This window comes from Hyalangium sp., assembly GCF_035629615.1.
Taxonomy (GTDB): Bacteria; Myxococcota; Myxococcia; order Myxococcales; family Myxococcaceae; genus Hyalangium.
Genome location: NZ_DASPHO010000470.1, coordinates 1 through 55,461, shown reverse-complemented (window position 1 = coordinate 55,461; position 55,461 = coordinate 1). Strand labels below are relative to the sequence as shown.

At 68.9% G+C, this 55,461-nt stretch carries 43 protein-coding genes and 2 pseudogenes; 23 read left to right on the top strand and 22 right to left on the bottom strand.

Annotated features, from left to right (window positions below; translation table 11 throughout):
* The 5 genes from VD972_RS24220 to VD972_RS24200 form a co-directional block, all read right to left on the bottom strand.
* On the bottom strand, positions 1–194 hold a 194-nt coding region (locus VD972_RS24220), incomplete at its 3' end, for an rRNA adenine N-6-methyltransferase family protein (protein WP_324990832.1).
* Between the two features lie 11 nt (positions 195–205).
* Positions 206–1,204 carry a tRNA (adenosine(37)-N6)-threonylcarbamoyltransferase complex transferase subunit TsaD gene (gene tsaD, locus VD972_RS24215; protein ID WP_324990830.1) on the bottom strand — a complete coding sequence of 333 codons (999 nt, stop codon included), beginning with the start codon at positions 1,202–1,204 and terminating at the stop codon, positions 206–208.
* Between the two features lie 42 nt (positions 1,205–1,246).
* A complete protein-coding gene (locus VD972_RS24210; RefSeq protein WP_324990828.1) occupies positions 1,247–4,033 on the bottom strand; it encodes a response regulator in 2,787 nt (928 codons plus the stop codon).
* A 152-nt stretch (positions 4,034–4,185) separates the two neighbouring features.
* Positions 4,186–9,744: a DnaJ domain-containing protein gene (locus tag VD972_RS24205; RefSeq protein WP_324990826.1), complete on the bottom strand. Its 5,559-nt coding sequence runs from the start codon at positions 9,742–9,744 to the stop codon at positions 4,186–4,188.
* A gap of 32 nt (positions 9,745–9,776) precedes the next feature.
* Positions 9,777–10,280 (bottom strand): tRNA (cytidine(34)-2'-O)-methyltransferase, encoded by a 504-nt coding sequence (locus VD972_RS24200; protein ID WP_324990824.1) that lies wholly within the window; start codon positions 10,278–10,280, stop codon positions 9,777–9,779.
* 17 nt (positions 10,281–10,297) lie between these two features.
* On the opposite strand from VD972_RS24200, the gene VD972_RS24195 reads away from it, so the two are divergent.
* Both VD972_RS24195 and VD972_RS24190 read left to right on the top strand, forming a co-directional pair.
* Positions 10,298–10,681, top strand: a complete 384-nt coding sequence (locus VD972_RS24195; protein ID WP_324990822.1) for a DUF192 domain-containing protein — start codon at positions 10,298–10,300, stop codon at positions 10,679–10,681.
* A gap of 108 nt (positions 10,682–10,789) precedes the next feature.
* Positions 10,790–11,551, top strand: a complete 762-nt coding sequence (locus VD972_RS24190) for a Stp1/IreP family PP2C-type Ser/Thr phosphatase (protein ID WP_324990820.1) — start codon at positions 10,790–10,792, stop codon at positions 11,549–11,551.
* Here VD972_RS24190 and VD972_RS24185 read toward each other — a convergent pair.
* Entirely contained in the window at positions 11,520–12,662 is a 1,143-nt protein-coding gene (locus VD972_RS24185) for a hypothetical protein (protein WP_324990819.1), read from the bottom strand. The two genes, VD972_RS24190 and VD972_RS24185, sit on opposite strands and share 32 nt — an antisense overlap.
* 127 nt (positions 12,663–12,789) lie before the next feature.
* Between VD972_RS24185 and VD972_RS24180 the strand changes: the two genes are divergently transcribed.
* A complete protein-coding gene (locus VD972_RS24180; RefSeq protein WP_324990817.1) occupies positions 12,790–14,409 on the top strand; it encodes an FG-GAP-like repeat-containing protein in 1,620 nt (539 codons plus the stop codon).
* Here VD972_RS24180 and VD972_RS24175 read toward each other — a convergent pair.
* Complete coding sequence (locus VD972_RS24175) at positions 14,390–15,250, bottom strand: phosphatase PAP2 family protein (protein WP_324990815.1); 861 nt, start codon at positions 15,248–15,250, stop codon at positions 14,390–14,392. The two genes, VD972_RS24180 and VD972_RS24175, sit on opposite strands and share 20 nt — an antisense overlap.
* A complete protein-coding gene (locus VD972_RS24170; protein ID WP_324990814.1) occupies positions 15,243–16,178 on the bottom strand; it encodes a fatty acid desaturase family protein in 936 nt (311 codons plus the stop codon). Before VD972_RS24170 ends, VD972_RS24175 begins: the two co-directional genes overlap by 8 nt.
* A gap of 102 nt (positions 16,179–16,280) precedes the next feature.
* On the opposite strand from VD972_RS24170, the gene VD972_RS24165 reads away from it, so the two are divergent.
* From VD972_RS24165 to VD972_RS24155, 3 genes are read left to right on the top strand one after another with little or no spacing between them, the layout of a single operon-like run.
* Positions 16,281–17,240, top strand: coding sequence for a DUF3419 family protein (locus VD972_RS24165; protein WP_324990812.1), 960 nt, complete (start codon positions 16,281–16,283; stop codon positions 17,238–17,240).
* Positions 17,237–18,151 (top strand): GNAT family N-acetyltransferase, encoded by a 915-nt coding sequence (locus VD972_RS24160; protein ID WP_324990810.1) that lies wholly within the window; start codon positions 17,237–17,239, stop codon positions 18,149–18,151. The genes VD972_RS24165 and VD972_RS24160 overlap by 4 nt, the downstream gene beginning before the upstream one ends.
* A 3-nt stretch (positions 18,152–18,154) precedes the next feature.
* Complete coding sequence (locus tag VD972_RS24155) at positions 18,155–18,892, top strand: iron-containing redox enzyme family protein (protein ID WP_324990808.1); 738 nt, start codon at positions 18,155–18,157, stop codon at positions 18,890–18,892.
* A 254-nt stretch (positions 18,893–19,146) separates the two neighbouring features.
* On the opposite strand, the gene VD972_RS24150 is transcribed toward VD972_RS24155, so the two are convergent.
* A complete protein-coding gene (locus tag VD972_RS24150) occupies positions 19,147–20,175 on the bottom strand; it encodes an NDP-sugar synthase (protein ID WP_324990806.1) in 1,029 nt (342 codons plus the stop codon).
* Between the two features lie 10 nt (positions 20,176–20,185).
* Complete coding sequence (locus VD972_RS24145) at positions 20,186–21,229, bottom strand: aminoglycoside phosphotransferase family protein (protein ID WP_324990804.1); 1,044 nt, start codon at positions 21,227–21,229, stop codon at positions 20,186–20,188.
* Positions 21,230–21,528: 299 nt separating this feature from the next.
* Between VD972_RS24145 and VD972_RS24140 the strand changes: the two genes are divergently transcribed.
* Positions 21,529–22,896, top strand: coding sequence for a pyridoxal-phosphate dependent enzyme (locus VD972_RS24140; RefSeq protein WP_324990802.1), 1,368 nt, complete (start codon positions 21,529–21,531; stop codon positions 22,894–22,896).
* Between the two features lie 75 nt (positions 22,897–22,971).
* Here the strand turns inward: VD972_RS24140 and grxC are convergent, their stop codons facing one another.
* Positions 22,972–23,247 carry a glutaredoxin 3 gene (gene grxC / locus VD972_RS24135; RefSeq protein WP_324990800.1) on the bottom strand — a complete coding sequence of 92 codons (276 nt, stop codon included), beginning with the start codon at positions 23,245–23,247 and terminating at the stop codon, positions 22,972–22,974.
* Positions 23,248–23,410: 163 nt separating this feature from the next.
* Here grxC and VD972_RS24130 point away from each other — a divergent pair, with 163 nt between their 5' ends.
* Positions 23,411–23,860 (top strand): hypothetical protein, encoded by a 450-nt coding sequence (locus VD972_RS24130; protein WP_324990799.1) that lies wholly within the window; start codon positions 23,411–23,413, stop codon positions 23,858–23,860.
* Positions 23,861–23,914: 54 nt separating this feature from the next.
* Here the strand turns inward: VD972_RS24130 and VD972_RS24125 are convergent, their stop codons facing one another.
* The gene (locus VD972_RS24125) at positions 23,915–25,060 is read right to left on the bottom strand and encodes a cystathionine gamma-synthase (RefSeq protein ID WP_324990834.1); all 1,146 of its coding nucleotides are present in this window, start codon (positions 25,058–25,060) and stop codon (positions 23,915–23,917) included.
* Between the two features lie 206 nt (positions 25,061–25,266).
* Here VD972_RS24125 and VD972_RS24120 point away from each other — a divergent pair, with 206 nt between their 5' ends.
* Positions 25,267–26,259, top strand: a complete 993-nt coding sequence (locus VD972_RS24120; RefSeq protein WP_324990797.1) for a class I SAM-dependent methyltransferase — start codon at positions 25,267–25,269, stop codon at positions 26,257–26,259.
* Between the two features lie 10 nt (positions 26,260–26,269).
* Here VD972_RS24120 and VD972_RS24115 read toward each other — a convergent pair whose 3' ends face one another.
* Positions 26,270–27,067 (bottom strand): DUF7107 domain-containing protein, encoded by a 798-nt coding sequence (locus VD972_RS24115; protein WP_324990795.1) that lies wholly within the window; start codon positions 27,065–27,067, stop codon positions 26,270–26,272.
* Positions 27,068–27,202: 135 nt separating this feature from the next.
* Here VD972_RS24115 and VD972_RS24110 point away from each other — a divergent pair, with 135 nt between their 5' ends.
* The 8 genes from VD972_RS24110 to VD972_RS24075 all read left to right on the top strand — a co-directional run bounded on the left by VD972_RS24110 (position 27,203) and on the right by VD972_RS24075 (position 42,234).
* Positions 27,203–27,952, top strand: coding sequence for an RNA polymerase sigma factor (locus VD972_RS24110; RefSeq protein ID WP_324990793.1), 750 nt, complete (start codon positions 27,203–27,205; stop codon positions 27,950–27,952).
* Positions 27,939–29,486: a FecR domain-containing protein gene (locus VD972_RS24105; RefSeq protein WP_324990791.1), complete on the top strand. Its 1,548-nt coding sequence runs from the start codon at positions 27,939–27,941 to the stop codon at positions 29,484–29,486. Before VD972_RS24110 ends, VD972_RS24105 begins: the two co-directional genes overlap by 14 nt.
* A gap of 116 nt (positions 29,487–29,602) precedes the next feature.
* Entirely contained in the window at positions 29,603–30,013 is a 411-nt protein-coding gene (locus VD972_RS24100) for a cupin domain-containing protein (protein ID WP_324990790.1), read from the top strand.
* A 108-nt stretch (positions 30,014–30,121) separates the two neighbouring features.
* Positions 30,122–32,443: a nitric-oxide reductase large subunit gene (locus VD972_RS24095; protein WP_324990788.1), complete on the top strand. Its 2,322-nt coding sequence runs from the start codon at positions 30,122–30,124 to the stop codon at positions 32,441–32,443.
* Entirely contained in the window at positions 32,440–32,742 is a 303-nt protein-coding gene (locus VD972_RS24090) for a hypothetical protein (RefSeq protein ID WP_324990787.1), read from the top strand. Before VD972_RS24095 ends, VD972_RS24090 begins: the two co-directional genes overlap by 4 nt.
* Before the next feature lie 36 nt (positions 32,743–32,778).
* The gene (locus VD972_RS24085; protein ID WP_324990785.1) at positions 32,779–35,316 is read left to right on the top strand and encodes an ATP-binding protein; all 2,538 of its coding nucleotides are present in this window, start codon (positions 32,779–32,781) and stop codon (positions 35,314–35,316) included.
* Between the two features lie 69 nt (positions 35,317–35,385).
* Complete coding sequence (locus VD972_RS24080) at positions 35,386–35,736, top strand: response regulator (protein ID WP_324990783.1); 351 nt, start codon at positions 35,386–35,388, stop codon at positions 35,734–35,736.
* Positions 35,737–35,862: 126 nt separating this feature from the next.
* Complete coding sequence (locus tag VD972_RS24075) at positions 35,863–42,234, top strand: Ig-like domain-containing protein (protein WP_324990781.1); 6,372 nt, start codon at positions 35,863–35,865, stop codon at positions 42,232–42,234.
* A 574-nt stretch (positions 42,235–42,808) separates the two neighbouring features.
* Here VD972_RS24075 and VD972_RS24070 read toward each other — a convergent pair.
* Positions 42,809–43,024: pseudogene (locus VD972_RS24070) on the bottom strand (type II toxin-antitoxin system PemK/MazF family toxin); the annotation flags it as partial.
* On the bottom strand, positions 43,009–43,443 hold the full coding sequence (locus VD972_RS24065; protein WP_324990779.1) for a DUF3574 domain-containing protein: 435 nt from the start codon (positions 43,441–43,443) through the stop codon (positions 43,009–43,011). The gene VD972_RS24065 and the pseudogene VD972_RS24070, both read right to left, overlap by 16 nt.
* A gap of 29 nt (positions 43,444–43,472) precedes the next feature.
* Between VD972_RS24065 and VD972_RS24060 the strand changes: the two genes are divergently transcribed.
* Positions 43,473–44,354, top strand: coding sequence for an alpha/beta hydrolase (locus VD972_RS24060; protein ID WP_324990778.1), 882 nt, complete (start codon positions 43,473–43,475; stop codon positions 44,352–44,354).
* Here VD972_RS24060 and VD972_RS24055 read toward each other — a convergent pair.
* Together VD972_RS24055 and VD972_RS24050 are read right to left on the bottom strand one after the other, a co-directional pair.
* Positions 44,320–45,504, bottom strand: a complete 1,185-nt coding sequence (locus tag VD972_RS24055) for a TfuA-like protein (RefSeq protein ID WP_324990776.1) — start codon at positions 45,502–45,504, stop codon at positions 44,320–44,322. The two genes, VD972_RS24060 and VD972_RS24055, sit on opposite strands and share 35 nt — an antisense overlap.
* Complete coding sequence (locus tag VD972_RS24050; protein ID WP_324990774.1) at positions 45,501–46,667, bottom strand: YcaO-like family protein; 1,167 nt, start codon at positions 46,665–46,667, stop codon at positions 45,501–45,503. The genes VD972_RS24055 and VD972_RS24050 overlap by 4 nt, the downstream gene beginning before the upstream one ends.
* 135 nt (positions 46,668–46,802) lie before the next feature.
* Here VD972_RS24050 and VD972_RS24045 point away from each other — a divergent pair, with 135 nt between their 5' ends.
* The gene (locus tag VD972_RS24045) at positions 46,803–47,801 is read left to right on the top strand and encodes a hypothetical protein (protein ID WP_324990773.1); all 999 of its coding nucleotides are present in this window, start codon (positions 46,803–46,805) and stop codon (positions 47,799–47,801) included.
* 43 nt (positions 47,802–47,844) lie between these two features.
* Here VD972_RS24045 and VD972_RS24040 read toward each other — a convergent pair whose 3' ends face one another.
* The 4 genes from VD972_RS24040 to VD972_RS24025 are packed head-to-tail and all read right to left on the bottom strand — an operon-like array spanning position 47,845 to position 50,798.
* Positions 47,845–48,981, bottom strand: a complete 1,137-nt coding sequence (locus tag VD972_RS24040; protein ID WP_324990771.1) for a serine hydrolase domain-containing protein — start codon at positions 48,979–48,981, stop codon at positions 47,845–47,847.
* A gap of 42 nt (positions 48,982–49,023) precedes the next feature.
* The gene (locus tag VD972_RS24035) at positions 49,024–49,527 is read right to left on the bottom strand and encodes an FxsA family protein (protein WP_324990769.1); all 504 of its coding nucleotides are present in this window, start codon (positions 49,525–49,527) and stop codon (positions 49,024–49,026) included.
* A gap of 9 nt (positions 49,528–49,536) precedes the next feature.
* Positions 49,537–50,268 carry a DUF1499 domain-containing protein gene (locus tag VD972_RS24030; RefSeq protein WP_324990767.1) on the bottom strand — a complete coding sequence of 244 codons (732 nt, stop codon included), beginning with the start codon at positions 50,266–50,268 and terminating at the stop codon, positions 49,537–49,539.
* A 41-nt stretch (positions 50,269–50,309) separates the two neighbouring features.
* Positions 50,310–50,798 carry a hypothetical protein gene (locus VD972_RS24025; RefSeq protein ID WP_324990765.1) on the bottom strand — a complete coding sequence of 163 codons (489 nt, stop codon included), beginning with the start codon at positions 50,796–50,798 and terminating at the stop codon, positions 50,310–50,312.
* A 58-nt stretch (positions 50,799–50,856) separates the two neighbouring features.
* On the opposite strand from VD972_RS24025, the gene VD972_RS24020 reads away from it, so the two are divergent.
* Genes VD972_RS24020 through VD972_RS24005 form a run of 4 tightly spaced genes read left to right on the top strand, consistent with a single transcriptional unit; the run spans position 50,857 to position 54,190 of the window.
* Positions 50,857–52,140, top strand: a complete 1,284-nt coding sequence (locus tag VD972_RS24020) for a class I SAM-dependent rRNA methyltransferase (protein ID WP_324990763.1) — start codon at positions 50,857–50,859, stop codon at positions 52,138–52,140.
* A gap of 48 nt (positions 52,141–52,188) precedes the next feature.
* Positions 52,189–52,674, top strand: a complete 486-nt coding sequence (locus VD972_RS24015; protein WP_324990762.1) for a YkgJ family cysteine cluster protein — start codon at positions 52,189–52,191, stop codon at positions 52,672–52,674.
* Positions 52,671–53,012: a hypothetical protein gene (locus VD972_RS24010; RefSeq protein WP_324990760.1), complete on the top strand. Its 342-nt coding sequence runs from the start codon at positions 52,671–52,673 to the stop codon at positions 53,010–53,012. The genes VD972_RS24015 and VD972_RS24010 overlap by 4 nt, the downstream gene beginning before the upstream one ends.
* Entirely contained in the window at positions 53,009–54,190 is a 1,182-nt protein-coding gene (locus VD972_RS24005; RefSeq protein WP_324990758.1) for a glycerate kinase, read from the top strand. The genes VD972_RS24010 and VD972_RS24005 overlap by 4 nt, the downstream gene beginning before the upstream one ends.
* A 347-nt stretch (positions 54,191–54,537) precedes the next feature.
* Here the strand turns inward: VD972_RS24005 and VD972_RS24000 are convergent.
* Positions 54,538–55,461, bottom strand: a pseudogene (locus tag VD972_RS24000) (tetratricopeptide repeat protein); the annotation flags it as partial.

Below are 55,461 nucleotides of genomic sequence, written 5' to 3'. Positions count from 1 at the left end.
CGAGCCCCCGTGGCCGCCAGGAACCGCGTCAGGTGCCCCAGGCCAGGGCCCAGCTCCACCACGGGCTCGCCCTCGCGCAGCGCCAGCACCTCGGCGATCTGCTGGAGCGACCGCTCGTCACCGAGAAAGTTCTGCCCCCAGCTGTGCTTGGCGTGCAGCCCGTGACGCTTGAGGATTTCGCGCGGCGTCTCCACGTGTCCCTCCCTCACATCCGCCAGGCCGGATCCGCAGCGAGCCGGAAGTCTCCGCGCAGGCCGCGGCGCCAGGCCTCATACCCTGCCACGGCGATCATTGCCCCATTGTCCGTGCACAGCCGCACCGGCGGCAGGTAGAGCCGCAGGCCCCGCTCCTCAGCACGCTCCTGACTCAGCGCGCGCAAGCGCGAGTTGGCCGCCACGCCCCCGCACACCACCAGCCGCTGCAGCCCCAGCCGCCGCGCCGCGGCCACGAACTTCTTCGACAGGGCGTCGGCCACCGCCTCCTGGAACGAGGCACACAGATCCGCCAGGGCCTGTCCCTCCGGCACGCCGTGCTTGCGCACGTGGTTCAGCACCGAAGTCTTGAGGCCAGAGAATGACACGTCGAAGGTGTCCGGCTGCGGCAGGGCACGCGGGAAGTGGATCGCCTCGGGATTGCCCTTCTGCGCCAGCTGGTCAATGGGGAGTCCGCCCGGGTACGGCAGGCCCAGGATGCGCGCCGTCTTGTCGTAGGCCTCGCCAGCCGCGTCATCGCGGGTGCTGCCCACCAGGCGGTAGCGCCCGTAGTCCTGTACCTCGTAGAGGCTCGTGTGCCCACCAGAGACCACCAGCCCGAGGAACGGCGGCTCGGGCGCGTCCTCCAGCAGCCGGATGGCGAGCAGGTGGCCCTCCAGGTGGTTAGCCCCCACGAAGGGCTTCCCCGTGGCCAGGCTCAGGGACTTGGCCACCTGCACCCCCACCAGCAGCGCACCGATCAACCCCGGTCCTGACGTGACGGCGATGAGATCCACGTCGTCCAGCGTGCGGCCCGCACGGGTGAGGGCCTCGTGGAGCACCGGCATCACCTGGACGATGTGGTTGCGGCTGGCGAGCTCCGGCACCACGCCCCCCCAGCGCCGGTGGATGTCCACCTGCGTGGAGACGACATCCGAGAGCACGCGCCGCCCGTCCTCCACGAGCGCGGCGGCAGTCTCATCACAGCTGGTTTCCAGTCCCAGGACGAGCAAGGCAGTACCTTCCAGGCCAGCGAAGGCCCGAGCCCCCCTCCCCTAGTTGCTGCCCAGCTGCTTCAGCGCGAGGCGAACATCGGGGGCAAACTTCCCGGAGGGCTCCACCACAAGGTACTTCTTATAAGCCTGCACCGCCTGCTTGTCCTGCTTGGTGACCTGGAGCGCCATGCCGAGCGCGAACCAGGCCCGGCCGTTGGCTTCCCCATCCCTCACCACATCCTGCAGCAGCCGGACCGCCTCCCTGTAGGCACTGTCGCTGGTACTGCCCATCACCAGCGAGAAGCCCAGGCCCTCTTTGGCCTCGCTCGAGCCCGGCCTGGCCTTCAGGGCCTTGCGAAAGCTCCTCTCGGCCGTCTTGAAGCGTCCATTGATGATCGCAGCCCGCGCCTGCTTGATGGAGCTGGCGTACTCGACCTCCGGATCCACCGGCTTCGCGGGATCGGGAGGCGTCGCCTCGGGCTCGTCAGGCTCGTCGGGCTCCGGCGGCTTCGGCGTCTCCGCGACCACCGGCTTGGACGGATCCACAGCCGGAGTCTCCGGCGGCACGACCGTGTCCGGCGGCTTGGCCGTCTCTGGCGGCTTGGCCGTCTCCTCGGGCTGAGTCGGCGGCGTCGGCGTCACGACCGCGTCCGGAGGCTTCGTCTGGCCCGGGTCAGGCACCTTCGTCTGAGGATCCGTCTGCTCCGGCGGCTGCTCCGTGGAGCCCGAGCTCCGAGTCCCGATCACCACGGCAGCGACGGCAATGACCGCGGCGATGCCCACGCCAATGAAGAGACCCGTTCGCTTCGGCTGCACGGCCCTGGCGAGCGCCGCCTCGTCGATGTCCTCCTTCTTCTTGTTGGAGGTCGCCGGCGCGGGCTTCGAGGGCGTCGGCTTCGACGGCGCGAGCTTCGGGTCCGGTGAGGTCTTGAAGTCCAGCGTCGGCAGCGGCGTGTCCTCGCGCTGCGACTTCCTGGGCTCGGGCTGCGCCGTCACGGACACAGGCGTGAGCACGGGCGGAGAGGAGGGCTTGGCCTCGGGCTCCGGGGCCCCATGCCCCGGGTACGGCGGGAGCGCGAGCTGCGCGGGAGGCTCCCGCGCGGCCTCTGACGCAGGCGGCGGAGCCGTCACGGGGGACAGCCCCGACACCAACGTCACCTCATCCGAGGGAGGCGCGGGTGCTGGTGGCGGGACCGGCGGGAACGGGTTCGGACCCACGGCCGCCCCACCGAAGATGGGAGCCCGTGCGGGCGAGCTCGGCCCTGCAGGCTCTGTATCGGCGGCTCCCGCGGAAGCAGCGCTGGCGGAGAGCTCGGACGGCTGCACAGGCGCGTGTGGCTGCGCAGTGTTGGAGCCGGCGGAGGACCGGGCGGGGGACCAGGTGCTCGCAGAGCCCAGGCCATCGGTGTCCACCCGGCTCCAGTCCAGCAACAGGCTGCGCCGCGCATGCTCCTGGGCGCGGTGCTCGGGCGGAGGCTCCACGAGGAAGGACGAGCCCTCCGCCGTCGGAGGCGGCACCGGCGCGACCGTCGGAATCTCCACCGTCGGTGGGCTGGGGCGCTTGGGCCTGGGTTGGAAGACGACGACATTGGCCGGCTGCGCCGCGGCAGGCTGCGCCGGGGGCGGCGGCGGAGCACTGGCCGCCGAGGCTGGCGCGGGCTCCGGGGCGGGCTCCGCGGCGGCCTGCGCGGGCGGCGCCGGAGTCGGCTCGGGCTCCTTCGCGGCAGGAGGAGGCGGAGCGACCGCGGAGATGGGCGGCGGAGGCGGAACGGCGGCCGTGGCCTTGGCGGGATCCTCCGCCGGCTCCGTGTCGGGCGGCTCGGGCATGGGCGGCACGGGCGGGGCCGCCGCGTGGAGCCACTCCTCGATGCCGGGCTTGCCGCTCTGGATGGGCTCCTGCGGCACGTTGCCCAACTCGCGGATCAGCCCCTCGAAGTACAGCTTGCTGATGATCCCCAGCGCGGCGAGATCCTCGAAGTCCGAGTCCTCCACCACGCGGCTCAGGGTGCGCTTGCCGTCGAACAGGCGCAGCAGGCCGTTCACCTCGTCAGGGATCTCCGACAGGCGCTCGGCCAGCTGGTGGTAGTCGATCTCGAACACCGTCTCGAGCGGCGGCAGCTGCTCGAGCATGCGGCCCCACTCGTCCAGCCGGCGCATGCCCTCCATGAGCAGGCCCTGGGTGGAGACCTCGATGCGCTCGGGCCTGTCCAGCGGGGTGAACTGCACCTCGAACTGGCCCTCGAAGGTGTTGAGCATCCGGTAGAACGCGTTCTCACCCTTGAGGCGCCCCAGCTCCGCGTCGATGACGCGGCCCTCCTTGAAGTAGATGGCGCCAACGCGCTCGCCCTGGATGGCGATCGTCCCCGTCTTGCGGCCGATCTCGAACGTCTGGACCAGGTCCACCACGCCCATGTCCGCCAGGCTGCCGGAGAAGCCACCCTTGGTCGTCTCCCGCTTCTCGATCCTCTCCTTCTCCGCCTTCTGGAGGATCATCTTCACGCGGGTGACGATCTCTTTGATGTAGATGGGCTTCGTCAGGTAGTCGTCGCCACCGAGCTCCAGGCCGCGGACCTTGAACTCGACCGACTTCTGGTTGGTGAGGAAGACGAAGGGGATGTGCTTGAAGCGCTCGTCCACCTTGAGCGTCTTGCACAGCTCGAAGCCATCCATCTCCGGCATCTTCGTGTCGGCCAGGACGAGATCCGGCGGGCTGATCTGGACCTTCTCCAGCGCGTCCTTGCCGTGAATGGCGGTCGTGACGGAGAAGCCCGCCTTCTTGAGGCTGACCTCCATCACGCGAAGGCTCTTCGCGTCACCATCGACCAGGAGCAGGTGCTGCTTGGCCACGTTCGATTGCCTTTCCCTACGGACGGCGCTGCTGGAGTCCGGCGGCGAGGAGTCGCGCGATGATCATGCCCATTCTCCAGGCATGTCAATGGCTTGGCTGGCCCCCTCCCCCGCCTGCGCAGGGAGCGATCGACGGGCTGCCAGGTGGGTCTTCAGCGGAAGAAACCCTTCTTGGGCGGAGGGGTATTCTTCTTCCGCATCTCGATGAGGCGCAGTTCCTGGTTGGCTTCCAGGTGCTTGGGGTTTGCGCGCACCGCGTCGCGGAAGTGACGCTCGGCCCTGTCGGTGTCCCCCTCGACGCGGGCGATGACGCCGAGCTGGTAGTGCGCCCGGTCGCAGTTGGCGTCCGCCTTGACGGCCTCGGCCATCATCTGCTTGGCCTTGGGGATCTCGGCCTTGCGCTGAGGATCCATGTAGAGGGTCCAGGCCAGCGCCGCCAGATAGAGGGGCTTGGGCTCTAGCGCGTTGGCGCGCTCGAAGTGGTCGGCGGCGGCCACGAAGTCCCGCTTGCGGAAGAAGACCTCGCCCATCTTGAAGAGGTCGCCCGGGTTGCTGGCCGAGCTGCCACGACCCGCGGGGCTCACGCCGGGCGTGGAAGAGGCCACGGGGGGCTTGGGGGCCGCCGCCCTCTTGAGGCCTTCCAAGTACCCGGCACGCTTGGTCTCGTCGTAGAGGATCTCGTAGGCCTCGCGGATGGCCTCGAAGACGGAGGTCATCTTGGCTGCCAGGTGCGGCAGCGAGGGCGGCAGGCGGTCCGGGTGGAAGACCTTGGCCAGGCTGAGGAACGCTGCCTTCACCTGGTCCCGAGGCGTCTCGGGGGTGATGCCGAGGATGGCGAAGTGATCACGCTTGATCTGGATCTCGGCGTAGCGCTTCTCAATCTGCTGCGCGAGCCCCGAGTCCACCGCGCCGAGTGGAGGCGCCTCGGCCGAGGCAGGAGCCGCCTCGGCGGGGGCGCTGACAGGGACTGTCCCGACTGGACCGTCCGTGCGGGCGCCCAAGGCCCCCATGTTCTCCATGGCGCGGCGCAGCAGGCGCTGGCGCCGCAACCGGGCCGCTTCGTCAGGATTGGAGGGATCTCCCGCCACGTCGTCCTCGTCGAAACCCCACGCGTCTAGATCGCCTAGATCATCCAGTCCATCGAGATCATCGTCCAGAGCCCCACCCGATGAGGTGTTCTCCGCAGTCTGGCCAGTTGCCGTGGCCTTGTCACCAGGGGGGGTTGCGAAACCCCTGGGGGCCGGCTGGGACTCGATCGTCGCATCGGACACGACCACCCCAGGAGGTTCTCCTACATTGCCTCCAAGCGGGGGGGCTTCGGGCTGGACGAGCGCCTCCAGGTGGGACTCCACCTTGTCCAGCGCAGCCTCGAAGGAAGCGGAGAAGTGGGTGGCCTCCTCCGCGTCGTCGAAGGTGACGATGCGCCAGAGGTCGTCATCGCCGGACGGGCGGGTGTCCTGCGCCGGACGGCGGGGCGGGGTAGGAGCAGGGGACTCGGGGCGCCGGGCGGCGGCAGGCGCCGCGGTGAGCGGGACCGGAGTCTCCGTGCGAGCCGGTGCGGCGGCCATCGTTCTGGGAGGGAGCGGGCTGGACGGCTCAGGAGCCGAGACGGCCGCTGCGGGCTGATCCTCGGCGGGGACGAGGTCGCTCCACATGTCCTGCACCAGATCGACTTCCGCCGTGGGTTCCTCCGCCGCGGGGCTGGGAGCCGCCGCGTGTGGCACAGGAGCCGAACGGGGCGGCGCCGAGGACGAGGCGGCAGGCGCCCTCGGAGAGTTGGGAGGATGGACGGGCTCCTCGACGAGCCAGGAGTCGACGGGGGCCATGACGGCGCGGAGCTTCGCCTCTTCCATGTCGTGGAGGAGCGCGGCCTCTGCCTGCTGTCGCGCGAGGCGCAGCGCATCCCTGTCCTCCGACAGCAGCGGGTCTCGCGAGTCGGACTCTGGCTGAGGAATCGCATCGGACCAGGAGAACTCGACGCTGGAAGCCGCCGCGGGTGCGGCGGTCGCCTCGGGCTCCACGGTGATGATGTCGGCGTCATCGAGCGTGAGCGGTGGGGACTCTTCCAGCGGATCGGAGGCGCTAGGGGACTGCTCGAGCAGAGCAGCCTCTGCCGCCCGGCGCGCTTTCTCCGCCAGCCGCGCCTCCTTGGCGCGTCGGCGTTCCTCCTCGCGGAGGGCCTCTTCATCCATGAAAGGATTGGCGGGCTGGACGTGCTCTGGGATGGCATCCTCCCACCGGGCGGACTCCGCGGCCTGACGCGCCTCGGCCGCCTGACGAAGCTCCTCGGCCAGACGGGCCTCCTCCGCCAGGCGGGCTTCTTCGGCCAGGCGGGCTTCTTCGGCCAGCCGCGCCTCTTCGGTTCGACGCGCCTCCTCCATCAAGAGGGCCGCGTCTTCCAGGTGGACCTCTTCAACGAGACGATCCTGCTCGGAGAGAGCTGCCGCGTCGATGCCGGGGGCCTCCTCTGTGAGGCGAGCAGCCGCTGCGGCCCGGCGGGCCTTCTCCAACAGCCGCGCCTCCTTGGCCTTGCGTCGCTCCTCGTCGCGACGCGCCTCTTCATCCTGCAAGAGGTCCGCCAAGGGTTGAGCCTCATCTGCCTGCTGCGTCTGCTCGAGCCGGGCAGCCTCCGCGGCCTGGCGGGCCTTCTCCAACAGCCGCGCCTGCCTGGCCTGGCTGCGCTCCTCTTCGAGACGATCCTCCTCGGTCTGGCGCGCCTCGCCGGTGAGTCGGGCCTCCTCGGCCTGACGAGCTTCCTCTTCCAGCCGGGCAGCCTCCGCGGCCTGTCGCAGGTCCTTTGCCAGCCGAGCTGCCTCTGCTTTCCGCCGCTCGCCTTCCCGGCGAGCCTCTTCGGCCTGCATGGCCGCTTCGGCCAACCGGGTCTCCTCAGCCAGACGCCGCTCCTGCTCGATGCGGGCTTCCTTGGCCAACCGGGCCTCTTCCGCCAGCCGAGCCTCTTCCGCCTGACGCCGCTCTTCCTCGAGGCGGGCCTCCTCCACCAGCCGAGCCTCTTCGGCTCGACGCGTCTCCTCGGCCACGCGCGCCTCTTCCGCCAGGCGTGCCTCTTCCGCCAGGCGTGCCTCCCCAGCCAAGCGCGCTTCCTCGGCCACGCGCGCCTCTTCGGCCAGCCGAGCCTCCTCAGCTTGGCGCCTCTCTTCAGCCAGTCGGGCCTGCTCGGCCAACCGGGCCTCTTCAGCTCGGCGCTCGTCGGCCAGTCGGGCCTCTTCAGCCAGCCGAGCCTCCTCGGCCAACCGAGTCTCCTCAGCCTGACGCCGCTCCTGCTCGATGCGGGTGTCCTCGGCCAGTCGAGCCTCTTCCGCCAGCCGGGCCTCCTCCGCTTGCCGCCGCTCTTCCTCAAGGCGCGCTTCCTCAGCCAGGCGCGCCTCTTCGGCTCGACGCGTCTCCTCAGCCAACCGGGCCTCTTCGGCCACGCGCACTTCTTCAGCTCGACGTGCCTCTTCTGCCAGCCGGGCCTCCTCAGCCTGGCGCTGCTCTTCCTCAAGGCGCGCTTCCTCGGCCCGCGCTTCTTCGGCTCGACGCTCCTCCTCTGCCAAGCGCCGCTCTTCCTCAAGACGGGCCTGCTCGGCCAGCCGCGCCTCTTCCGCCAGACGGGCCTCTTCCGCCAAGCGCTTCTCCTCAGCTTGGCGTGCCTCCTCCGCCTGGCGCTGCTCTTCCTCAAGACGTGCCTGCTCGGCCAGCCGCACCTCTTCCGCCAGTCGGGCCTCTTCTGCCAGCCGAGCCTCCTCAACCAGTCGGGCCTCTTCTGCCAGCCGAGCCTCTTCAGCCAGTCGGGCCTCTTCCGCCAGTCGGGCCTCCTCGGAGCGACGTGCCTCCTCCGCCAACCGGGCCTCTTCCGCCTGGCGCTTCTCCTCCGCCAGCCGGGCCTCTTCCGCCAGCCGAGCCTCTTCCGCTAGGCGCTTCTCCTCAGCTTGGCGCGCCTCTTCCGCCAGCCGAACCTCTTCGGCTCGGCGCGCCATTTCCGCCAGACGCGCCTCTTCAACTCGGCGCGCCTCTTCCGCCAGACGCGCCTCTTCAACTCGGCGAGCTTCCTCTGCGAGCCGAGCCTCCTCAGCTTGGCGCGCTTCCTCTGCAAGCCGCACCTCTTCAGCCTGGCGCCGTTCTTCCTCAAGACGAGCTTCCTCGGCCAGCCGCGCCTCTTCAGCCAGTCGGGCCTCTTCGGCTCGGCGTGACTCTTCCGCCAGTCGTGCCTCCTCCGCTAGCCGAGCCTCCTCCGCCTTGCGCCGCTCTTCCTGGATGCGAGCCACTTCCGCCAGCCGAGCCTCTTCCGCGATGCGGGCTTCCTCAGCCAACCGGGTCTCTTCAGCCTGGCGCGCCTCCTCGGCCAACCGAGCCTCCTCCGCCTGACGCCGCTCCTCCTCAAGACGCGCTTCCTCGGCCAACCGAGCCTCTTCGGCTCGCCGCTCCTCCTCGGCCAAGCGCCGCTCTTCCTCAAGACGAGCTTCCTCGGCCAGCCAAGCCTCTTCCGCCAGCCGAGCCTCTTCAGCCAGTCGGGCCTCTTCAGCCAGTCGGGCCTCTTCAGCCAGTCGAGCCTCTTCAGCCAGTCGAGCCTCTTCCGCCAGTCGGGCCTCTTCCGCCAGTCGGGCCTCTTCCGCCAGCCGAGCCTCTTCCGCTAGCCGAGCCTCTTCAGCCAGCCGAGCCTCTTCAGCCAGCCGAGCCTCTTCCGCCAGCCGAGCCTCTTCGGCTCGCCGCGCTTCTTCAGCCAGTCGAGCCTCTTCAGCCAGCCGAGCCTCTTCCGCTAGCCGAGCCTCTTCCGCTAGCCGAACCTCTTCGGCCAGCCGAGCCTCTTCCGCTAGCCGAACCTCTTCCGCTAGCCGAACCTCTTCCGCCAGCCGAGCCTCTTCCGCCAGCCGAGCCTCTTCCGCCAGCCGAACCTCTTCCGCCAGCCGAACCTCTTCGGCCAGCCGAGCCTCTTCCGCCAGCCGAGCCTCTTCGGCTCGGCGCGCTTCTTCAGCCAGTCGGGCCTCTTCAGCCCGACGTGCTTCCTCTGCCAGCCGAGCCTCTTCCGCGCGGCGTGCTTCCTCCGCCAGCCGAGCCTCCTCCGCGATCCGTGCCCGCTCTCGCTCCTCCCATTCCTCGACACTCAGGCTCTCGACGAGCCCCTCCCTCTCGAGAAGATGGAGCACCACCCCCTGAGCGGACGTCAGCGACTCTGGCTGCCGGAAGGCCTGGAGCGTCTCCAGAAACCCCCGCTCGTGCTCGCTCGAGAGCCACGGAGCGCACGCCGCCACATCGGCGCAGCGGTACACCCGAGCCCCCCGCCCCTTCTCTACCGCCGGCTCCAGCGCGGCGCGGACCACGCGGACGCCCGCAATGGGCCGGAACATCTCCTCCACCTCTCCCGGCTCGAATGCAGAGCCCTCAGCGAGCTCGCTCAGCCGCCGCACGTGCGCGAGCACCTGCAGCTCCGCCACCGTGCCCTCGTCCATCCCCAGCGCCTCGAGCAGATCTTCATCCGGCGCCCCAGCCCCCCCCCGGGCCCAGAGCGCGTCCAGCGCGTCCGCCGTCATCCGCCCGCTCTGCAGGAGCGCCTGCGCCGGGCTCTGGAACCCGAACCCGAGCTGGGTGCCCACCAGGTTCCCCTGCTGAAGGAACAGCCGGGACTCCCGGCCCCCCGCATGGAGCGTGAGCTGGCCGGTGGCCCGGGCCTTGTGAGCGGAGTACAGGGCTTCAGCGACGAGAGAGGGCGACATTCGCCCCGAGTCTAGTCCCTCTACCCGGGCCCTCAACTTGCCGAGAGGGGCTGCCTGGCTGCCTCCCCGAGCTGAACCTGACGCAGCGCCTCATAAGTGGCGATCCCCACGGTGGTGGACAGGTTGAGGCTGCGCCGATCCTCGAGCATGGGGATGGTCACCGGCTGCCCGGACCCTCCCCCCATGACTTCGGGGGGCAGCCCCGCCACCTCCGAGCCGAAGATGAGGTGATCCCCCGGCTCGAAGCGGGCGGCATACAGGGATGTAGAAGCCCGGGCGGAGAACAGCCACCGGCGGGCGTCCGGGAAGTCCTCCTGGTATGCCGCATAGGTGGGATACAGCTTCAGGAAGACCTTGTCCCAGTAGTCCAGGCCGGCGCGCTTGAGCTCCCGGTCGGCGATGGAGAACCCGAGCGGCTCGACGAGAATGAGCCGGCTGCCCGTGACGGCGCACAGGCGGGCCACATTCCCGGTATTGGGGGGAATCTGCGGGGACACCAGGACGAGGTGCAGCGGCCGCGCCAGGGGCTCAAGCATGGGGTAGAACGGGGGGCATGCGCTGGAAGGTGAACAACGTGACCCAGGGTCGGCTGCTGGCGGATCGCGCCGAGCGGGCCTCCTCATTCGCGGACCGCTTCATGGGACTGATGGGGCGGCGCTCGCTCACTTTTGGCGAGGGGATGCACATTGTCCCCTGCAACTCGATCCACACGTTCTTCATGCGCATCCCCATCGATGTGGCCTTCCTGGACCGGGAAGGCCTCATCGTCAAGCAGATCCCGGCCATGCCTCCCTGGAGGATGAGCTCGGTGTACTTCAAGGCCCACTCCGTGCTGGAGCTGCCAGCGGGGACGCTGGCGGGCAGTGAGACCCGGGAGGGGGACCGGCTGACCTTCGAGCCGGTGGCCGAGGCAGGCCCGCAACCAGCCCCCGGGTGAACCGCAGGCAGGGAGGTCATGATCCGTTTTGCCCCCTTGGGGGGGCTTTGTTAACGTGCCGAACAGTTCCTACGCGCCCACCTTCACGCGTCACACGAGCTCCCGCGCATGCGCATCGAGGTAGCAGGCATCACCCACGTTGGGATGAAGCGCAACCACAACGAGGACAACTACCTCCTGTTGCCGGAGGAGAACCTCTGTGTCGTCGCCGACGGGATGGGCGGTCACTCCTCTGGGGAGATCGCCTCCAAGATCGCAGTGGAGGAGCTGGGGGAGTTCTTCCGGATGACGGCGCGCGACCAGGACGCCACCTGGCCCTTCAAGATGGACAAGACGCGCAACTACGACGAGAACCGGCTGGCCACCGGCATCAAGCTGGCGAACGCGAAGATCTTCGAGCGGGCGAGCAGCGACACCAAGTACAAGGGCATGGGCACCACGATCGTGACGGTGCACTTCGCCAACGCAGTGGCGTACGTGGGGCACGTGGGCGACAGCCGCGTGTACTTCTTCCGGGAAGGGGTCCTCAAGCAGGTGACGGAGGACCACTCGCTGCTGAACGACTACCTCAAGGCGAAGAAGCTCACGCCAGAGGAGATCGAGAACTTCCCCCACAAGAACGTGATCGTCCGGGCGCTGGGGATGAAGGAGTCGGTGGTGGTGGACGTGACGCGGATCGAGCCGAAGGAGGGGGACGTCTTCCTGCTCTGCTCGGACGGTCTGTCGGGCATGGTGACCGACCCGCAGATCCAAGAGGTGCTGACGCGCACCTCGGAGCTGGAGAAGGCGTGCTCGCAGCTCATCGATCTGGCCAACGCGGCGGGCGGCAACGACAACGTCACCTGCGTGCTCGCCCGGTACTATAACTGAGCGGAGAGGGCCGGCGCAGTGCCAGCCGCAGCAGCGGGATCGCCGCGATGAGGAGTACGACTCCATAGGTGTTGCGGAGCGCCTTGGCCTTCGCGAGCAGGATCCCGAACGGCCATGCGGGGGACCAGAACGGGACGCTGAACACGAGGAGCACCAGGAAGGCCACGAGCAGACGCGGCCGCTCGCTCCAAGCTCGCTCGAAGAGCTCTGCCAGGGCGAGCACCATGGCGGGGAAGGCGAAGAAGTACATCCTCTGGGTATTCAGCGCGATGAGGCTGAAGCCTGTCGCGCTGAGCAGGAGGAGGGCCAGGGGGAGCAGGAGCTGCTGCCTGCGCTCCTTGGAGGCGAGGTACAGCCCCGCTGCCGCGAGGAACCACAGGGCGTGCCAGCTCCCCAAGGCATCTCCGAAGATGCGGACCAGCCCCTTTCGCTCCAGGACGTGCTGAGCCGACTCGAAGAGGCCGGGCGCGGGCGGCATGCCGGGCAGCTTCCGCACCACGGCCAGCGAGAGAGCGCTGGCCGCGAGCGCCACGACGACCTTCCACCTGGGACGCTCACGGATCCACAAGCCGGCCGTCACCGCGACGGTCTCCCGGAAGAGCGGGCCGAGCACGAGCATCAGGAGCGCCACACCGAACGCACCGGCGAACCAGGCGGACAGCGACGCGGTGATCGCGAGCAGCCCGATGCCATCCGTCAGATAGGGGTTCTCGAGCTGGTAGACCCAGGCGGGGGTGGTGGCCCCTGCGACGACAGCCAGCGCCAAGGGAGCGGGCGCATACCCCAGCCTCCTGCCGAGCAGGTACGTGAGCGCGCAGACCCACGCCAGGCAGATCCACGTCACCAGGCGGAACGTCACCTCGGGAGCCACGGGGAGGTACTGCGCCAGGAGCGGCACTCCGATGCGGAAGGAGAACGGTGCGGGCGCATCCGTGACGGAGCCGCGCGCCATCGCGAGGTAGTGCGCGGCATCGTTCTGGATCGGGCCGGACGGTGAGTCCCCGCCTGGGGTGACCGGGTAGACCCAGAGGCCGAGCACGAGGACGATCGCCCCGCCGAGCACAGCACCGCGGAGAGGCTCGCTCCAGCGCGACGAGGGAGGTGCAGACATGGCGGCTCCTCATACCGCTCCAGGGCGTGGCCTCCAACCGCGAATCCGGCGGCGATCAGGTAGGATGGGTCCAGAGAGCTCGCGAGGTGGCACGATGGAGAGGGTGCGCTTTGCCCTGAGATGCGCTGTGATCCTCACTGCCGCCTTCGTGGTGGCGTGCTGGCACGAGCTGGAGGACCCGGAGGACCCGCCCCCCACGCCGGCCAAGTGTGGAGACGGCATCAAGGCGGCCAGCGAGGAATGCGACACCGGGCCAGAGAACTCGGACACGAAGAGCGGCGCGTGCCGAACCACCTGCAGGATCGCCGGCTGCGGCGACAATGTCCTCGACCCGGGCGAGGCCTGTGACGACGGGAATCGCCTCGGGGGAGATGGCTGCGCGGCGTTGTGCCGCAAGCTCGAGCAGTGTGGCGACGGAATCGTCGATCCCGGCGCCGAGCAGTGTGACACGGGTCCGGACAACTCGGACACGCGCGCCGACCAGTGCCGTACCAGCTGCACCCTGCCGCGATGCGGGGACGGCACCGAAGACGGCGACGAGGAGTGCGACGACGGCAACCTCGAGAGCGGAGACACCTGCGACAGCAACTGCACCCGGCCGCGATGCGGAAATGGCGTCACCGGCATCGGCGAGGAGTGCGACGACAACAACACCTTCAACACCGACGCCTGCCGGCCGGACTGTACTCGGAACACGTGCTCGCGCGGAGTCGACAGGGCCGGGAACCTCTGCTTCGGGCTCCGGGAGTTCCCGGTGCCAGGAAGCGCGCTGCGCGCCGTCGAGCTCGCTGACCTCGATGGGAACGGCTGGAGCGACATCGCGGTGGTGGACCGCGACGATGACACCGTGAAGGTGTTCTGGAACAGCGGTGGCGCGCTCACCCTGCAGGAGTTCTGGGTGGCCGAGTTCTACTCCCTGTCGGGAGATGATCCCGTCGACGTTGCAATCGGCGATCTCAATGGGGACGGCAGGCTCGACATGGTGACCGCGAACGAGACCCAGGATCTCCTGTGCATCCTCGAGAACAAAGGCGACCGACACTTCGATCGTCACTTCATCGACGTCCCCGGGAAGCCCACGGACGTGACCCTCGCCAGGCTCGGCGGCTCCGCGGGCACGGCCATCGTCGTCGCGACGGACGACGACAATAAGGTTCACGTCATCCGGCTGAGCGGCTTCACCCATGCCGGGACGTTACAGTCCCTTCCCAGCACGGACCCGGAGTCGCTCAGCACGGGGGACGCCGACGGTGACGGCGACGCGGACATCTGCTGGTCGACAGGCTCACCGGCCCTCGCCGTGAACGACAGCGGGAGCCTCGTGAAGACCCCCATCACCAACAGCCAGTCTACGAACGATGCCAAGCTCTGGGATCTCGACGGCACAGCGCCAGACGAGCTGGTCACCGGGGTCTACGGGGTCTTCACCAGCGAGCACCTGCGTGTCTTCACGAACTCGGACACGACGAACGACTCGGTCTTCGACACGCACGCCGACTACCCGGTGGAGAAGTGGCCGGTGCACCTGGCCCGCTTCGGCACAGGAGTGGTCTACGCCGACAACGGCGGCACCTTCGGCGTCCTGCGCAACGAGCAGGGCGCGCTGGTCGACGAACAGCTGTTCACGTACGACGGCGATGCCGAGGGCGTCGCATCGGGGGATCTCAACAGGGACGGCGCACCCGACGTGGTCATCATCAGCCCGGACAAGAAGGCCGTCCTGGTCTTCATGAGCCACTCGCCCTGAGCCTGCGAACAGCCAACCAGCTCCACCAGAGCCGCGCGCCCATGAACCAGAAGAAGCCCGCCAGCAGGTCGATGGCGTAGTGGTAGCGCAGGTACACCGTCGACACGAGGAGCCCCACTCCCACGGGGAGCATCCACTGGAAGCGGAGCGGATGCTCCCGCCGATCGTGATCGAGGATCACGCACGTCATGAGCACGTGCAGGCTGGGGAAGACGTCGTAGACCGCGCTCCCGCTCCGCACGACCCAGTCATTCAAGGCCGTGATGGGGCCTCCGACGAGTGGCGCCTCGAAGCTCCCCGCCAGCGCCTTCAGCGGCCCCATCGCGGGCACCAGCAGGTACCCCGCGATCCCCGCCGGCAGGGCGGTGAACATCCACTCGAAGAGCCGCCTCCCTTTCTCGAGGGGCTGCAGCAGCGCGTAGGCGAGCGCACCGTGGAAGTAGAGGTGGTAGGAGAGGTAGCACGCGCTCATGAGCTCGGTGAGCCATGGCCTCGCATAGGGGGCGAGCAGCACCGCCGGCGTCTCGCCCCACAGTGCGCGATCCAGCTCCAGCAGGAGCGCGTCACGGCTCGTGAGCCCCAGCGCGGGCACGACGATCCTGGGGGCACTGAACAGCGCCAGGCCCACGAGGTAGGCGGTCGCGAGCCGGAGCTTCTGCAGGAGCGTTGAGGCGGAGCTCCGGAGCGTCACGACGACCATGACCTGGAAGGCCCCCAGGCCCGCGATCATCCACGTCGCTGGATGCGACAGCCCGGCTCCCACACCGAGCCACACGAGCAGTCCCAGGATCAAGAGCCCTTGAGCGACCTCATGCGCCCAGAGCCGCGGCGCATCAGCCATGGGCTGACAGGTCCGGCGCTGGGGCTCGGCGTCCCAACGAGTGCAGCACCCACTGCCGCACGAAGGCGAAGTACGAGGGAATGAACGGAGCGCCCTGGGCGGTCAGCTCCTCCTTCAGCAGCGCGTGCAGCCTCGGCAGGTTGTACCAGGGCACCCTCGGGAAGAGGTGGTGCTCGAGGTGATAGTTCTCGTTGCACATGAAGAAGGTGGTCACCGGATTCGTGAGGATCGTGCGGCTGCCACGGATCGGGTGAGCGGGCTCGGGCAGCAGCGTGTGCTGGCTCATGCCCCGGATGTTCACCAGGGTGTTGATGATGATCATCGGGATGAGCCAGCCATGAAGGAGCACCCCTCGCGGCAGCGGTGAGGCGATGGCGAGCCCCAGGAGCGTGAAGGCCGCGGCGACCTCGAAGGCGATCCACCGCCGGTCCGAGGAGGTGCCCTGCCGCCACCCCAGGATGGGGATCATCGTGATGTACGCGGGATAGCCGAGCAACAGCCGTCCCCAGTTCATCAAGAAGACGAGCCACGGGCGCGGCGTGTAGTTCGTGTAGTGATCCGGATCGTAGCCACCGCCGAGATCGGCGTGGTGACGCAGGTGCAGCACCTTGTACGCGGCGAAGTTCTGCAGCACCGGCCAGGCACAGATCGCGCCCAGCGCTCGGTTCCACCCGGGATGGCGCGCGAGCGCACCGTGGACCCCCTCGTGAGTAAAGAGGCTGACGCCGTGCAGCGAGGCCGCCGCGAGCAGGTAGAGCGGCGCGCGCGCGATCCAGCCGATGGCACCCGTCAGGTGCTCCGCCAGCACCGTCAGTGCAGCCGCAGCGCCCAGGTAGAGGACGACGAACACGGCCAGGCGCGAGAGGTGCCGAGGGTCGATCCGCTGCAGTTCATTCAGCTTTTCCGCCGGCAGTGAAATGGCGCGCATGAAGGGGTTCTCGCAGCCAGCGTGGCACGCGCTCCCCTCTTTCGTCGAGAGTCCCTCATGTTATAGCGGGGCTTCCTTTTGATACGGCCGGAGGAACGGAAGTTGAGTCGGCTCAAGTTCGCGGTCGTCCGCGAAGATCCCGAGCTGGAAGCGCAGCTCGTCCGCGCGACCGGAGCCCGTACCGTGCTGCTCGTCGCCTCGGGCGGCTGCACTGCGCTCTCGCTGAAGCACGAGTTCCCGCAGCTCGACGTGGTCGCCTTTGACCTCAACCCCGCCCAGCTTGCACACCTGCAGGACAAGGCGGCAGCCGTGGAGCGGGGCGAGCTGAGCCGGCTCAATGTCGGCGATGCCTCCCGCTCTGGGCTGAACCAGCGCGGCACCTTCGAAGGGCTCTTCCGCACGCTCCGCGGCTTCCTGCTCGAGTTCGTGCTGACGGAGGAGGAGCTCGAGACCTTCTTTGCACCCGGCACCTCGCGGGAGGCCCGGCGCTTGCTTCTCGTCCGCTGGCGCGCTTCGCCTTACTGGCCTGCCGCGTTTGCCGTCACCTTCGTCGAGGGCTTCCTCCACGCGATGTTCGGCCCCTCGGCCACCCAGCATGCGAAGCCGGGCTCCTACCCCGGCTACTTCCAGCAGGCCTTCGAGCGCGGGCTGGCGCGAACCGATGGCCCCCACAACCCCTTCCTCCAGCACGTCCTGCTCGGACGCTACCTGCCACAGGATGCCCCCGCCTACGTCCACGCAGGGCGGGCGCTGCCGGTGACACTGTTCGAAGGAACGCTGCTCGATGTGCCAGACCTCGAGCGCTTCGAGCTCATCCACCTCTCGAACATCTTCGACTGGTCGGACGACACGCTCGTCGCGGCCTGGGCGGACCGGCTGGTGCGCGAGGCGAAGCCGGGAGCGCGCATCCTCCTCCGCCAGCTGAACAATCAACGCACGCTGCGCCGCTTCTTCGAGCCCGCCTTCGTCTTCGACGACGCCCTGAGCGAGAGCTTCCTCGAGCGGGATCGCAGCCTCTTCTACGAGCGATTCGAGATCGGCACCAAGGTAGACAGGCGATGAGCCGCATCCGCTTCGTCGTCACCGACGCGAACGGAATCGCTCCCTATGTGCCGGAGCTGCGGCGCCTGGAGCAGTCGATCCTCTACCCGATCGCGGACGGAGCGGACCACTTCTTCATCGATCACGGCTCGGAGTACCACCCGTTCTTCTCAAGCCTCGGCGAGGCCCGGTTCCTCCTGGCGCTTCGTGGAGATCGCGTCATCGGCTCCATCGCGGGCGTGATGCGGCCCGTCCCCGTGAGCGGCCGAGAGCTCCGCGCCCTCTACCTCTGCGACCTCAAGGTGGCGGCCGAGGAGCGCGGCCAGGGGCTCTCTCGCCGGCTCATCCAGACCGGACTCGGAGAGGTCATCCGTGAGCGCGACCTGCGGCAGACGCGCTTCTTCTATGGGGCCGCGATGCGAGGGGCCCAGGGCGACGTCATGAGCACCGCTCGAGGCGCGCACCCCTTCCGGCTGAGCAACGCGGGCGTCCGGCTGCAGCTCTACTTCGCTTCACCTGAAGCCCTGGCGCGACTGGAGCTCGATCGGGCACCGCCGCCCCCTCGCGCCCCAGGTGTGGTCCTGGGTCCCTCCGCGCGCGTGGACGAGCCGGGGCTCTGCTCGATGGCGGGCCGCAAGGATCTCCGGCTCGTCTCCTCGGGTCAGCCCTGGCCGCTCATCCACCTGCCGCTGGGCCCCGAGGCGTGGCAGCCCTCGTGGGGCGCCTACCTTCGGCGGTGCGGGGAGTCGATCGTGGGCCGCGGCCTCGCCGGCAGTGCCTGCTTTGTGATCGATGAGCGCCTGACCGACCACGTCTCCTGGCTCTCCGCACAGGGGATCACCCCGGGCGCCGTCTGCACGGTCTACTCGCTCCGGCTCTCGCTGCGGCCGGCCGCCGTCACATGGGTGCACATGCCCACCTCGGAGATCTGAAGCATGCGCGACTCCCTCCAGAGGCTGAAGGCGCGGGTTGCCCCGCTCGAGAGTCCGTACCTGCGCGCCTTGAGCGATGGCTCCTTCGAGCAAGAGGACTTCGTCGAGACGCAGATCCAGTTCCTCCATGCCGTCGTCTACTTCTCCCGCCCCATAGCGGTGCTCGCGGCACGGCTCCCAAGCGCCGAGCAGCGGCTCAGCCTCCTCGAGAACGTGCACGATGAGCACGGCGGTGGGGATCTCTCCGGCAGCCACGAGCGCACGTTCCTCACCCTGCTCGCACGGCTGGGAGTCAGCATCCCCGAGATCGATCGACGCGCGCAGTGGCCCGAGGTGCGCGCGTTCAACTCAACGCTCCTGGGCGTCTGCGCGCACGACGACGTGCCGACGGCGCTCGCCATGCTCGGCGTGATCGAGGAGCTGTTCTCAGGCATCTCTGCTCGGATGGGCCGCTCGATCGTGGAGCGCGGCTGGCTCCGGGAGGAAGAGCTGACGCACTACCCTACGCACGAGGTGCTCGATCTGAGCCACGCGGAGGGGTTCTACCGGTGGATCGAGCCGCTCACCTCGGCGGATCCACGCGCGGCGTACCAGGTGGAGCAGGGGCTCGAGCTCGGCGCGTACATCTTCCTGCGGCTCTACGAGGATCTCTTCCGCGCACGGAAGCGGCGCGTGTCTCGAGTGATCTCCGGGCCACACAGCCTCGCGGATGGGTGGGCGCTGCCCAGGGGCTCAGAGTAGCTCTTCATCGCTCTTCGTCGCTCCGCACTGCGCCGTGAACTGACGCGGCTGCGTCTGATCGAGACGCGAAAGCTGGTAATGGGCACGCTGGGCGCGCTCTCCGATCAGAGCCCGCTGGAGGGCTCCCTGCTCCTCGGCTGGCAGGCCGCCGGCAATGCGCCGTCCGTGGCCGACAAGACAGGCATGCTCTTCGTGCCTCCCGTGCAGCTCGCGAGCGCTGGCGGCTTCAAGCGCCCCTGTCCAGCGTCAGGGGCTCAGGGAGCGAGCGGCGCGGGGACTCGATGGGTCCCCCAGGCGAGCACCTCGACCAGCTCCTCGTCTGGCGCGACCTCGGTGCCCTCGAAGACGGCGACCCGGTTGAGCCGTGCCCCATCTCCCACCCGGGCGCCCTCCCCCACCGCCACCGCCGAGCCGATGCGCGCTCCATCCTCCAACAGGCAGCCCGCCCCGAAGTACGCGGGCCCTGCCACCTTCGCAGCGCCCAGGTGGGCCGCAGGGTGCGCCCACCAGTTGCCCGTCCCCCGAGGCGCCGCGGCGAACGGGGATGCCCAGCCCAGCATCTCGAGAGGCACGCGGCCGAAGAGCACGTCCCGCACGGTGGCCAGGTAGCGCGAGGGCGTGCCCAGATCGGACCAGTACGCCTGCACCACCTCGCCGTGCACGGGCAGCCCCGCCTGCATCACTCGCGCATAGATGTCGCGGTTGATGTCCTCGGGGCCCTCGGCGGACATGAAGTCGAACACGCGCGGAGAGACCACGTGGACGCCCGTGAAGTGCCAGGGGCTCAGCGCGGCGCCCCCAGGGCCATGCCCGGCAATCCGGCGCACCTGCCGCTCCGGATTCATCTCCACGGCGGCGTACTTCTCATCCGCCGGCATGGGCATCAGCACCATGGTGGCCACCGCACCCGAGTCCCGGTGCGCCGCCACCACCGGCCGCAGATCCACCGGAAAGAGGATGTCCCCGTTGAAGACGAGGAAGTCATCCTCGGACAGGAAGTCGCGCAGGCCGCGGATGCCACCGCCCGTGCCCTGGATGATGGGCTCATGGACGATGTGCAGCGGCAGCCTCGCGCGCTCGCACTCGGCCCGGGCCGTCGCGGCCATCTCCTCCGGCAGGTGGTGCGTGTTGATGCCCACGGCCTTCACTCCCGCCACCTTCAATACCGCCAGGTGGTAGCGCAGCAGCGGCTGCCCCAGGAACGGCAGCGCCGGCTTGGGCCACCGCTCGGTCAGGGGGCGCAGGCGCGTGCCCAGGCCCGCGCAGAGGATCATGGCCTTCATAGAGGGGGCATCATGCGGAGAGCTCTGGGACGTACCGGCTGATCAGCTCCTGCAGCTTGCGCAGCTCCGGGCGCCGCTCGAAGGCCGCCTTCACATAGCGCAGCGAGGCAGGGATGGAGACCAGGAAGCCCGGGTTGCCCTTCACGCGGTTGATGAACTCGAAGCGCCCGGCATCCTTGAGCTTGCGCTGGATGGTGAGCAGGTCGAAGAAGTCCTTGAACGGGCCGCGCTCGATCTTCTCGCCCCCCGCGTCCGCGAAGGCGTCGATGTAGCGATCCAGCATCGTGTCCACGAAGCCCCGGTCCAGCTCCACGTAGCTGTCACGCAGCAGCGCCACCAGGTCGTACTGCCGCGGGCCCTGCAGGGCATCCTGGAAGTCGATGACCACCAGCTCGCCCTCCTTCACCATGATGTTGCGGCTCTGGTAGTCGCGGTGGGTGAAGCCGCGCGGCGCGGCCGCCAGCGTGCGAGCGATCTCGCGGAAGGTGCGATCCAGCTCCGCCCGCTCGGCCTCCGTGGGCTGCTTGCCGCTCCAGGCCTCCAGGCCCCACTCGCGGAAGTGGTGCAGCTCCCAGTCGTACAGGTCCTCGTCGAAGGCCCGGGTGAAGGCCAGGCACTCCGGGTCCGGCTGGCGCTCGGCCTCCACTCGCAGGCGCGCCAGCAGCTCCACCGCCCGCCCGTAGAGGGCGTCTCGGTGCTTGCCTGCATCCAGCGCCGCCTCAAAAGTCGTGTCCGTCAGATCCTCGAGCACCATCATCCCCGCCGGCTCGTCGTAGCGCAGGATGCGGGGCACCCGGACACCCAGCTTCGCCAGGTACCGGTGCACATTGAGGAAGGGCAGCTCCTTGGGCGGCTCTCCCTTGGTTGCCTCCTCGCTCTTCTTCGTCGCGTCCGGCGGCATCACCATCACCACCCAGCTCTCCGGGGGTGTGCCGACGCGGTAGTACGAGCGGTTGCTCGCATCCCCCTTGAGCTTCTTGAGAGGGGCGGCGTTGGAAACGGGGCGGCCAATGGCCTGACCCACCTGGTCGCGCAGGGCGGCCTCGAGCTCCATCGAACAGTATCTCCAGGGGTTGGGAGACTCCCAGTATGAGGGCCAGGGGAGGGTGGGTCAAAGGAGACAGTAAAGGCCCGTCGAAGGCCCGTCTGGCAGGCACGCGGGCTATCGCCTACGCGACGGACTCCCGAATGACTTGGTGCGGCACAGAAGAGCAGGGCACCAGGCTCCGGGAGGATCGGCTTCACACGAAGTGTTGCCCTCAGAAGCAGGGCTTCTGGCCGGTGTCGACCCGGTCGGGGACGCGGCGTATAAGGGCCGCGCACAGAGCAGAAACCCTCGCCACGGAAACCACGATGGAAATCAACGCAAGCATCCTCACGGCCATTGGCAACACGCCGCTGGTCAAGCTCAACAAGATGGTCGGGCCGAACGACGCGACGGTGCTGGTCAAGTGCGAGTTCATGAACCCGGGCGCGTCCATCAAGGACCGCATGGCGCTCTACATCCTCGAGAAGGCCGAGCGGGAGGGGAAGCTCAAGCCCGGCGGCACCATCGTGGAGAACACCTCCGGCAACACCGGCATGGGCGTGGCGCTGGCGGCGGCGGTGAAGGGCTACAAGTGCATCTTCACCATGCCGGACAAGATGTCGCTGGAGAAGATCAACCGGCTGAAGGCGCTGGGCGCGCAGGTGATTGTGACACCCACGAACGTGCCCGCCGAGGATCCGCGCAGCTACTACGAGACGGCCAAGCGCATTCACCGGGAGACGCCGGGCTCGTTCATGCTCAACCAGTACCACAACCCGGACAACATCGAGGCCCACTACAAGCTGACGGGCCCGGAGCTCTACGAGCAGACCGAGGGCAAGTTCGACTACTTCGTGTCAGGCCTGGGCACCGGCGGCACCATGAGCGGCGCGGGCAAGTTCCTGAAGGAGAAGATCCCCGGGCTGAAGAACGTGGGCGTGGACCCCGAGGGCTCCGTCTACGAGGGCTACTTCAAGACGGGCAAGCTCACCACCCCGCACGTGTACAAGGTCGAGGGTATTGGCGAGGACATGCTGTGCGCCGCCATGGACTTCAAGGTGGTGGACGACGTGCGGCAGGTGGATGACCGGCAGTCCTTCGTCGCGGCGCGGCGGCTGGCGCGCGAGGAGGGCATCTTCGCGGGCGGCTCCTCCGGGGCGGCGGTGCACGTGGCGGTGCAGCTGGCCAAGGAGGTCGGCAAGGGGAAGACGATCGTCGTGGTGCTGCCGGACTCCGGCATGGCCTACATCAGCAAGTTCCACTCGGACGAGTGGATGCGCGACAACGGCTTCATGGAGGAGAAGGGCGTCGGGACGGTGCGGGACATCCTCGGGGACAAGCGTCGCGAGGTGCTCACCGCGCGCAAGGGCGACAAGGTGAACCTGGTGGTGGAGCACATGCGCAAGCACGGCATCAGCCAGATGCCGGTGCTCAACAGCGAGGGCCGCGCGGTGGGCATGGTCCACGAGTATGACTTGCTGAACGCGCTGGTGGCCAACCGGGTGAAGTTCAGCGACCCGATCGACGCCATCGTGGCGCCGCTGCAGGGCGCCATCTCCCCGGACACGAGCCTCAACCGGCTGCGGGAGATCTTCGCGCAGGACAACGTGGCGGTGGTGAAGGAGGGCGAGAAGGTCGTCGGCATCGTCACCAAGATCGATCTGATCGACTACCTGCACCGCACCGGGGCCTGAGCGCCTTGGTGATGGCTTCCGCACGGAGGGCCGGGAAGATGGAACCGGCCCTCCCTGCCGCTCCGGGGGAGGAGCTCAGACGCCCGGCTGGACTCCGAGCCCGAGCATCGGATCGAGATCTCCGGCCTCCTCGAGCTTGTAGAGATCGTCGCAGCCCCCGACGTGGCGGCCCGCGATGAAGATCTGCGGCACCGTCTTCCTTCCATTGGAGGCGGCAATCATCTCGTCCCGCTTGGAGGCGTCCCTCTCGATGGAGATCTCCTCGTAGCGGACGCCCTTCTCGTCCAGCAGCTGCCTGGCCAGCGTGCAGTAGGGGCAGCTGGACTTCGTGTAGATCTTGACTGGATTCATGCCCGCCAAGGTAGGCACCGTCCCGGCCTCGAACAGGGCTCTCCGACCCATGGCAGGGTCAGCGCGCGACGGGGGCGAGCTTGCTCCCTTGCCCTCCTGCCGTGCCCGAGGAGGTTTCAACACCTGGCCCAGCGCTCCTTAGCTTGAATGCCAGGAGGAGCTCATGGCGCGAGGATACAGCTTCGATCACTTTCAGGTTCCCAAGCGCGAGCCGCCGGAGCGCGCGACGCCGTCCGACACGCTCAAGGCCGCTACAGCCCAGAAGGGTGAGGCCGTCCCGCTCGCGGAGTCCCAGCAGGGACTGCACTATGGCCGGAAGAACGCCGAGACGGTGAGGCTCTTCCAGGAGCGCGCCGCCCGGAAGCGCCGGGAGCAAGAGGCCCTGCAAGCCGAGGCACCGGCCCGGAAGCGCCGGGCACCGGCCCGAAAGGCCGCAGCCAAGAAGACAGCGGTCCGAAAGACGGCTTCGGCAAGGCAGACCCGGACGAGCCCCAAGGCCAAGGCCCCCACGCGCGGAGGAAAGACGGTGGGACGTGTGGCCACAGCGGCGAAGAAGGCCGTGAAGCGAGTGGCCCGGAAGATCCCCGCACGGAAGACGCCAAAGAAGCGCTGAGGAAGCTGAGCAGGAGCGAGGTCCCTTCTCCTGCCCATCCTCCTGCGACGCGGGTCACTTCGCCGCGTCGAGCGCCTGGGCCAGATCGTCCACGAGGTCCTGCGCGTCCTCGATGCCCACGGAGAGGCGGATGAAGCCGTCGGCGATGCCGAGCTTCTCGCGCGTCTCCTTGGGCACGGAGGCGTGGGTCATGATCGCCGGGTGCTCGATGAGGGACTCCACCCCACCGAGCGACTCGGCGCAGGCGAACACCTTCACCGTCTTCAAGAACGTCCGCGCCGCCTCCAGCCCGCCCTTGATGTCGAACGTCAGCATCCCGCCGAAGCCCTTCATCTGCTTGCGCGCCAGGGCGTGCTGCGGGTGCGACTCGAGGCCCGGGTAGGTGACCTTCTGCACCTTGGGGTGCGTCGCGAGGTACTGGGCCACCTTCATCGCGTTCTGAGCGTGCCGATCCATGCGCACGTGCAGCGTCTTCAGGCCGCGCAGCACCAGGAAGCTGTCCATCGGCCCCGGCACGCCGCCCACCGCGTTCTGCAGGAAGTACATCTTCTCCGCGATGTCCTGGCGGCTGGTGCCCGAGAACCCGCCGATCACGTCGCTGTGGCCGTTGAGGTACTTCGTCGTGGAGTGGGTGACGACGTCGAACCCCAGGTCCAGCGGGCGCTGGAAGTACGGCGTCATGAAGGTGTTGTCCGCCACGGAGATGATGCCCCGCTTCTTCGCGACCTCGGCGATCCGCGCCAGGTCGATGAGCTTGAGCATCGGGTTGGTGGGGCTCTCCACCCACACCATCTTCGTCTTCGGAGTAATCGCCGCCTCGAAGTTCTCCGGCTTGGACAGGTCCACGAAGGAGAACGTGAGCCCGTGGCGCTTGTAGACCTTGTCGAAGATGCGGAAGGTGCCGCCGTACACGTCATCCGAGACGACGACGTGGTCCCCCGCGTCCAGCATGTGCATCAGCACATCCGTGGCGGCCAGGCCCGAGGCGAAGGCGGCGCCAAACTTCGCGTTCTCCAGCGCGGCGAGGCAGTCCTGGAGCGCGTTGCGAGTGGGGTTCTGGGTGCGGCTGTACTCATACCCCTTGTGCTCCCCCGGTCCGTCCTGGACGTAGGTGGAGGTCATGTAGACCGGCGTCATGATGGCGCCGGTGGTGGGGTCCGGCTCCTGGCCGGCGTGAATGGCGAGCGTGTCGAAGCGCATGCCCCGGGGCCTACCACAGTCGCCTCGAACCGTCATGGGTGCGCAGACACACCCTCCCCCGCTCCCAGTCCGTGGAGAACATCCGCCACTCCCCGCAGATCCTGGATCACGCCTGGCAGCCCGCCGCGGCTTCGCGGAGCTTGTCCAATGTCGGGGACTCAGGAATGAGGGGGGCAGCGGTTTCCAGGGAAGAGGGTCGCTTGGGCATGGCTACTCCACAGGGTAAGCACGCACCACAGAATCCAGCAGGTATGTTCGAGAACCGGCTCCGCAAGAACGCCCGGCACTTCCGGAAGTGGGCGCACTCGCACCGCCTCACCTGCTTCCGCGTCTACGACCGGGACATCCCCGAGTACCCCTACGCCGTGGATCTGTACGGGGAGCGGGTGCACCTCGTGGAGTACCCTCGCCGCCGTGCCCTCCAGGCAGGCTCCGTGGAGACTCAGCGCGCGGAGGTGCTCGCCACCGTGGCCGCCGTGCTCGAGGTTCCCCCCGAGCGCATCCACGTCAAGACGCACACTCCCCAGCCCTGGGGCCGCAAGCAGTACGAGAAGATGGGCCAGGGCAGCGAGCGCTTCGTCGTCGAGGAGCAGGGCCTCAAGTTCTGGGTGAACCTCGGCGACTACCTCGACACCGGCCTCTTCATGGACCACCGGCTCACGCGCGCACGCGTCCGCGAGGAAGCCAAGGGCAAGCGCTTCCTCAACCTCTTCGCGTACACGGGCGCCTTCACCGTCTACGCCGCAGCCGGGGGCGCCAAGAGCACGGTGACCGTGGATCTCTCCAGCAACTACCTCGACTGGGCCGAGGAGAACCTCGTGCTCAACGGCCTGGCGGACTCCCGCCACGCACTTGTCCGCGCGGACGTGTTGCCCTGGCTGGAGGCCCAGCGAGAGGAGCCCGATCGCTACGAGCTCATCGTCTGCGATCCGCCCTCGTTCTCCACCTCCAAGCGCATGAGCGGCTCGTTCAACGTCCAGCGAGACCACCCTCGCCTGCTGGCTGCTCTCCGCGCCGTGCTCGAGCCCGGCGGCGTCCTCTACTTCTCCACCAACTTCCTCGGCTTCGAGCTCGACGACGACGCCACCCGGGGGCTGGAGGTGGAGGAGCTGACCCCCGCCTCCCTCCCCGAGGACTTCCAGCGCAAGGAGATCCACCGGTGCTGGCGCATGGTGGCTCCCCGCGCGGGCCGTCCCTGAGCTCTCCGCGCTAGGGCGCGCAGTACCCGTTCAGGCAGCGCTGCCCCGAGGGGCAGTCACAGTTGACCGTGCAGGCGGTGCCGTTGCCCGTGCTCGGCAAGCAGTAGCCGATCTGGCACACCTGGCCGGACGGGCACTGCGTGTTGGAGGTGCAGTGCGCGCGGCACTGGCCGTCCACGCAGTCCTGCTCGGCGGGGCACTGGGCATTGTTGACGCACTGGTTGGGCGAGCCCGGCCTGCACAGGCCTGACTGGCACGACTCGTTCGCGCCACACTGCGAGTTCGTGGTGCACCCCTCGTAGCAGGTCTCGTTGATGCAGTAGTTGCCATAGCCGCAGTCACTGTTCTGGCGGCAGCCCGCAGGAGGAGGCGGCGGCGGGGGCGGCGGCTGCTGGCAGGAACCACCGTCCGGCCTCGGGGCGGGGCCCGCATCCGGCTTCGGCCACGGCGTCCCGGCATCCGGCCTGGGCTGGGGCCGCGGATCGCAGTAGTTGTCGTTGCCGCACGAGCCGTTGTTGTCGCAGTCCGAGTCCCGGTCGCAGGACTCACAGCACACGCCGTCGATGCAGGTCTCCTGGTAGCCGCAGTCCCAGTTCGTCGTGCACCGCTCCGCGTCGTCCGGGACATCTCGACACGTCCCGTTGCGGCAGTGCTGGTCCGAGTGACAGTCGCTGGCGTCCGTACAGAAGTGGGAGTCGTCTTCGCACCAGTCTCCGTGGTCTGCGTACTCAGTGATGGTGCACCCGGAGAACAATCCGAGTGCGAGGAGGGACACCAGCCAGGACAGGCGGATGGGGGCTTTGGGCATGGGGGTGCTCCGAAGGAGGCGGTCCGGCCAACCGTCATCGGTTCGGCAGGCTTGGTCTCCGAGCCGCCCGAAATTGATCAAAATTCTTTTTGATCGCTTTGCCCCCATGCGGAGACCCAGAGGCATGGAGGTAATGTGCTGGCTTGGACCATCCAAACGGGCGAAGGAAGGCTCCGAGAGCGGCTGCTCGCCTCGCTCACCACGCATGGGGGGATTCGGTTGTTCTTCCGCGGACCGCGTTCCCTGGAGACGGCGCCGGCACTCGGGCAGCGGCTCGGCCTGGAGCCCGTGCCCACGCAGCCCGCGGACGAGGCCCAGCTCCTCGCGCTCGTCCGGCGCCTCCAGGAGGGCGACGTCACCGCCTTTGATCGCCTCTACCACCTGACGCGTGTGGATGCGGCTCGCACCTTGAGCCACCTCGTGGGCAACCGGACCGAGGTGGAGGATCTGCTCCAAGAGACGTACCTGCGGCTGCTGTCGGCGGTGAAGGGGTTCCGAGGGGAGTCGCGCTTCCGCACCTTCCTCTATCGGGTGTGCGCCAACGTGGCGCTCTCCCACCTGCGATGGAAGCGACGGCGGCCAGAGGACTCCATGGCGACGCCTCCTGACGTCCAAGCCCCAGGACAGGATCCCGAGCGGGAGGCCGCCCGGCGGCAGGCCGCCCGGCTGGTGGAGCTGGCGCTGGAGCGGCTCAAGCCCAAGAAGCGCATCGTCTTCGTCTATTACGAGCTGTGTGGGATGAGCCCCGACGAGATCGCCGAGGCTGTGGGAAGCTCGGTCAATACTGTCCGCAGCCGCCTCCACCACGCGCGGCTGGAGTTCACCGAGGCCATGCACCGTCTGCTCGACAAGCCCCGCGCGGGAGGCTCCCATGGCTCGCCATGAGACCGAGGCGCTGTGGGCCTTCGCCTCGGACGAGCTCAAGGCGGAAGAGCGGGCCCGCGTGGCCGAGCACGTGGCCGGCTGCGCGGAGTGCACCCGGAAGCTCGTGGATGTGCGTCAGGCGCAGTCCCTGCTCCGCACGGTGCAGACGGACGCGCCCGCAGTGCGCTGGAGCGAGGTGGATGACCGCATCCAGACCGCCGCGGCGCGCAAGCTGGCCCGGCTCGAGCGGCAGCCTCGGTGGCCGTGGGCCCTGGTCACCGTGGGGGCCCTGGCGGCCGTGCTCGCCTTCGTGGTGCTCCGCCCCGTGGCGCCCCTCGCCCCGTCGAGCGCGCCCGTGGCGGTCCGCGAGGAGCGCCCCGCGCCGGTGAGCCCCGAGATCCATGAGGTGCCTGCCCCCGCGGTGGAGCCTTCGCCTGCTCCGGCGGTGGAGCCTCCGCAGGCTCCCGTCCTTGCCACGCACGTCGAGAGTGCCTCGGGCGCGTGGATCCGTGAGCCGGATGTCCCGGAGCGCTCGCTCGTGGCGGGAGCCCAGCTCCGCTCCGGTGCCTCCGTGCGGACGCGTGCGAAGTCCAGCGCCCTGCTGCGGCTGCCGGACGCGAGCCGCGTGAGGCTGTCCCCGGACTCGGAGGTGACGCTGGCGCGCACCGAGGCTCAGGATGTGCACCTCACGGTGACGCGCGGTCGGCTCGCCGTGCAGGCCTCGCATGCGGCGCGACAAGGGTTCACCGTGGAGGCGGCGGGCGTGCGGGCCTCCGTGGTGGGGACTGTCTTCTCCGTCGAGTGCACGCCGAGCGGTGCGGTCGTGGCCGTCAGCGAGGGGAAGGTGCGCGTCGAGGCCAAGGGCCAGCTGCCCAGGTTCGTCAGCGCCGGAGAGCGCCTCGAGGTGCGCTCGGCTCAGCGCACCACCAGGACGCGAGCCCTCTCTGCCCGGGATCGACAGGCCTTCCTGGAGCTGGGATCGAGGCCTGTGGAGGCCGCGGCCCCGTCACGCCCCACGGGAAGGGCGGCCGAGACAACTCCAGACACGGCTGTTCCCACCGAGCCTGCTCCCTCCGCTGGCGCGGCCCCGGAGGAGACACCACCGCCCGTGGCGGGCGCACCCTCCTCTGGCGCGGAAGCGTCAGGCTCGGAGCTCCCACCCTACCCTGTGCCCACGAGTCCCGAGCCGGTGGAGCCGGGCGTGTTGGCCTCCTCGCCCTCAACCTCGGACGTGGGCCAGGGGCTCCCGTCGCCGTCTCCCTGGGAGCCCCCGGAGCCGGGCGCGCCGATGCAGGGCACCGCGGACGCGCGCTTCCTCTGGCATGCCCGGGATCAGCTCCACGCCAAGACGTGTGAGAGCTTCCTGGTAGGGCTGGCGGAGATCGCCGAGCGCAGCGCGGTCCGCGAGTTCCGCGAACAGGCGCGCTACCTGCGGGCGCGGTGCTTCGAGGAGCGACTGGCCCCGGCGGAGGCCACCGCCGAGTACCGGCGCTACCTGCGAGAGTTCCCCAAGGGCCGCTACGTCCGCGAAGCCAAGGCCGCGCTGCTGCCTTGATTCCCCGGACAGGCAGCTTGGAGGCAACCCGGTGCACGGGGCCCCGCTCGCCGCTCTCTCCCTGCCGCCGAAGCCAATAACTTCACGCAGGGACACTCTCCCCAGGAGGAGAACCGATGGAGCGGATTGAGGAAGGGTATTCTCTGGAGCACCATGTAGAAGGGGAATCTCGTCACCTGGGCGCCCCGCTTCTTCGAGCGGATCTGGCCAAGGAGATAGAGGATCTCCGGCAAGGAGCCCCGTGGCGGGCGGGCGGGCACAATGCCAAGACCTTGGTAAAGTATCCCGACCTGCGCGTGGTCCTCATTGCCTTGAAGCAAGGAGCCACCCTGGGAGAACACAAGACCCAGGGGCGGATCTCCATTCACACCCTGGAGGGGCACGTCCTTCTGAAGCTGGGCAGCCAGGTGGTGGACCTCCCCACGGGCTGCCTGCTGGGGCTCGCAGCTTCTGTTCCGCACGACGTTGAAGCCGTGGAACAGAGCGCCATCCTGCTCACCATCGCCTGGCCAATCCAACGCACCTAGGGTTCCGCACTCCACTGGACAGAGGCCCTTCAGCGCTCTTTGAGAGCGCTTGCGTACAACGAAGCATGCTCGCCATGGTGGTGCGATGGACCGCGAAGGATCCGGCCCTTGCACCTGACCCAAGGCAGCCCCATGGCCGCAGAGCCGCACCGCCGCGAATTCCTCCTCGCCAAGGGCTGGGTGCAGGCCGCCCTCCTGGTGGTTCTGTTCGGCTTCTTCGTCCTGGGGCTGCTCGCGTACAGCACCTACACGGACAGCGCCCCCATTCCCCAGCGGACCGTCACCCCGGAGGGCAGGCCCGTCTATACCGGGGAGGACATCCTGGCCGGCCAGGGCATCTTCCTGCGCAACGGGCTGATGCAGTACGGCTCGGTGTTCGGCCATGGCGGCTACCTGGGGCCGGACTACACCGCGGACTACCTGCGCCGCTCCGCCCTCTTCGTGCGCGAGCGGCTCGGGGGCGAGCAGGATGCGGCGGCGGCGGCGCGCACCGTGCAGGACTTCCAGCAGAACCGGTACGAGCCGGCCACGGGCACGCTCGTCCTCACCCCGGAGCAGGCTGACGCCTTCGAGCACCTGGCCGCGCACTACCATGCCACCTTCTCCGCGCCGACCACCGAGCAGGGGCTGCGGCCGGGCGCGATCACGGACCCGAAGGAGACCCGGCAGCTCACCGCCTTCTTCGCCTGGACGGCGTGGGCCGCCTCCGCCCGGCGCCCGGGGCTCGACTACTCGTACACCAACAACTGGCCCCCGGAGCCGCGCGTGGGCAATGGCCCCACGGGCGCCATGGTGGTGTGGAGCGTGCTGTCGCTCATCGCCCTGCTGGGAGGCATCGGCCTGCTGATGGCCGCCTTCGGCCGGTGGAACTTCCTTGGCTGGCACGAGCGCGAACACCAGACGGTGTCCTTCCGCCGTCCCGGTGAGGTGACGCTCACCCCGTCCCAGCGCGCATGCGCGTGGTTCTTCCTGGTCATGGCGGTGCTCTTCCTGATGCAGGCCCTGCTGGGCGGCGCCACGCAGCACTACCGCGCGGAGCTGACCGGCTTCTTCGGCTTCAACCTGGCCGCCATCCTGCCCTTCAACCTCGCGCGCACCTGGCACGTGCAGCTGTCCCTGCTCTGGGTGGCCACCTCGTTCCTTGCCGCCGGCATCTTCCTCGCGCCGATGGTGGCAGGCCATGAGCCGCGCGGGCAGCACTGGCTCGCCTACGGGTTGCTGGCAGCGCTCACGGTGGTGGTGTTCGGCAGCCTCGCCGGAGAGTTCGCTGGCATCCACGGGTGGACATCCAGCGTGTGGTTCGGCAACCAGGGCTTCGAGTACCTGGACTTGGGGCGCTTCTGGCAGGTGCTGCTGTCGCTCGGGCTGCTCTTCTGGGTGGGGCTGCTGTTCCGCGTGCTGCGGAAAAGGCTGCGCACCGAACATCGCGGCAACATGCCGTGGCTGTTCTTCTACGCGGCGCTGGCCATCCCCGCCTTCTACGCGGTGGGCCTGCTGGCCCGGCCCGACTCGCACTTCACCATCACCGACTTCTGGCGCTTCTGGGTGGTGCACCTGTGGGTGGAGGACTTCCTCGAGCTCTTCACCACCCTCATGGTGGCCTACATCTTCGTGCTGCTGGGCGTGGTGTCCGAGCGGGTGGCCCTGCGTGTCATCTACCTGGACATCATCCTGTACTCGGCGGGCGGCGTCATCGGCACCATGCACCACCTGTACTTCTCCGGCACGCCGGTGGAGCACATGGCGCTGGGCGCCTTCTTCTCGGCCGCCGAGGTGATCCCCCTCACCTTCCTCACCGTGGAGGCCTGGAGCTTCGTGCGGCTTGGCCGCGAGCAGGGAGCGAAGTCCCGCACGCCCTTCCCCCACCGCTGGTCCATTCTCTTCCTGGTCTCGGTGGGCTTCTGGAACTTCCTGGGCGCTGGCATCTTCGGCTTCCTCATCAACCTGCCCATCGTGTCGTACTACGAGATTGGCACCGCGCTGACGGCCAACCACGGCCACGCGGCGATGATGGGCGTCTACGGCATGCTGGCGGTGGCGCTGGCGCTGTTCGCGCTGCGCTACCTGGTCCCCGAGGAGCGCTGGTCCGAGCGGGCCGCGAAGCTCAGCTTCTGGTCGCTCAACCTCGGGCTGGCGTGGATGGTGTTCGCCAACCTCTTCCCGCTGGGCGTGCTGCAGCTCCACGAGTCCGTCACCCGCGGCTACTACGAGGCGCGCCAGCTCGACTTCCTCACCAGCGATCGGGTGGCGCTGCTGGAGTGGATGCGGCTGCCCGGGGACGCCCTCTTCATCGTGGGCGGCATCCTGCCCCTGCTGCTGCTGTGCTGGCGGGGCGTGCGCCACCGCGTGCCCGCCGCGGAGCACACCGGGCCAGTGCCCGCTCCGCTCTTCACGCGCGTGGAGGGGGGGCCGGAGCAGCCGCAGCCATGAGCCTCCACACCGAGGTGGTGTGGGGCTCCGGGTACGCGCTCTTCCTGCTGGGGGTGGCGCGGGGACTGGTCGCGGTGGGACGGCGGGCGCGTGCGGAGGATGGCTCATGGCCGAGCTCGGAGGTGCCCCGCTTCCACCAGGGACTGGCCATGCCCCTGGTCTTGCTGGCGGGGCTGCTCGTCGGGGTCTGCGCGGTGCGACACCCCGAGGGGCTGGAGCTGGGGTGGCTGGGACTGGTGTCGCTGGTGATTGCCTGGGTGGCTCGGCGCACCTGGAAGGAGTGGTGCAAGAGGGAGTAAAAGCGGCGCCCCCACCCGCAGGAGAGCCCTCCGCCCTTGAACCCTGACATGCACCACTCCACCGAGGCCGCGGCGGATGGGGGCGCCTGGCTTCACGAGCTGCTCCGGGACGTCTTCATGGGCGCCTGGTACATGCCCCACGGGCACTGCTACCTGTGGAAGCCAGGACTCGTCTGGCTCCACGCTGTCTCCGACACGTTGATTGGAGCCGCCTACGTCCTCATCTCCCTGGTGCTGTACATGCTGGTGCGCCGCATTCGGCTGCCCTTCAGCACCATGGTGGTCGCCTTCGGTGTCTTCATCGGCGCCTGTGGGCTCACTCACTTCATGGAGGTGTGGAATGTCTGGAACTCGGCCTACTGGCTGGCGGGGTGGATCAAGGCCCTGACGGCCGTCGCCTCGGTGCTGACGGGCGCCTACCTTCTCAAGGCCAGGCCGGCCATCGTGGCGGTCGCAGACGCGGCGCGACTGTCCGAGCAGCGGCGGGTGGAGCTCGAGACGAAGAACCGTGAGCTCGAGACCCTCTACGCCCGGCTGAGCGAGGCCGACGCGCTCAAGACGCAGTTCTTCTCCAACGTCTCCCACGAGCTGCGCACCCCCCTCTCCCTCATTCTCGGGCCCATGGAGCGGCTGCTCTCCGCAGAGGGCCTGAGCGCCGAGAGCCAGCAGGAGCTCCGGGTGGTCGAGAGGAATGCCCGCCTCTTGCTTAGACACGTCAATGCGCTGCTCGATGCGGCCAGGCTGGAGGCCGGGGCGATGCGGCCGGTCTATGCCCAGGTTGACCTCGCCGCGCTCGTACGGCTGGGGGCCTCCCACTTCGACAGCCTCTCACGCCAGCGCGGCATCACCTTCAACGTCGAAGCGCCGGGCACGCTCATGGCCCAGGCGGACGCCGAGAAGCTCGAGCAGGTCCTGCTCAACCTTCTGTCCAACGCCTTCAAGTTCACCCCTGTCGGCGGCCGCGTGAGCTGCGCGCTGGCTGAGCAGGATGGCCGCGCGCGGCTGGTCGTGGAGGACACAGGGCCCGGCGTGCCCGTGGACATGCGGGAGACCATCTTCGAGCGCTTCCGCCAGGTGGACGCGAGCATCAACCGCCAGTTCGGTGGCACGGGCCTGGGGCTCGCCATCGCCCGTGATCTCGTGCGCCTGCACGGAGGCACCCTCCGGATGGAGGAGGCGCCCGGCGGCGGTGCACGCTTCGTGGTGGAGCTGCCGCTCCGAGCGCCCGAGGGCACCGCTGTGCACCCCATGGCGGCGGTGGGAGCCGAAGCGCTGGCAGCCGAGGCAGCCGGGGTAGCCGAGGCGCTGCGCACCCAGGCCTCCCAGGCGTCGGGCCTCGACGTGCTGGCGCCCGCGAATGCGCCCTCTGTCCTGGTGGTGGAGGACACGCCGGACTTGCGCCACTTCGTGGCTCAGACGCTTGGGCGGGAGTTCCGAGTGGAGGTCGCCCAGGATGGTGAGGAGGGCCTGCGCAAGACAGAGGCCCTGCGGCCCGACGTCCTCGTCACCGACATCATGATGCCGCGGATGAGCGGGGACGCGCTGGTGCGCGAGGTGCGAGCCCGAGCCGAGCTGGAGGCCATCCCCATCCTGCTGCTGTCAGCCCGGGCGGATGAGGCGCTGCGCATCCAGCTGCTCAGCAGCGGCGCCCAGGACTATCTCGTGAAGCCCTTCCTGGCGGCCGAGCTCCTTGCCCGCGTGCGCAACCTCGCCACCGTCAAGCGCACCCGAGACGCGCTCCAGGAGGAGCTGAAGGCGCACTCGGGAGACCTGACAGCCCTCACCGGGGAGCTGGCCCTGCGCAAGCGTCAGCTGGAGGCGGCGCTCGAGGCCTCTCACGCTGCCCGCGAGCAGGCCCTGAACGCGAGCTCCTTCAAGACCACGCTCCTCCACCTCGTCACCCACGAGCTGCGAACCCCGCTGGCCATAGTCAAGCTCAACCTCCACCTGCTGACGCGGGAGCATGCCACGCTCTCCGCACGCCAGCAGGGACTGCTCGAGAAGCTCACGCGCAGCACCTCCCGCCTTCAGCACCTGATGGAGACCATCCTGGCGTACACCTGGCTGGAGACGGGGCGCCTGGTGCCCAAGGTGTCCGAGGTGGACCTGGCGGCCCTCGCGCGGGAAGTCTCCGAGGAGTACCGGCCCGAGGCCCAGCGCAAGCTCCTGGCCTTGGAGCTTCGCGTGCCGCCCCAGCCCGTGCTCCTGCAGACAGACGGGCGGCTGCTCCACCTGGTCCTCTCCAACCTCGTGAGCAACGCCGTGAAGTACACCGACCATGGCTCGGTTGAAGTCTCCGTCGAGGTGCTGCCCGACGCCTGCCGGCTCGTGGTCAAAGACACCGGGCGAGGGATTGCGCCGGACCACCACGAGCGCATCTTCGAGCCTTTCCAGCAGCTCGAGGTGGTGGCCCGCAAAGGAAACCCGGGCCTGGGCCTCGGGCTTGTCCTCGTCAAGCAGCTGTCCCAGGCGCTGGAGGCCCACCTCTCCCTGATCTCGGAACCTGGCCACGGAAGCACTTTCATGCTGACACTGCCAGTCACAGTGCCACGAATAAGCTCTGACAAGACTTGACGAACCGGGCGCCACTTTCACAATCTGCATGGCGTGAACACATCCGCGCATGAAGATGTCATTCTGGTAGTGGAGGACGACGACGATCTTCGCGACAACCTTTGCGAAGTGCTAGAAGTGGAGGGCTTCCGGGCCGTGGGCGCCGTCAATGGGCTGGCGGCCTTGAAGTACCTGCAGGCCCACATGCCTCCGTGCCTCATCCTGCTCGACCTGATGATGCCTGGGATGAGCGGGGGTGAGTTTCGAGCACTCCAGCTGGATGACACTCACCTGGCCCGTGTCCCTACCATCGTGGTGTCAGCGATGGCCATTGACCATCAGCAAGAGCAAGTCCGAGGCGCGGCGGGCTATCTCACCAAGCCCTTGAGCCTCACGGACCTCTTTCAGGCGGTTCGCCAACACTGCGAGGCGGCACACTGAACCTGCCTCGGCAGGCTTCGAGCATCGCCAGCGACTGAGCCACTTTCTGCATCGGGGGTGATCCAGCCTTTTCGGAATTCTTCAATTAACCAGGAAACGGATGCCGACCCTCTGAAGGGGGGACCCATGCGGACCCTGGTGACGCTGCTTGTGGCTGGACTCGTGCTCGCTTCCTGTGAGCTCCCTTCCGAGGAGGGCTCGACCGAGGCTGAAGCCTCGAAAAAGACGGCGAAGTCCTTCGTCGTGGGCAGCCGGCTGCTGAAGACCGAGAAGGCCTTGCCCGGCCGGTACATCGTCGTCCTGGATGAGAAGGCCCTGGCCGGGGCGCAGGTGGGGCTGCTCGCGCACCAGCTCTCTGCTCTCCATGGAGCCTCCGTGGACCGCGTCTACGCGCATGCCCTCCAAGGCTTCGCCGCGAAGATGACGGAGGCGGCCGCGCTGAAGCTGAGCAACGACCCGCGCGTGCGGTACGTGGAGGAGGACGGCGAGATCTCCCTCTCGGGCTCGCAGGCGGAGGCCCCCTGGGGACTCGACCGCATCGATCAGCGGGAGCTGCCGCTGGATCAGACCTACCCCTACGGCTTCACCGGCAGCGGGGTGAACGCCTACGTCCTCGACACGGGCATCCGCATCACCCATGCCGAGTTCGGTGGCCGCGCGCTCCACGCCTTCTCCTCCGTCAATGACGGCAACGGCGCCAACGACTGCCACGGCCACGGCACACACGTGGCGGGAACGATTGGCGGGACGACGTATGGCGTGGCCAAAGGGGTGACGCTGCACGCCGTCCGGGTGGTGGACTGCGCGGGCCAGGGCGCCGCGTCTGGACTGATCGCTGGCGTCGACTGGGTGACCGCCCACCACGTGAAGCCGGCGGTGGCCAACATGAGCCTGGGGGGCCCCCCCACGCAGGCGCTGGACGACGCGATCACCGCCTCCATCAACGCCGGAGTGCCCTATGCCGTCGCCGCGGGCAACGAGAGCACGAGCGCCTGCTTCCGGTCCCCCGCTCGGACTCCAGCCGCGATGACCATCGGAGCGACCGACGTCAGCGACTCAAGGGCATACTTCTCGAACTTCGGGAGCTGCGTGGATCTCTTCGCGCCAGGCCTGAGCATCCCTTCTGCCTGGAACACCAGCGACACCAGCACGGTCACGATCAGTGGCACCTCCATGGCAACCCCACACGTGGCGGGCGCGGCGGCGCGCTACCTGGAAGGCCACCCGCTGGCCACTCCGGAGGAGCTCACCACCGCGCTCCTCACCCGCGCGACGCCCGACGCGGTCGCCAACCCTGGCACCGGCTCCCCGAACCGGCTGCTGTACGCCGGCTGCCTCGGCTCAAACCAGACACCGCCGCAGGTCGTCCTCACCACCTCCTTCCCGGGCTCACCCCTGGGCGGCACGGTGACCCTGACCGCCACCGCGACGGACGACGAGGAGATCGCCAAGGTGGAGTTCTTCCTCGGCAACCGCTCGCTCGGCTCGGACAACACGGCTCCCTATGAGCTGGTCTGGAATAGCGCCACCGCCAGCAACGGCCCGGGGGTGATCACCGCCAGGGCCTACGACGCCAACTGCAACCAGGCGGTGAGCGCGCTGGTGGACGTGACCATCGAGAACGCCGGAAACGCGACGTTCGATTCCACGCGGGGAGCGCCCGCCTGCGCCACCGTGGGCCACCGGTGTGACTCGATGTGGCTCCTGGAGGGACGGGCGAACCTCGGCCCCGAGTTCCACTCGCCCAACACCGTGAGCGGCTCCTGCGCGGACGGGACGGAGGGCACGTATCGCTCCAGCCCCTCCCTGGAGCGGCTCTCCGTCTCCCGGAGCGATGGCACCGCCTTCGCGGCGGGCAAGGAGGTGACGGTGCAGGCCACGGTCCGTGCGAGCACGAACTTCGCCCAGGAGGCCCTGGACCTCTACGCCGCACCGGATGCGGCTGCCCCCCAGTGGACGCTGATCGGGACCCTGTCGCCGACCACGAGCGGCCCCCAGGTCCTCTCGACGACGTACCTGCTTCCGGCCGGCGGGCTGCAGGTGCTCCGGGGTGTGTACCGCTCAGGCGACGGCAACGCCTCTGCCTGCGTCCCGGGTCCCCTCAACGACGCGGATGACCTCATCCTCGCGGTGGGTCAGGAGACGGACGCCACGCCGCCGAGTGTGGCCATCACCTCTCCCACGGAGGGCGCGACGCTGATGGGCGTCGTCGCCGTCAACGTGGAGGCGAGCGACAACTTCGGCGTGCACCATGTGGAGCTGTACGCCGGCTCCACCCTGCTCGCAACGGACTCCCGCGCTCCCTACGCGTTGAGCTGGGCGAGCCGGGAGTCTCCCAACGGCTCTCACACCCTCACCGTACGAGCCTACGACGCGGCCGGGTTCGTCTCGATCTCAGCCCCGATCAACGTCCTCGTGGACAACGATCACGTGCCGCCGCAGGCGACCTTCATCACACCCGTGGACGGCGCGACCGTGAGTGAGACGTTCTCGCTCCAGATCAGCGCCAGCGACGACCGGCGCGTGACGCGCGTCGACGTGTACGTGGATGGTGCCCTGCTCGGCAGCAGGTCCTACGCGCCGTTCAGCATGGACTGGAGCACCCGCACGGTGTCCAACGGACCGCATGTCCTCAGCGCGACGGCCTATGACGCGGCCGGGAACGCCTCGCCCCAGAGCACGGTGAGCGTGGCGGTCGACAACGACCTCCTCCCTCCGGAGACCGCGATCACCGCGCCTGCCAGCGGAGCCACCGTGAGCGGCGTTGTCTCCATCGAGGCGAGCGCGAGCGACGACCGGCAGATCACCCAGGTGCAGTTCTTCATGAACGGCACCTACCTCGGCACCGACACAACGGCTCCCTACTCCGCATCCTGGGATTCGGTGACTGTGGCCAACGGCAGCTACACGCTGACGAGCCAGGCCTATGACGGAGCGGGCCACCGGACGATGAGCGCGCCCGTCACCGTGGAGACGAACAACCCGGGCAACGCGCGCTACGATCCGGTCCTGTCGGCGCCTCGGTGCGACACCGTGACGGAGGCCTGCGACACCCTGGAACTGGTCAAGGGCCGGGCACATCACGGCCCCGAGCTGAACACGCCCAATACCCTGGACGGGTGCCTCGACGGCACGAGCGGGCTCTACCAATACCACGGCGGATCCATCGAGCGGATCCGCGTGAGCCAGCTGGATGGCACGGCCATGGTCAGCGGGAAGAAGGTCCGGCTCGCGGTCACCGTGTGGGCCTTCAGTGCCACCTCGGACTCCCTGGACCTGTACTACACGGCGGACGCGAACAACCCCTCGTGGACGTTCATCACCACCCTCAAGCCGTACTACAGCTCCTTCACGCAGACGCTCTCGGCGGAGTACACCCTCCCAGCAGGCGACCTGCAGGCGGTGCGCGCGAACTACCGCTACGGCGGGCTCCGATCGCCGTGCAGCCCGAACCTGTTGGACGATCACGATGACCTGGTCTTCCCGGTGGAGACCGACTCCGTCCCGCCGACGGTCGCGATCGTCTCACCCGCCAACGGAGCGACGGTGCGCGGGCGCATCACGCTGACAACCTCGACGAGCGACAACCAGAGCGTGGCGGCCGTGGACTTCTATGACGCGGAGACCCTGCTCGGGTCAGCCACCTCGCGACCGTACTCCCTGTCCTGGGACACCCGCAGTGTCTCGAACGGCAGCCACACGCTGACGGCCCGAGCCCGTGACGCGACCGGCAACGTGGGGCTCGCTCTGCCGGTGACGGTGACGGTGGACAACGACTACACGGCGCCGGAGGTCTCCGTCACCGTCCCCGCCCCGGGCGCCACCGTGACGGGGACGGTGACGATCTCCGCGAGCGCCACGGACAATCAGGGCATCGCCCGAGTCGAGTTCTACAGCGGCACGCGCTGGATCAGCGGCGCCGCCTATGCGCCCTTCAGTGTCTCGTGGCACACGGGGAACGAACCGACCGGCGAGCACGTCCTGACCGCCAGGGCCTACGACTGGGCCGGCAACATGGCAACATCTGAGCAGGTGGTGGTGACCGTCGCGCGTGACACCACGCCTCCGTCCAGCTCGATCACCTCTCCCACCAGCGGTTCAACGCTCGCTGGGACCGTGATCATCTCGGCGAACGCCACCGACGATATCCTGGTGAGCAAGGTCGAGTTCTTGCTGGACGGCACCCTGATCGGGGCCCGAGCCTTCGCTCCCTACAGCTTCTCCTGGGACACCCGGACCGCAGCGAATGGCAGCCACACGCTGACGACCCGTGCCACGGACTCCAGCGGCAACGTGGCCACCTCTTCGGAGGTGATGGTGACGGCCGACAACGACTTCATCGCGCCTACGGTCTCCATCACGTCTCCCGCGAACGGGGCGACAGTACTTGGGACAGTGCCCATCCAAGTGAGCGCGACGGACGACAAGGGCGTGTCCTCCGTGAGGCTCCGGGTCAATGGAGTCGCGTCCGGCACGAGCTTCACCGTGCCGTATGTCTTCTCCTGGAACAGCAGGTCCTTCCCCAATGGCACGCACACGCTGACCGTCGAGGCCTCTGATGCGACGGGCAACAAGGGCACCTCGGCCCCGATCACCGTGACGGTGGACAACGACACCACGGCCCCCAGCGTGGCCATCACCTCACCGGCCAGCGGGGCAGCCGTGGCGGGCATGGTCTCCCTCCAGGCGGATGCCACGGACAACACGGGTGTCGCCCAGGTCGACTTCTTCGTGAACGGGTTGTTGCTCGCGGGCGACACCACGGCTCCCTTCAGTGTGGACTGGGACAGTGACCTCGAGGCGAACGGGAGCTACACCCTCACCGCCAAGGCCTATGACGCGGTGGGCAACGTGGCCGCGAGCGCCGCAGTCCCGGTGACGGTGAACCAGCCGGGTCGAGCCATGTTTGATCCGGTGCTCCATGTGCCGAAGTGCGCCACGGTGAACGGCGTCTGCGACACCATGAACCTCGTGAAGGGCCGGAGGAGTGGGGAGCCTGGCTCGCCCAACACACTCGGCAGCTGCGCGGACGGAGCCGGCATCGACCACAGCTTCTACGAGAAGATCAACCGGATCCGGCTGTCGCGCGTCAACGGAGAGGCCTTCGCGGAGGGCCGGCCCGCCCGGATTGAGGTCCACGTCGTCGCCTACTACACCTCTTCGGATGCGCTCGACCTGTTCTACGCCAGCGATGCCACCCAGCCCTCATGGACGTACCTGACCACGCTCCGGCCGAGCGCAGGTGGGGCACAGATCCTCTCGACAGAGTACACCCTGCCCGCAGGCAGCCTGCAGGCGGTGCGCGCCCAGTTCCGAGTGGGTGGCAACAACGGCTCGGCGTGCAGCGGCGGCACCTATGACGACCATGACGACGTGGCCTTCGCGGTGGGCCAGCCGACCGATGCCTTCCCTCCGACGGTGACGCTCACCGCTCCCTCCGGCAACACACTGGTGAGGGGCACTGTCTCGGTGGCCGCGACGGCCGAGGACGACCTGGCGGTGGCGAGGGTTGAGTTCTTCGCGGACGGGATGCTGATCGGCACTGACACCAGCGCTCCCTACGACGTGAGCTGGGACACCTCTGGCGCGGCGGACGGTGCTCACTCGCTCACCGCGAAGGCCTACGACACCGCTGGCCGGGTCGGGACCTCTGCCGCGGTCGGGGTGAGCACCGACAACACCCTGCCGGAGGCGGCGCTCACCACCCCTGCGCAGGGCGCCCTCCTGGGGGGGAGCGTCGTGGTCGAGGCCACTGCCAGCGACAACCAGGCGATCTCGAGGGTCGAGTTCTACGACGGCGCGACGCTGATCGGCACGTCCTTCGCCTCGCCCTATGCGCTGAGCTGGAACACGGCAGGCGTGACGGGCGGTGCCCACACGCTCACGGTGAAGGCCTATGACAGCATCGGCCATGTCCGCACCTCCGCCGGAGTGAGCGTGACAGTGGACAACACCGCGCCAGCGACGGCCCTCAGCGCTCCGGCGCAGAACGCCCTGGTCCGGGGGACCGTCCAGGTCAGCGCCACCGCCAGCGACAATCAGGCCGTCTCGAGGGTCGAGTTCTACGTGGGCGCGATGTTGATCGGTACGGACACCACGGCCCCTTACGCGGTGGGCTGGGACTCGACGACCGGGGCCAATGGCAGCGTCACGCTGACGACGCGGGCCTACGACCTGGCGGGCAACGTCACGATCTCAGCCGGCTTGGCTGTCTCGGTGGACAACGCTTCGCCCACTGTCGCCATCACCTCTCCGGCGAACGGAGGCTCGGCGTTCCTGAGCGTCACCGTGCAGGCCAGCGCCGGTGACAACGTCGGAGTGACGCAGGTGGTGTTCTACGACGGCGCCACGGTCATCGGCACGGACACCACGGCTCCTTTCAGCGTGAGCTGGAACATCCTGTTTGTACCGAAGGGGTGGCACACGCTGACGGCCAAGGCCTATGACGCGGCGGGGAACGTCACGACGTCGGCGCCCGTCTCCTTGAAGGTGAACTGAAGCCGTGACGTGCGTCCAAGTCGCCCGGTGCCTTTCGAGTATGTTTCCCTCCATGCATCAACCCTGTGGGTGAGCAACCGCTCGGGCAACGCGATGCGGGTGCACCGCGACACGGGAGAGGTACAGCGCACCCCCAGCAGTCCGCCGGGCTCTACACGTACTCGGACTTCACCAGCTACAAGCTGCGCAACACCCTTGTGCCGTGCGGCAGCTACGTTTACCGCCCCGCCCGCGGATCTGATCGCGGCGGGGGCGCCGAGCGGCCAGTACCTGCGCGTTGAGTTCCAGCTCTCGTCGAACGACCTCCAGGCCACGCCCCTGCTCCTGTCGTTCAGCGTGAACTACCGCTGCCCGCCTCCAGCCCCATGACAGTGAAGGCATCGCGCTCATAGGAGTGGGCCAAGGCCCTCACCTACCCTGCAGACAAGACCGCGTGTCGGTAGAGCCGAGGCCTGGGCAAGACCCGGAACCCGCGCTTGCCAGGGCCACCTGCCGGGCGCAGCCTGCACCAACCTGTATGCTTGTCAGACAGGTTGGCGCAGGCGCCGCCGCCAGCAGGCTCCTCACCCACCTAAGCCCGGTGCAAGTTCGACGTCAATGCGCACACGACCACGGTCGTGATGCGCGAGTGGTTGAAGACGTCGTCCTGAACCACCACGTGGGGATGGGAGTAGCTCGGGACAGGCCCTCGCGAGTCATCTGGCCCTATCCAGAACACGTCACCGCGGTGAATCCTCGCTGAACGTGTGCCCGGTCCCACGCCCTGCCCTCGCCTCAGAAGGCGACACATGAGACGGAGTCGATGCGCAGCACGGACTCCTGGCTGAAGCGCTGCTTGTACTCCTCGCGGATGGTGTCGATGTTCATCGAGGGCGCGCTGCTGCCCTCATGGAGCAGGATGATCACCTTGCTGTCCTCTTTGACCAGGGTGCCGTTGTCCATCAGGTACTGGCCATCGACATCGTACATCGTCAGGCCGTCCTGGAAGCGGGGCGTGACCGAGGTGTCCACGAAGTTCTGCCACTCCGCCTCGGTGATGGCCTCGGCGTTCTCCCGGTCGAGCCCGAAGAACAGCTCCGTGCGGTGCAGCTCCGAGCCCACCTCGCAGGACTCCCCACCGCATGAGGAGGTGAGCAGCCCCAGGGTCAGCAGGAGGGGCAGGTTCCGGAGAACAGCGGTCATCGGCTGGACGATTCGTGTAGGGGCCATGGCGCGCGGACTCTAGAACAGGTGTCACAATGCACGCCATGCAGCTCAGCGACTGGAAGCGCGAAGGAAAGACCTTCTCATTCGAGGCCCACCGCATCTTCTACCGCGACGAGGGCGCGGGGGACGTGCTCCTGTGCCTCCACGGCTTTCCCACCTCCTCGTGGGACTGGTCCCGCCTCTGGCCCCAGCTGACATCCCGGTTCCGCGTGATTGCCCCGGACCTGCTCGGCTACGGCTTCTCGGACAAGCCCTCGCGGCACGTGTACTCCGTCCTGGAGCAGGCAACGCTCATCGAGCAGCTGATGGCGTCGCTCGGCATCACGCACGTGCACGTGCTCTGTCACGACTTCGCTGTCTCCGTCGTCCAAGAGCTGCTCGCACGCCAGCTGGAGCAGGAGAAGGCTGGCCGGACGGGGCTGGTGCTTCGCTCCGCGTGCTTCCTCAACGGCGGCCTCTTCCCCGAGGTGCATCAGCCCCGGTTGATCCAGCGACTCCTGGCGAGCCCAGTGGGCCCCCTCGTCTCGCGGCTCCTCACCCAGAGCTCCTTCGAGCGAAGCTTCACCGCCGTCTTCGGCGAGAGGACCCGACCCTCGAAGCAGGAGCTGAAGGAGTTCTGGGAGGTCATCACGCACAACGGCGGCTCGCGCATCTCCCACCGTCTCATCAGCTACATCGAGGACCGGCGCCGCCACCGGGAGCGCTGGACCGACGCGCTCCAGCGCACCCGCGTCCCCCTGCGGATGGTGAACGGAGCGGTGGACCCTGTCTCGGGCGCTCACATGGCGGCGCGCTACCGCGAGCTCGTCCCCCACCCGGACATCGTGTCGCTCGAGGGCATCGGGCACTACCCGATGGTGGAAGACCCGCAGGCCGTCCTCAAGGCGTTGCTCGCCTTCGTTGGGAGCGCGTAGGCCGGCTCTCCCTGCGAGCCTCTTCTACCCAGCGGCCTTGGAGACGCGCCTCGGAGGCGAGCGCCTCCTGCCATGAGGGCCCGTCCGGCAGCAGGCGCTGCGCATGTGACAACGCGAGCCGCTCCAGCGCGCGCTCCTCGCACCACCGCCGCAGGCCCGGTCCATCCAGCCCACACGCCACCAGGAAGGCCTCCTTCTCCGCAGGCCGGACCTTGTGACGCCGCCACCACTCCGCCTCCGCCGCTTGGAGCTCCTCGGCGGTCGGCACGAGCCCCATCGAGCGCGCCCACCCGGCCAGCAGCGCCCGGCGCAGGCCCGCCTCGGCCAGCTCCACGCTGTCCGGCGCGCGCTCCAAGGCCGCCAACACCCGCGAAGAGGACACCGCGCTGCCCGCCACCACTGACACGTCCTCCGACAACCTCCGGCGCCGCACGAGTGAGGAAGGCGGCGGCCGCGAAGCGCGTCGAGGCTGCTGCACGGGCACGGCCGACGACACGAACGCCGCCGCGGTCCGGATGCAGGTGATGGCATCCTGGCGCTTGAGATCCTCCACTCCCCTCGAGAACCACGCCTCCCAGCCCGCTCGTGTGGCGGCAGGCCACGCGGGACGCACCGCCTCCAGGATCCGATGCCACGTGCGCTCCTGGTAGAAGAGTCCCTCCGCCGCCGTCACCAGCGCGCGGACCTGCCTCGGGGTGAGCACTCGCGCCACGCGCGCCTGGGCGGCCACGTGCCGGACGTTGACCAGCGGCACGGTGAGCGGCTGGTAGCCAAACTCCGCATCCACGTGCAGCAGCGCCACCTCCGCGTCATCCACCAGCACCCCATCCCGATACCACTCGAAGATCTGCCCTACCCCCACCATGCCGTGGGCGGACAGCTCCGCCGCACGCAGCGCCCCCATGCTTGCCCCGCCAAACACGGCCACTCCCGCCTCCAGCGCGGCGAGCAGCTCGTGGTGCCACACGGACGGCTGCGCCTCGAACAAGCCATCCACCAGCGCGATGGCGCGCGGCCGAAGCGAGAGCGCCCGCCACACATCCCCCTGGCGAGCCGGTGGCAGGACGCGGCAGGAGGTCAACCCCTGCGCCTCGGCCGCGGGCAGCGAGGGGCCCAGGAAGACGACGAGATCCTCGGGACGGCGTTTCATAGGAGCTCCGAGAGGCCCATGCCCGGCACCACCACGCGCCGGACATGCAGGCCAGGCAGGGGCGCGTCGAGCGTGACGGCGGCGGCCTGGGTGAAGCCCCCGCTCCGGAGCTGCCGCAGCACGCGCCGCAGCCCCCGCACGGGAGACGCGCTGTCTGGGGAGAAGTCCGGCATCTCCTCCGCCCGGCGCCTGGGGCGCGCCGAGGCACAGACGGCGGCGAAGTCCCGCGCGGCGCTCGGGTCCGCATGGGAGACATCCTCCCGCGCGCCATGGATATCGGTGAGCCGGGACTGGGCCGCCTCCAGCAAGGCGCGCAGCAGCGCCTCATCCCTCCCGAGCGCACACGCATACCCCGCGCTGAGCGGCACCGGCCCCTGCCGCTCGTCCACCAGCACCGCCGCGGCCACGGGCAGCCCCACCGCCCCCGGCCTCCGTGAGGAAGGAGTGACATCGAAGAGGTACACGCCAAAGCCCCGCTCCCGCAGCGTCCGCGCCAGCGCCGCCGTGCGGTTAGCTCCCCGCGCGAGCCCTCCAGGGCCCAGCATCCGCCGAAGCACCGCCTCCTCCGTCCACCCGCCCGGCAGGGTACGGGCGAGCTGATCCCGCTCTGTCGCCTCCAGCAATGCATGGAGCAGCGCGCGGCGTGCATCCGGGTGTGCCCCGGAGCCATTGCTCGTCCAGGCCACGCTCACCGGCCCCAGCGCCTCCTCGCCTCCGGGCGGGCAGTACACCCCCTGGGCAGGAACCCACACCGTGCGCCCCGAGTGCAGCTCCGTGGCCTGCTGCCAGGCACAGCGCACCGACTCTCCCCACAGCCGGGGATCGACGATCCTCCCCGCCGAGCCCAGGGCCTCGGCGCTCCATGCGCCCCCGTCACGTCCGGCCAGCTCGGCGCGCGTGCCCCACACCAGTTGGCCAGGCGGCACGTGCTCCGCCGCCCACAGTTCCGCCGTCTCGAAGAGCGCCCCGAGCGCGGCCCCCTCGTAGGTGAGCCCCTTGCCGTTGCAGACCTGGAGGACGTGGCCGCCCGGCCGCACCGCGCACGCCACCTCCACCGCGGTGCGGTCCAGCCCGGTGATCCGCGCCACACGCGTGACGCCCATGGCCTGGGCCAGCCGGGCCTGAAATGCCTGTGAGGAAAGAACGCGTTGCGGAGCGGGCACGGCGGGCAGCTTTAACCCAAAACCAGAGGAATGGGGCGGGGCAGCCAGAGACACGAACCCGGTACACAGATTGACGGCGCTCGACAGAGAGCGGATCCTGCCCCGTCGCTCCCATCCCTCACCACGGCAGGCCCATTGGATTACAAGATCACGGATCAGATCCCCGCGCTCGCGGCGCCCGGCACCCGGACCTCACAGCTCAACCGGGTGTTCAACGCGGCGCTCGGGGTCTTCCTGGGCCAGCAGCACGGAGCGCGCTACGCGCACCTCTACGCTCGCTACATGGGCATGACACCCCGGTTCACGCCCCGCGGCAGCGACTGCGATCCCTGGGTCGCCCCCGAGGATCAGGACGCCGAGCTGCGGGCCCTGCTCGCCCGCGGCGTGCTTCGGTTCGGCTACGTGTCCGGTGCGCCGTATGTGTACCGGAGCGAGGGGAAGCTCACCGGCTTCGACCATGACATTGGCGTGGCGCTGACGGAGCTGATCAGCATGCACTACTTCCATGAGCCCGAGCGGCTCCGCGCCGAGTGGGTCGAGGTGAAGCTCTCGAGCGACGAGCAGGCCGACAAGCTCGAGGCCCTGCACCAGGGGCTGGTGGAGGGTGCCTTCGACATCGCGCTCTCGGGGCAGATGATGTTGCCGACGGCGTCCATGAAGGGCCTCGAGGTCGAGTGGACGGCTCCGACGGCCATCCTGTTCACCGGCATCAGCTATACGGGGCGGGACCAAGACAAGCTCGATCAGAAGAAGCTCCAGGCTCTCCAGTCCGGCGAGCTCTCGGCTTTTCAGGCCTACGCCGCGGAGGAGAGCCAGCGTCTCCAGCTGGAGCTTCGCATCTTCAGCGTCTTCAACCCGGGGCCTTCACCGACGGCCGCGATGAAGCTGGTGTACGCCATCCACAGCCAGAAAGGCCGTGCCGTGTGGCACACCGGGGACGTCAAAGACTCCGACACGGTGATGTTGACGGCCACGGGTCACTTCGCCGTCGGCGACTCGCTGGCGTCCGGTGCCCAGTCGATGCTCCAGGGCTTCGATGGGGTGTACCTGAACATCCCAGCCAATGACGAGCTGTGGCCCATCGCCGGGTTCACGGCCTTGAAGGGCGCCGCGAGCAAGAGGCTGGAGAAGTAGCCCTCTGCACACCCCTCAGCGGCGGGTGGCGCGCTCCCTGGAGTCAGCCGTCCCCCTGCTGCTGCAGCGCGGCCGTCAGCACGTACCGGCCGACCAGCTCGATGGCCAGTGAGGACTCCGGCTCGTTGTAGAAGCTGCCGGTGAAGATGGCCACCAGCTCGAGCGACGGAAAGACGAACGCGTACTGGCCCCCATTTCCTCGCGCGAAGTACGTCTCCACCTTCGTGCCGTTGATCTCGAAGGTGTTGACCCACCAGAGGTAGGCGTACCTCGAGTCCCCCAGGGGCCGCTCGCTCACCGTCGACGCTCGCACCCAGGCCTCCGGCAGGAGCTGCTGCCCCTGCCACTTCCCTCCGTTCAGCATCAGCTGGCCGAGCTTCGCGAAGTCACGTGGGCGCAGGCGCAGGTGCCCACCGGTGTCCGTGCGCCCCCCATCCGCCTCCTGCCACTCGAAGCGGGAGATGCCCAGCGGCTCGAACAGGTGCCGGCGCGAGAACTCGGGGAACGTCACTCCCGCCGCGTCCTCCACCAGCGCGCCCAGCACCACCACGCCTCCCGTGCAGTACACCGTCGACTGGCCAGGCTCCTCCGCCATCGGCAGATCGAGGATGAACCGCACCCAGTCACTCGAGTCGTACATCCGCTCTTCCTGGCCGGGGGAGTCCTCCTGCCAGTCGTTGCAGGCCAGCCCGCTGCGCATCTCCAGCAGGTGCTGCACCGTCAGCCGCTCCTTGCGCTCATCCGCGTTCTTGTGGGGCGCGTACCTCCGAAGCAGGGGCAGGACGGGCGTGTCCAGGCCGGGCAGGAGCTGCTGCTCCAGCGCCAGGCCCACCAGCATCGAGGTGATGCTCTTCGTGGCCGAGCGCAGATCGTGCGGCTTGTCACGGTGGAAGCCGTTCCAGTAGCGCTCGTACACGAGCTTGCCGTGGCGAGCGATGAGCAGGGCATCCGGCGCGGGCGTCTCCTCGGCCTCGATGCGCCGCTCGAGCTCCAGGAGCCGCTCGTGGGACATGCCCTCCGCTTCCAGCGATGAGACCTGCCAGCCATCCTCGAGCAGATCCGGCGGGCTCCCCGGACCTTCAGGACGGTGATGGCCACAGGCCAGGAGGCTCCCTGCGAGCACCACCCGGGTGACGAGTCCCGGCAGTGCCGTGAGGAGAGAGAGCGCGCGCAGTCGCAAGGGAGCTCCTGAAGTCTGAGATCCCCCAGGCCATACCACGCCTCAGCGCTTGGGACCTTCCTCGGTGAACTCGGCATCCACCTCGCCTCCACGAACCTCGCCCAGCGCGGGGCGGGGGGGCGACGAGGCCTCCTGCCGAGGAACGCTCACCCCGCCATAGGTGGTGACGTGGATCGAGCCGCTCTTCATCCCGCGCTCGAGCGCGCGGCGCATTCGCGCGGAGACCCACCGCCGCGCCGGAGGAATGAGCAGGAAGAGGCCGACCGCATCGGTGAGGACGCCAGGGACGATGAGCAGCACCCCACCCAGCAGCACGAGCACCCCGCTCATGATGCCCTCTTCGGGCACACGCCCCTCGGCCCTCGCCGCCTGCCAGTTCCGCGTGACGCGCAGGCCCTCTCTCCTGGCCAGCCAGCTGCCCAGCAGGCCCGACACCACGATGAGCGCCAGGGTGGGGCCCACGCCGAGCTGCCGGCCCAGGGTGATGAGGAGGTACAGCTCCAGGAGCGGCACCACCACGAACGCGAGGAAGAGGTATTTCGCCACGACTCCTCCTTAACGCCCCTCCCCTGCGTTTGCCGCTCCCGAGCCCGCTCGGGAGACCAGCGCCTGGAGGAACTGCTCGATGCGCTGCGCGTTGGCGCCCAGGTCTCCCTTCCCCACCCGGGACTTGGAGCGCATGTCCACGCGCGTCCCCTCCCCGTCCGCCCGGACCCTTACGATGAAGTCATCCCGGAAGCGGAACAGGCGCGACTCCACCACCCCCTCGAAGGTCCGCGCCTGCGGATCCACCGTCGTCACTTTCCAGCGGGGCTGCTCGCGGGCGAGCGCCAGGGCCTGCTCGAACACCGCATCCGGCGGCGCGCTCACCCGGAGCGGCTTGAGGTTCTTGTAGGAGTCCCGGACGATCGGCTTGAACTCCGCCGGGTAGCCCATGTCCCGCCCTTGGTTCTCGGGTAGGGCCTTCGCCTGGATGAAGGCGGGCACGTCCTCCAGGTCCGTGCTCATGTCATTGATACGAGGCCGGTCGCCGGCCATGACGCCGGGGGCAATCACCCCCACGATGACCGCGAGCCCCAGCCCCACCGCGGTGAGCCCGTGCCGGGCCCGCCCTTGCACCGCGGCGATGATGCCCACCACCACACCCACCAGGCCCACCGGCACCGCGAGCCCATAGAGGAAGAAGCCATACAGGCCCGGCAGGAGGCCGAGGGTGGAGAGCAGCAGCCCGAGCATGAACAGCAGGACCGCGAGGAGGGAGATCCGGATCGACCAGGAGCGTGGCATGCGCGCAGGCTCGCTCGATTGGCTACCGGAAATCCAGCCTTTCACTCGCCCAGCTTGCTGAGCAGCGAGTCGGCCAGCAGGTACAGCAGGACCAGCCCCCCGATGATGGCCGCGAGGACCTTGAACCCCGCGGGGATCCCCTCGGGCGGCGCGGCGTAGCTGGCGGACACGGCCTCGGACACGCCCATCATCTCCCCCGCATAGCGCGCGGTGCGCAGGAACTGGTCCGCCACCGCCCCGCTGTCATTGGCGGACAGGTGCCGTCCCAGCTGCGGATCGATGAGGCGGACCTCGGCGGCGGCGGCCAGCGTCGCGCCCTCCTCCACCACCTCGCGGACCAGCTCCAGCTTGTCCGACAGCGGGACGCGCAGCTCCGTGGCGATGAGCTGCCCGCCCTCGCGCAGCTCGCCCACCTCCACATCTCCGCTCTTGAGGCGCCAGATGCGCTGCCCATCAGGGCGAGCGAACGCCCCTCGCTCCAGCAGGAGGGCATCGACCCGGGCGCTGTCATAAGGCGTCCCGGGAACCATTGTCTGAAGGAGCAGCTCGTATCTCACGCGGGTTGGCAGTATACGCCGCGCCACGACCATGCCCACTACGCCCGGACAGAAGAGGGGAAGGCCCGCCCGCCCGCAGCAGGGCCGGGGACGCCCGCACCGCCCTGAGAAGCTGGCCCCGGATCGCACCACGCCCGAGCTCGGCCCGGACGGGCTCCCCCAGGTGCAGCTCCTGCGCCGCGGCGTCGAGCGCTGGCAGGCCGGCCACCCGTGGATCTACCGCGCGGACCTGAACGGCGATCCCGGCCTGCCCGGCGGCGAGGTGGTGCGCGTCACCGACGGCCGCGGCTGGTTCATCGGCAAGGCCTTCTACTCAAAGCACTCGAAGATCTCCCTGCGCTGGCTCACCTACGAGGACATCGCGGTGGACACGGACTTCTTCCGCCAGCGGCTGCTCTCCGCCGATGCCTTGCGGCGCAAGGCCCTGCCTGGAGAGACCACCTACCGCCTGGTGCATGGCGAGGCGGACCAGCTCCCCGGGCTCGTGGTGGATCGCTACGGCGAGTACCTGAGCGCGCAGTTCCTCGTGCCGGCCATGGAGGCGCGCAAGGCGCTCATCACGGAGCTGCTCGCCGAGCAGTTCAAGCCGCGCGCCATCGTCAACCGCTCAGACGTGGGCGTGCGCGCGCTGGAGGGCTTGCAGGCGGAGAAGGGCCTGCTGCGCGGCGAGCTGCCAGGCCCCGTCTCCTTCGACGAGGGCCTGGTGCGCATGCGCGCCGATCTGCTCGAGGGCCAGAAGACGGGCGCCTTCCTGGATCAGCGGGAGAACCACGTCATGGCCTCGCAGTACGCCCATGGCGAGGCGCTGGACTGCTTCGCCTACGTGGGTGGCTTCGCGCTGCAGCTCGCCACCCGCGCCCAGCGCGTCACCGCCGTGGAGATCTCCGAGGCCGCCGCCGCGCAGCTGCGAGACAACGCCGCCGCCAACCGCCTCACCAACCTGGACGTCGTCGTCGCCAACGCCTTCGACTTCCTGCGCGACGCGGTGGACGAGGGGCGGCGCTTCGACACCATCGTCCTGGATCCGCCCTCGTTCGCGAAGAACAAGGATGCCGTGGCGGCCGCGCTTCGCGGGTATAAGGAGATCAACCTGCGCGCCATGCAGCTGCTGCGGCCCGGGGGCTACCTCATCTCCGCCAGCTGCACCTACCACGTGGATGAGCAGGGCTTCGAGGACATGCTGGCCTCAGCGGCGGCGGACGCACGCCGGCGCGTGCAGATCATCGAGCGCCGCGGCGCGGGCAAGGATCACCCGGTACTCTTGAATTTGAGGGAAACGCGCTACCTGAAGTGCTTCGTCCTGCGAGTGCTGTGAGGCTGCGCATTCGACCGCGGCCCCTCGGGTGTGAGAAAAGGGTTGCGGATGCGACCCCGCAACTGGGACGACGAGGATGAAGCCCTTGTGACTGGGGCGGTCGCGGAGACGCGAGCGCTGCGCGAGCTGCGGGCCATCTACCGTCAAGCGGACGCGGCCTACGCGCCCTTCTCCTGCCCCTCCAGCGGCGAGTGCTGCCAGCTGTCACGCACCGGGCGCCAGCCCTGGCTCTGGTACCCCGAGTGGAAGCTGCTCACGAGCCACCGCCCGCTGCCGCCGAAGCGCGCGGATGGAGGCTGCCCGTACCTGGACGCCGCGGGCCGGCGGTGCACCGTCTATGCGGATCGGCCCTTCGGCTGCCGCACCTTCTTCTGCGAGCGGATCCGAGGCCCGGCCCGCCAGCCCGCGGATACGGTCGATGCGCTGCTGCGGAGGCTCGAGGCCGTCTCGCAGCGGGTGATGCCTGGCCTCACGGGCCCTCGGCCCCTGCTGGAGTGGCACGCCGAGGCACTGTCAATGGAGGAGCGCTCATGAGCCGTCAATGGAAACAGGGGATCGCGGTGGGGCTGCTGGCCCTGCTGATGGGGTGCCGCAGCGGAGGATCCGGAGATGTGGCCTCTGCGGTCATCAACACCACCCTCGCCGTGGCCGCCTCGGGCGTCTCGCGCTCGCAGGGCGGGTGTTACGCGGCCTGCCCTACGGGCACCACCTGTGATCCGAACAGCGGCTACTGCGTCACCCTGCCCTGCCGCGGCCAGTGCAAGGCCCACGAGCAGTGCGTGGAGGATGGCCTCAAGAGCCAGTGCATCGCCCTCTCGCTCCCCGGGCAGGTGACCGTGGAGCCTCCCAAGGAAGCGAAGACCGAACCGTGAGCTTGCGCTGGCTCGTTGCCCCTCAGGAGTTCAAGGGAACCCTCACCGCCTCCGAGGCCGCCGAGGCGCTCCAGGCGGGGCTCCGGGAGGCGGCCCCCGAGGTCCTCCTGGATGTGGCTCCCCTGGCGGATGGAGGCCCTGGCACCGTGGATGCGCTGCTGGCGGGAGCTCCCGGCGAGCGCCGCGTGCTCACCGTGCAAGGTCCGCTCGGCGCTCCCGTCGAGGCGGCCTATGCCCTGCTCGACTCCGGCCGGACGGCCATCATCGAGATGGCCGCGGCCTCGGGGCTGTCGCTCTTGCGCCCGGAGGAGCGGGACGCTCGGCGCGCCTCCACCCATGGCACGGGCGAGCTGATCCGGGCGGCGCTGGATGCGGGCTGCTCGCGGATCATCGTCGGAATGGGAGGCAGCGCGACGAATGATGGAGGAGCGGGTGCGCTCGTGGCGCTGGGCTACCGCTTCCTGGACGCGGAAGGACAGCCCCTGCCCCCAGGCGGCGCGGCGCTCCGGCGGCTGGCGCGTGTGGACATCACCCAGCGGCACCCCCGGCTGATGGAGGTGGAGCTGCTGGCGGCCACGGACGTGACGGCCCCGCTGCTGGGACCCAACGGGGCCTCCCAGCTCTTCGGTCCGCAGAAGGGCGCGGATCCACACATGGTGGCAGAGCTGGAGGAGGCGCTGGCCTGGTTCGCGCAAGGGCTGGCCCCCGAGTTCATCCGCGTTCCGGGCGCTGGTGCGGCGGGGGGCTTTGGGTATGGGCTCGCGGTGCTCGCCAGCGCGAACATCGTCTCGGGCTACGGGCTGGTGGCCCAGGCGCTCCACCTGGAGCGGCGGGTGGCGGTGGCGGACGTGGTGATCACGGGCGAGGGGCGGTTCGATCGGCAGACGGTGCTGGGCAAGGGGCCCGCCTCCCTGGCGCGCTCGGGCAAGGAGCTGGGCAAGCCGGTGGTGCTCTTCGCGGGCTCTGTCGCGCAGGAGGAGGGCCTGGACACCTCGCTGTTCCGCGAGGTCATCGACGTGGGCAACCCGCCCCTCGACAAGGAGTTCGCCGTGAGGGCGCTGCGAGAGGCTGCCGCGCGCTGGGCCTCCACCGCCCGGAACGAGAAGCCTGACGACGCCCGGGATCGAACCCAGGATCGGACGAGCCCGGACGAGCACATGGGCTCTGGATCCATGTGAGAGCCGCCGAGACTCACCACAGGCCTGCGGACGGGTTACGCAGGGGGCTGGCTGGAGCTCCCTCTCGGGGGCGAGCCAGCAGAACCTGTCTGACAGCGGGCCTGTCGAAGAAGTCCTCTGCTCTCGCAGTTGCCTACTACCGAATGGGTGAAGCGTCGGAGGCCGACCCCACAGGCAGTAGGTTACCGAGCCCGAGGCCCCCTTTTTCGACAGGCTCACAGCCATACAGATTTGACCCGGGTGGTGCAGAGGTCAGACGCCCTGTCGGCAGTGCCAGCCGAACCTGTCATACAAGCAGACAGGTTCGGCCAGAGCGCGCCGCCGGGAGGAGCTTCGAAGCGATTCAGCTAGGGAGTCGACCCCTGGAGCTGGACGAGCCGATCCCTCAGCAAGCCCTCGCGGGGATACCAGCGCAGCAACGCCTGATAGGTGCGCACCGCCTCATCGACCCGCCCCAGGCGCTCCAGCGCAAGCCCGAGGTTGAAGCCTGCCTCCAGGTAGTTCGGCTTGCGGAGGACGGCACGGCGCCACGCCTCCACCGCGCCCGCGTCGTTCCCGAGCCGGGCGAGCCGTCCACCCACCGCGTAGTCGAGCTCGGCCGCGAAGTCGACGGAGTCCACTGCCAGCCGCACGGGCCACACGGACAGCACGAGCACGACCAGCGCCACTCCCACGGGCACAGCGCGCGAGGCGGCACGGGACCACAGCAGGTGGAGCCCCAGCGCCCCGAGCACGCAGAGCACCGGCGCGAGGGGTGCGCGGTACCGGCCGGAGACAAAGAAGAGAATGGAGGGAGCCGCCAGCATGAGGGCGGCGCCAGCCACGGTGAGTGCGACACGGGATTCTTCTGTGCCCATGCGTCTCTTTCGCCAGAGCACGACGCACCCCGCTGCTGCGAGGGGCCACAGCAGCGCATAGGGAAGCGCCACGCCGCCAGGCCTCGCCGTCAGCGCCCAGAGCACAGGGGACTGAGAGCGGACGACATAGAGGTCCTCGTTGCGAGGCAGCTCGCGAGCCACCAGGAGCAGCCGCGCTTTCCACAGCAGGTTGCCCACGCAGCCCAGCGGCTGCTGGCGGCAGAAGGCCAGGACCTTCTGCGTGAAGTAGCGGTCCTGAGAGGCCGGAGTGTGGAATCCGTGACGCGAAGGCTCCGCCACCAGCGCCTCCCACGCCGCGCCCGGGCGGACAGCCATGCTCCTGTCCACGTCCGCGTTGTTGCCCAGCCAGAGGTTGATTCCACCGTTGGCGGAGATGAGGAGCCACTCCCCCGT

Bases quoted from the DNA above. Each gene is read 5' to 3' on its own strand.
- VD972_RS24030 (WP_324990767.1), bottom strand. From the start codon at position 50,268: ATGCCACGCTCCTGGTCGATCCGGATCTCCCTCCTCGCGGTCCTGCTG.
- VD972_RS24010 (WP_324990760.1), top strand. From the start codon at position 52,671: ATGAGCCGTCAATGGAAACAGGGGATCGCGGTGGGGCTGCTGGCCCTG.
- VD972_RS24155 (WP_324990808.1), top strand. From the start codon at position 18,155: ATGCGCGACTCCCTCCAGAGGCTGAAGGCGCGGGTTGCCCCGCTCGAG.
- VD972_RS24140 (WP_324990802.1), top strand. From the start codon at position 21,529: ATGGAAATCAACGCAAGCATCCTCACGGCCATTGGCAACACGCCGCTG.
- VD972_RS24125 (WP_324990834.1), bottom strand. From the start codon at position 25,060: ATGCGCTTCGACACGCTCGCCATTCACGCCGGCCAGGAGCCGGACCCC.
- VD972_RS24160 (WP_324990810.1), top strand. From the start codon at position 17,237: ATGAGCCGCATCCGCTTCGTCGTCACCGACGCGAACGGAATCGCTCCC.
- VD972_RS24065 (WP_324990779.1), bottom strand. From the start codon at position 43,443: ATGGCCCCTACACGAATCGTCCAGCCGATGACCGCTGTTCTCCGGAAC.
- VD972_RS24205 (WP_324990826.1), bottom strand. From the start codon at position 9,744: ATGTCGCCCTCTCTCGTCGCTGAAGCCCTGTACTCCGCTCACAAGGCC.
- VD972_RS24075 (WP_324990781.1), top strand. From the start codon at position 35,863: ATGCGGACCCTGGTGACGCTGCTTGTGGCTGGACTCGTGCTCGCTTCC.
- VD972_RS24145 (WP_324990804.1), bottom strand. From the start codon at position 21,229: ATGGAGCTCGAGGCCGCCCTGCGCGACCAGGTGGGTCAGGCCATTGGC.
- VD972_RS24115 (WP_324990795.1), bottom strand. From the start codon at position 27,067: ATGCCCAAAGCCCCCATCCGCCTGTCCTGGCTGGTGTCCCTCCTCGCA.
- VD972_RS24025 (WP_324990765.1), bottom strand. From the start codon at position 50,798: ATGGTTCCCGGGACGCCTTATGACAGCGCCCGGGTCGATGCCCTCCTG.
- VD972_RS24185 (WP_324990819.1), bottom strand. From the start codon at position 12,662: ATGTCTGCACCTCCCTCGTCGCGCTGGAGCGAGCCTCTCCGCGGTGCT.
- VD972_RS24190 (WP_324990820.1), top strand. From the start codon at position 10,790: ATGCGCATCGAGGTAGCAGGCATCACCCACGTTGGGATGAAGCGCAAC.
- VD972_RS24105 (WP_324990791.1), top strand. From the start codon at position 27,939: ATGGCTCGCCATGAGACCGAGGCGCTGTGGGCCTTCGCCTCGGACGAG.
- grxC (WP_324990800.1), bottom strand. From the start codon at position 23,247: ATGAATCCAGTCAAGATCTACACGAAGTCCAGCTGCCCCTACTGCACG.
- VD972_RS24150 (WP_324990806.1), bottom strand. From the start codon at position 20,175: ATGAAGGCCATGATCCTCTGCGCGGGCCTGGGCACGCGCCTGCGCCCC.
- VD972_RS24175 (WP_324990815.1), bottom strand. From the start codon at position 15,250: ATGGCTGATGCGCCGCGGCTCTGGGCGCATGAGGTCGCTCAAGGGCTC.
- VD972_RS24015 (WP_324990762.1), top strand. From the start codon at position 52,189: ATGCGACCCCGCAACTGGGACGACGAGGATGAAGCCCTTGTGACTGGG.
- VD972_RS24100 (WP_324990790.1), top strand. From the start codon at position 29,603: ATGGAGCGGATTGAGGAAGGGTATTCTCTGGAGCACCATGTAGAAGGG.
- VD972_RS24055 (WP_324990776.1), bottom strand. From the start codon at position 45,504: ATGAAACGCCGTCCCGAGGATCTCGTCGTCTTCCTGGGCCCCTCGCTG.
- VD972_RS24130 (WP_324990799.1), top strand. From the start codon at position 23,411: ATGGCGCGAGGATACAGCTTCGATCACTTTCAGGTTCCCAAGCGCGAG.
- VD972_RS24120 (WP_324990797.1), top strand. From the start codon at position 25,267: ATGGCTACTCCACAGGGTAAGCACGCACCACAGAATCCAGCAGGTATG.
- VD972_RS24195 (WP_324990822.1), top strand. From the start codon at position 10,298: ATGCGCTGGAAGGTGAACAACGTGACCCAGGGTCGGCTGCTGGCGGAT.
- VD972_RS24090 (WP_324990787.1), top strand. From the start codon at position 32,440: ATGAGCCTCCACACCGAGGTGGTGTGGGGCTCCGGGTACGCGCTCTTC.
- VD972_RS24060 (WP_324990778.1), top strand. From the start codon at position 43,473: ATGCACGCCATGCAGCTCAGCGACTGGAAGCGCGAAGGAAAGACCTTC.
- VD972_RS24170 (WP_324990814.1), bottom strand. From the start codon at position 16,178: ATGCGCGCCATTTCACTGCCGGCGGAAAAGCTGAATGAACTGCAGCGG.
- VD972_RS24200 (WP_324990824.1), bottom strand. From the start codon at position 10,280: ATGCTTGAGCCCCTGGCGCGGCCGCTGCACCTCGTCCTGGTGTCCCCG.
- VD972_RS24020 (WP_324990763.1), top strand. From the start codon at position 50,857: ATGCCCACTACGCCCGGACAGAAGAGGGGAAGGCCCGCCCGCCCGCAG.